Annotated in this window: 56 protein-coding genes, 1 tRNA gene and 2 pseudogenes (2 of these 59 cut by a window edge); 25 read left to right on the top strand and 34 right to left on the bottom strand. The window is 66.4% G+C overall.

What is annotated here, in order from left to right:
• The 3 genes from RBR52_RS04845 to RBR52_RS04855 all read left to right on the top strand — a co-directional run.
• A protein-coding gene (locus tag RBR52_RS04845) for an SIR2 family protein (RefSeq protein WP_320376059.1) crosses the window boundary here: on the top strand, window positions 1-322 show its end. It extends 554 nt beyond the left edge of the window; 322 of the gene's 876 nt are visible here — the last part of the coding sequence; its start codon lies off the left edge, out of view; it ends in the stop codon at window positions 320-322.
• 86 nt (window positions 323-408) lie between these two features.
• On the top strand, window positions 409-705 hold the full coding sequence (locus tag RBR52_RS04850) for a 2Fe-2S iron-sulfur cluster-binding protein (protein ID WP_320376060.1): 297 nt from the start codon (window positions 409-411) through the stop codon (window positions 703-705).
• 1 nt (window position 706) lies between these two features.
• Entirely contained in the window at window positions 707-1093 is a 387-nt protein-coding gene (locus tag RBR52_RS04855) for a hypothetical protein (RefSeq protein ID WP_320376061.1), read from the top strand.
• Between the two features lie 23 nt (window positions 1094-1116).
• Here RBR52_RS04855 and RBR52_RS04860 read toward each other — a convergent pair whose 3' ends face one another.
• From RBR52_RS04860 to RBR52_RS04870, 3 genes are all read right to left on the bottom strand, one after another.
• The gene (locus RBR52_RS04860) at window positions 1117-1356 is read right to left on the bottom strand and encodes a zinc ribbon domain-containing protein (RefSeq protein ID WP_320376062.1); all 240 of its coding nucleotides are present in this window, start codon (window positions 1354-1356) and stop codon (window positions 1117-1119) included.
• Window positions 1357-1402: 46 nt separating this feature from the next.
• Entirely contained in the window at window positions 1403-2383 is a 981-nt protein-coding gene (gene draG, locus RBR52_RS04865) for an ADP-ribosyl-[dinitrogen reductase] hydrolase (RefSeq protein ID WP_320376063.1), read from the bottom strand.
• Between the two features lie 330 nt (window positions 2384-2713).
• Window positions 2714-3304, bottom strand: a complete 591-nt coding sequence (locus tag RBR52_RS04870; protein WP_320376064.1) for a hypothetical protein — start codon at window positions 3302-3304, stop codon at window positions 2714-2716.
• Window positions 3305-3806: 502 nt separating this feature from the next.
• On the opposite strand from RBR52_RS04870, the gene nifH reads away from it, so the two are divergent.
• The 6 genes and pseudogenes from nifH to RBR52_RS04900 all read left to right on the top strand — a co-directional run bounded on the left by nifH (window position 3807) and on the right by RBR52_RS04900 (window position 10227).
• On the top strand, window positions 3807-4691 hold the full coding sequence (nifH, locus tag RBR52_RS04875) for a nitrogenase iron protein (protein WP_320376065.1): 885 nt from the start codon (window positions 3807-3809) through the stop codon (window positions 4689-4691).
• 77 nt (window positions 4692-4768) lie between these two features.
• On the top strand, window positions 4769-6223 hold the full coding sequence (nifD, locus tag RBR52_RS04880; protein ID WP_320376066.1) for a nitrogenase molybdenum-iron protein alpha chain: 1455 nt from the start codon (window positions 4769-4771) through the stop codon (window positions 6221-6223).
• Window positions 6224-6260: 37 nt separating this feature from the next.
• The gene (nifK, locus tag RBR52_RS04885; protein WP_320376067.1) at window positions 6261-7820 is read left to right on the top strand and encodes a nitrogenase molybdenum-iron protein subunit beta; all 1560 of its coding nucleotides are present in this window, start codon (window positions 6261-6263) and stop codon (window positions 7818-7820) included.
• 96 nt (window positions 7821-7916) lie between these two features.
• Window positions 7917-8465, top strand: coding sequence for an Rrf2 family transcriptional regulator (locus tag RBR52_RS04890; protein WP_320376068.1), 549 nt, complete (start codon window positions 7917-7919; stop codon window positions 8463-8465).
• Window positions 8466-8468: 3 nt separating this feature from the next.
• Window positions 8469-8996: pseudogene (locus RBR52_RS04895) on the top strand (molybdate ABC transporter permease subunit); the annotation flags it as partial.
• A 4-nt stretch (window positions 8997-9000) separates the two neighbouring features.
• Window positions 9001-10227 carry a molybdenum ABC transporter ATP-binding protein gene (locus tag RBR52_RS04900; RefSeq protein ID WP_320376069.1) on the top strand — a complete coding sequence of 409 codons (1227 nt, stop codon included), beginning with the start codon at window positions 9001-9003 and terminating at the stop codon, window positions 10225-10227.
• 72 nt (window positions 10228-10299) lie between these two features.
• Here RBR52_RS04900 and RBR52_RS04905 read toward each other — a convergent pair whose 3' ends face one another.
• Window positions 10300-10818 (bottom strand): GNAT family N-acetyltransferase, encoded by a 519-nt coding sequence (locus tag RBR52_RS04905; protein ID WP_320376070.1) that lies wholly within the window; start codon window positions 10816-10818, stop codon window positions 10300-10302.
• Window positions 10815-11093 carry a DUF1778 domain-containing protein gene (locus RBR52_RS04910; protein ID WP_320376071.1) on the bottom strand — a complete coding sequence of 93 codons (279 nt, stop codon included), beginning with the start codon at window positions 11091-11093 and terminating at the stop codon, window positions 10815-10817. Before RBR52_RS04910 ends, RBR52_RS04905 begins: the two co-directional genes overlap by 4 nt.
• Window positions 11094-11223: 130 nt before the next feature.
• Between RBR52_RS04910 and RBR52_RS04915 the strand changes: the two are divergent.
• Window positions 11224-11625: pseudogene (locus RBR52_RS04915) on the top strand (recombinase family protein); the annotation flags it as partial.
• Window positions 11626-11718: 93 nt separating this feature from the next.
• Window positions 11719-12908 (top strand): IS3 family transposase gene (locus tag RBR52_RS04920; protein WP_413818291.1). Its coding sequence is split into 2 segments (ribosomal slippage): window positions 11719-11989 and window positions 11989-12908, totalling 1191 coding nucleotides; the frame shifts between segments, so codons are not numbered across the junction.
• A gap of 119 nt (window positions 12909-13027) precedes the next feature.
• Here the strand turns inward: RBR52_RS04920 and RBR52_RS04925 are convergent.
• The 15 genes from RBR52_RS04925 to RBR52_RS04995 all read right to left on the bottom strand — a co-directional run bounded on the left by RBR52_RS04925 (window position 13028) and on the right by RBR52_RS04995 (window position 26019).
• On the bottom strand, window positions 13028-13369 hold the full coding sequence (locus RBR52_RS04925) for a type II toxin-antitoxin system PemK/MazF family toxin (protein ID WP_320376073.1): 342 nt from the start codon (window positions 13367-13369) through the stop codon (window positions 13028-13030).
• Entirely contained in the window at window positions 13359-13589 is a 231-nt protein-coding gene (locus RBR52_RS04930; RefSeq protein ID WP_320376074.1) for an AbrB/MazE/SpoVT family DNA-binding domain-containing protein, read from the bottom strand. The genes RBR52_RS04925 and RBR52_RS04930 overlap by 11 nt, the downstream gene beginning before the upstream one ends.
• Before the next feature lie 419 nt (window positions 13590-14008).
• Window positions 14009-14269 carry a cell division topological specificity factor MinE gene (gene minE / locus RBR52_RS04935; RefSeq protein ID WP_320376075.1) on the bottom strand — a complete coding sequence of 87 codons (261 nt, stop codon included), beginning with the start codon at window positions 14267-14269 and terminating at the stop codon, window positions 14009-14011.
• Window positions 14270-14283: 14 nt separating this feature from the next.
• A complete protein-coding gene (gene minD / locus RBR52_RS04940) occupies window positions 14284-15096 on the bottom strand; it encodes a septum site-determining protein MinD (RefSeq protein ID WP_320376076.1) in 813 nt (270 codons plus the stop codon).
• A 19-nt stretch (window positions 15097-15115) separates the two neighbouring features.
• Window positions 15116-15925 carry a septum site-determining protein MinC gene (gene minC / locus RBR52_RS04945; RefSeq protein WP_320376077.1) on the bottom strand — a complete coding sequence of 270 codons (810 nt, stop codon included), beginning with the start codon at window positions 15923-15925 and terminating at the stop codon, window positions 15116-15118.
• A gap of 249 nt (window positions 15926-16174) precedes the next feature.
• Entirely contained in the window at window positions 16175-16855 is a 681-nt protein-coding gene (locus tag RBR52_RS04950; RefSeq protein ID WP_320376078.1) for an ABC transporter ATP-binding protein, read from the bottom strand.
• A 571-nt stretch (window positions 16856-17426) separates the two neighbouring features.
• Entirely contained in the window at window positions 17427-19268 is a 1842-nt protein-coding gene (locus RBR52_RS04955; RefSeq protein WP_320376079.1) for a nucleoside-diphosphate sugar epimerase/dehydratase, read from the bottom strand.
• The gene (locus tag RBR52_RS04960; RefSeq protein WP_320376080.1) at window positions 19265-20764 is read right to left on the bottom strand and encodes an aminotransferase class I/II-fold pyridoxal phosphate-dependent enzyme; all 1500 of its coding nucleotides are present in this window, start codon (window positions 20762-20764) and stop codon (window positions 19265-19267) included. The genes RBR52_RS04955 and RBR52_RS04960 overlap by 4 nt, the downstream gene beginning before the upstream one ends.
• A gap of 23 nt (window positions 20765-20787) precedes the next feature.
• On the bottom strand, window positions 20788-21201 hold the full coding sequence (locus tag RBR52_RS04965) for a type II toxin-antitoxin system VapC family toxin (RefSeq protein WP_320376081.1): 414 nt from the start codon (window positions 21199-21201) through the stop codon (window positions 20788-20790).
• A 22-nt stretch (window positions 21202-21223) separates the two neighbouring features.
• On the bottom strand, window positions 21224-21439 hold the full coding sequence (locus tag RBR52_RS04970) for a type II toxin-antitoxin system Phd/YefM family antitoxin (protein WP_320376082.1): 216 nt from the start codon (window positions 21437-21439) through the stop codon (window positions 21224-21226).
• 64 nt (window positions 21440-21503) lie between these two features.
• On the bottom strand, window positions 21504-22154 hold the full coding sequence (locus tag RBR52_RS04975) for a NeuD/PglB/VioB family sugar acetyltransferase (protein ID WP_320376083.1): 651 nt from the start codon (window positions 22152-22154) through the stop codon (window positions 21504-21506).
• A gap of 7 nt (window positions 22155-22161) precedes the next feature.
• Window positions 22162-23451: a UDP-N-acetylglucosamine 2-epimerase gene (locus tag RBR52_RS04980; RefSeq protein ID WP_320376084.1), complete on the bottom strand. Its 1290-nt coding sequence runs from the start codon at window positions 23449-23451 to the stop codon at window positions 22162-22164.
• Between the two features lie 16 nt (window positions 23452-23467).
• Entirely contained in the window at window positions 23468-23896 is a 429-nt protein-coding gene (locus tag RBR52_RS04985) for a type II toxin-antitoxin system VapC family toxin (protein WP_320376085.1), read from the bottom strand.
• A gap of 4 nt (window positions 23897-23900) precedes the next feature.
• Window positions 23901-24152, bottom strand: coding sequence for a type II toxin-antitoxin system Phd/YefM family antitoxin (locus RBR52_RS04990; RefSeq protein WP_320376086.1), 252 nt, complete (start codon window positions 24150-24152; stop codon window positions 23901-23903).
• 28 nt (window positions 24153-24180) lie between these two features.
• Complete coding sequence (locus tag RBR52_RS04995; RefSeq protein WP_320376087.1) at window positions 24181-26019, bottom strand: 3'-5' exonuclease; 1839 nt, start codon at window positions 26017-26019, stop codon at window positions 24181-24183.
• Between the two features lie 207 nt (window positions 26020-26226).
• Here RBR52_RS04995 and RBR52_RS05000 point away from each other — a divergent pair, with 207 nt between their 5' ends.
• Together RBR52_RS05000 and RBR52_RS05005 are read left to right on the top strand one after the other, a co-directional pair.
• Entirely contained in the window at window positions 26227-26535 is a 309-nt protein-coding gene (locus RBR52_RS05000; RefSeq protein ID WP_320376088.1) for a nucleotidyltransferase family protein, read from the top strand.
• Complete coding sequence (locus RBR52_RS05005; RefSeq protein WP_320376089.1) at window positions 26525-26872, top strand: DUF86 domain-containing protein; 348 nt, start codon at window positions 26525-26527, stop codon at window positions 26870-26872. Before RBR52_RS05000 ends, RBR52_RS05005 begins: the two co-directional genes overlap by 11 nt.
• Before the next feature lie 14 nt (window positions 26873-26886).
• Here RBR52_RS05005 and neuB read toward each other — a convergent pair whose 3' ends face one another.
• The 7 genes from neuB to RBR52_RS05040 all read right to left on the bottom strand — a co-directional run bounded on the left by neuB (window position 26887) and on the right by RBR52_RS05040 (window position 35028).
• The gene (gene neuB / locus RBR52_RS05010; RefSeq protein ID WP_320376090.1) at window positions 26887-27921 is read right to left on the bottom strand and encodes an N-acetylneuraminate synthase; all 1035 of its coding nucleotides are present in this window, start codon (window positions 27919-27921) and stop codon (window positions 26887-26889) included.
• Between the two features lie 14 nt (window positions 27922-27935).
• Window positions 27936-28634, bottom strand: a complete 699-nt coding sequence (locus RBR52_RS05015) for an acylneuraminate cytidylyltransferase family protein (RefSeq protein WP_320376091.1) — start codon at window positions 28632-28634, stop codon at window positions 27936-27938.
• A gap of 14 nt (window positions 28635-28648) precedes the next feature.
• A complete protein-coding gene (locus RBR52_RS05020; protein ID WP_320376092.1) occupies window positions 28649-29977 on the bottom strand; it encodes a UDP-glycosyltransferase in 1329 nt (442 codons plus the stop codon).
• A complete protein-coding gene (asnB, locus tag RBR52_RS05025; RefSeq protein WP_320376093.1) occupies window positions 29974-31776 on the bottom strand; it encodes an asparagine synthase (glutamine-hydrolyzing) in 1803 nt (600 codons plus the stop codon). Before asnB ends, RBR52_RS05020 begins: the two co-directional genes overlap by 4 nt.
• A gap of 30 nt (window positions 31777-31806) precedes the next feature.
• The gene (locus RBR52_RS05030) at window positions 31807-32364 is read right to left on the bottom strand and encodes a sugar transferase (RefSeq protein ID WP_320376094.1); all 558 of its coding nucleotides are present in this window, start codon (window positions 32362-32364) and stop codon (window positions 31807-31809) included.
• A gap of 6 nt (window positions 32365-32370) precedes the next feature.
• Window positions 32371-33282, bottom strand: coding sequence for an aldolase/citrate lyase family protein (locus RBR52_RS05035; RefSeq protein WP_320376095.1), 912 nt, complete (start codon window positions 33280-33282; stop codon window positions 32371-32373).
• Window positions 33283-33540: 258 nt separating this feature from the next.
• On the bottom strand, window positions 33541-35028 hold the full coding sequence (locus tag RBR52_RS05040) for a lipid II flippase MurJ (RefSeq protein ID WP_320376096.1): 1488 nt from the start codon (window positions 35026-35028) through the stop codon (window positions 33541-33543).
• Between the two features lie 96 nt (window positions 35029-35124).
• On the opposite strand from RBR52_RS05040, the gene RBR52_RS05045 reads away from it, so the two are divergent.
• A tRNA-Arg gene (locus tag RBR52_RS05045) sits at window positions 35125-35202 on the top strand.
• A 147-nt stretch (window positions 35203-35349) separates the two neighbouring features.
• Here the strand turns inward: RBR52_RS05045 and RBR52_RS05050 are convergent.
• From RBR52_RS05050 to RBR52_RS05065, 4 genes are all read right to left on the bottom strand, one after another.
• The gene (locus RBR52_RS05050) at window positions 35350-36033 is read right to left on the bottom strand and encodes a dienelactone hydrolase family protein (protein WP_320376097.1); all 684 of its coding nucleotides are present in this window, start codon (window positions 36031-36033) and stop codon (window positions 35350-35352) included.
• Between the two features lie 12 nt (window positions 36034-36045).
• On the bottom strand, window positions 36046-37362 hold the full coding sequence (locus RBR52_RS05055; protein WP_320376098.1) for an erythromycin esterase family protein: 1317 nt from the start codon (window positions 37360-37362) through the stop codon (window positions 36046-36048).
• Entirely contained in the window at window positions 37359-38018 is a 660-nt protein-coding gene (locus RBR52_RS05060; protein WP_320376099.1) for a phosphoribosyltransferase, read from the bottom strand. Before RBR52_RS05060 ends, RBR52_RS05055 begins: the two co-directional genes overlap by 4 nt.
• A 109-nt stretch (window positions 38019-38127) precedes the next feature.
• Window positions 38128-39027, bottom strand: coding sequence for a LysR family transcriptional regulator (locus RBR52_RS05065; RefSeq protein ID WP_320376100.1), 900 nt, complete (start codon window positions 39025-39027; stop codon window positions 38128-38130).
• Between the two features lie 108 nt (window positions 39028-39135).
• Here RBR52_RS05065 and ilvD point away from each other — a divergent pair, with 108 nt between their 5' ends.
• The 3 genes from ilvD to RBR52_RS05080 all read left to right on the top strand — a co-directional run bounded on the left by ilvD (window position 39136) and on the right by RBR52_RS05080 (window position 41692).
• Complete coding sequence (ilvD, locus tag RBR52_RS05070; RefSeq protein ID WP_320376101.1) at window positions 39136-40977, top strand: dihydroxy-acid dehydratase; 1842 nt, start codon at window positions 39136-39138, stop codon at window positions 40975-40977.
• Window positions 40978-41095: 118 nt separating this feature from the next.
• Complete coding sequence (locus tag RBR52_RS05075) at window positions 41096-41392, top strand: type II toxin-antitoxin system RelE/ParE family toxin (protein ID WP_320376102.1); 297 nt, start codon at window positions 41096-41098, stop codon at window positions 41390-41392.
• Between the two features lie 3 nt (window positions 41393-41395).
• Complete coding sequence (locus RBR52_RS05080; RefSeq protein ID WP_320376103.1) at window positions 41396-41692, top strand: addiction module antidote protein; 297 nt, start codon at window positions 41396-41398, stop codon at window positions 41690-41692.
• Here the strand turns inward: RBR52_RS05080 and xdhC are convergent.
• From xdhC to xdhA, 3 genes are read right to left on the bottom strand one after another with little or no spacing between them, the layout of a single operon-like run.
• Window positions 41661-42515, bottom strand: coding sequence for a xanthine dehydrogenase accessory protein XdhC (xdhC, locus tag RBR52_RS05085; protein WP_320376104.1), 855 nt, complete (start codon window positions 42513-42515; stop codon window positions 41661-41663). The two genes, RBR52_RS05080 and xdhC, sit on opposite strands and share 32 nt — an antisense overlap.
• Complete coding sequence (gene xdhB / locus RBR52_RS05090; protein WP_320376105.1) at window positions 42512-45016, bottom strand: xanthine dehydrogenase molybdopterin binding subunit; 2505 nt, start codon at window positions 45014-45016, stop codon at window positions 42512-42514. The genes xdhC and xdhB overlap by 4 nt, the downstream gene beginning before the upstream one ends.
• A gap of 10 nt (window positions 45017-45026) precedes the next feature.
• Complete coding sequence (gene xdhA, locus RBR52_RS05095; protein WP_320376163.1) at window positions 45027-46625, bottom strand: xanthine dehydrogenase small subunit; 1599 nt, start codon at window positions 46623-46625, stop codon at window positions 45027-45029.
• A 147-nt stretch (window positions 46626-46772) separates the two neighbouring features.
• Here xdhA and RBR52_RS05100 point away from each other — a divergent pair, with 147 nt between their 5' ends.
• From RBR52_RS05100 to RBR52_RS05135, 8 genes are all read left to right on the top strand, one after another.
• Window positions 46773-47699 (top strand): LysR family transcriptional regulator, encoded by a 927-nt coding sequence (locus tag RBR52_RS05100; protein WP_320376106.1) that lies wholly within the window; start codon window positions 46773-46775, stop codon window positions 47697-47699.
• Between the two features lie 83 nt (window positions 47700-47782).
• Entirely contained in the window at window positions 47783-49090 is a 1308-nt protein-coding gene (locus RBR52_RS05105; RefSeq protein ID WP_320376107.1) for an NCS2 family permease, read from the top strand.
• Between the two features lie 13 nt (window positions 49091-49103).
• Window positions 49104-50444, top strand: a complete 1341-nt coding sequence (gene guaD / locus RBR52_RS05110) for a guanine deaminase (RefSeq protein WP_320376108.1) — start codon at window positions 49104-49106, stop codon at window positions 50442-50444.
• Between the two features lie 83 nt (window positions 50445-50527).
• On the top strand, window positions 50528-52060 hold the full coding sequence (locus RBR52_RS05115) for an ABC transporter ATP-binding protein (RefSeq protein ID WP_320376109.1): 1533 nt from the start codon (window positions 50528-50530) through the stop codon (window positions 52058-52060).
• On the top strand, window positions 52047-53192 hold the full coding sequence (locus tag RBR52_RS05120) for an ABC transporter permease (protein WP_320376110.1): 1146 nt from the start codon (window positions 52047-52049) through the stop codon (window positions 53190-53192). The genes RBR52_RS05115 and RBR52_RS05120 overlap by 14 nt, the downstream gene beginning before the upstream one ends.
• Before the next feature lie 12 nt (window positions 53193-53204).
• Window positions 53205-54125 carry an ABC transporter permease gene (locus tag RBR52_RS05125; RefSeq protein ID WP_320376111.1) on the top strand — a complete coding sequence of 307 codons (921 nt, stop codon included), beginning with the start codon at window positions 53205-53207 and terminating at the stop codon, window positions 54123-54125.
• Between the two features lie 72 nt (window positions 54126-54197).
• The gene (locus RBR52_RS05130; RefSeq protein WP_320376112.1) at window positions 54198-55280 is read left to right on the top strand and encodes a BMP family ABC transporter substrate-binding protein; all 1083 of its coding nucleotides are present in this window, start codon (window positions 54198-54200) and stop codon (window positions 55278-55280) included.
• A gap of 25 nt (window positions 55281-55305) precedes the next feature.
• A protein-coding gene (locus tag RBR52_RS05135; RefSeq protein WP_320376113.1) for an adenosine deaminase crosses the window boundary here: on the top strand, window positions 55306-55623 show its 5' end (the start). Its footprint extends 738 nt past the window's final position; 318 of the gene's 1056 nt are visible here — the first part of the coding sequence; its start codon is at window positions 55306-55308; the stop codon falls past the right edge of the window.

Below are 55623 nucleotides of genomic sequence, written 5' to 3' on the forward strand. Positions count from 1 at the left end.
GGTTTCCGACACCGACTTTGTCGAAGTGCTGACCGAAATCGACATCCAGACGCCGATTCCGCGGGCGGTGCAGGCGCTGCGCAGCGGCCGCAGTTTTCTGTTCATCGGCTGCCGCTTCGACGACCAACTCGCCCGCGCCTTCGCCCGGCAGATCATGAAGCGTTCATCGGACACGCACTGGGCGGTGCTGCAAGGCCCGCTCACGCGCATGGAACAGCGCTTTCTCGCCGAGCAGAACATCCAGCGCATCGACCTGCCGCTGGCTGAATTTGCCGCCAGCCTGAGCGATGCGCTCACCGCCGCCGAGGCGATGGCCGCCTGAAGCTGGCGTGTGCAGCGGCGCGCTTCGTTCCCCTTCTTTGTCCCCCTTTGTCCCCTTTTTTCCACCCCTCTGACGATTGAATCGCCATGCCCATTCTGACCCTGATGCCTTCGGGCAAGACCATCGAAGCCGCCGCCGGTTCCACCCTCATGCAAGCCCTGCTCGCAGCGGGCGAGCCGATTGCCCACAAATGCGACAGCAAGGCCGAGTGCGGCAGTTGTCATGTGTTCGTCCATGAAGGGCGCAAGAGCCTGTCCAGAATACAGCGCGCCGAAAACGACAGGCTCGACACCCTGGTGGGCGTGAGTTCCAAGTCGCGCCTGGCCTGTCAGACCGTGCTCGGGGAAGAAGCGGTGACCGTGGAACTGCTGAGTTTCGTCTAGGATGCCCGCGCCCCCCGAAATGCGCACCCAGATCGCCAGCACCGCCTTGCTCGGCATCATCGAGCAGGCTGGGCTGGGCGTTTTGACGCTGACGGAAAACCTCGGCCGCGACGAATTGCTGCGCACCCGCCTGACGCGCGACGAGGTCGGCCGTCAGTTGCGCATCCTGACCGACAGCCTTGCCGCCCTGCCGCCCGATCTGCAAAAGGCCATGCCCGAGATCGACTGGGCGGGCTGGCAGCGCGTCGGCGTGCAGTTGATGGCGCCGCGCGGCGAAACGCAGGAAGACGCGCTGTGGTTCGCCGTCGAGTCGCTGACCCCGGCGCTGCTGCTCTGGCTGCGGGTCTACCGTCGCAACCAGCCCGAGCTGTTCAAGATGCGCGGATAGCGCACCCTGGCATCACCTGCCGCTCATTTGCCACCGAGGCGGCGCTTCTCGGCGGCGGAATAGTTGCTGAAATGGCCTTCCTGCCGCGCCTGCTTTCGGGCCGACGCGATCAACGCCTTGCTTCGTCCGGGGGCCGCAGGCGCGGTGACGCACTTGTCCAGCTCGGTGCTGCCGCAATGCGGGCATTGCGGGGCGGTGCTGCTGCGCACCAGCAGCTCGAAGCGCCGGTCGCAGGTCTTGCAGCGATAGTCGTAGATGGGCATGGTTTGCTTTCAGTCGGGATGGGCGTTTCAAAGAACACGATCCGGGTCATTGATGCGCTTCTTGCGAACGTCCCAGCGCCAGCAGCGCGGGAGTCTGCGCCACGATGGCGCGCACCACATTGCGGTCGACGCGGTCGAGCCAATGGCGCGGCAGCGCGCGCGCGCCGCAGCGTGCACCGGCGAGCATGCCGACGAGCGCGCCCGTGGTGTCGGCATCCTCGCCGCGGTTGACGGCGTCGGTCACGGCGAATTCGAAGCGCGCGTGGTTGAAAAAATAGTGCAGCACGGTCTGCACGGTATCGACCACATAGCCGCTGGCGCGGCCGGGGTAGGGGTCGAAGCGGAACTCCGGGTGCGCGCGCACCAGCGATGCGGCGACGGCGGCGCAGGCGGCAGTGTCGCCATGCTTCACCAGGCGGCGGGTCATTTCTCCCAGCGCCAGCACCGCGGCGTCGGACAGGGGGTGGTTGTGGGTGACATGCGCCTGGGCGATGGAGCGGCGCGCCCAAGCCTCGTCGTCGTTCAGCGTGGACAGGACGACCGGCAGGTTGCGCATCAGCGCACCATTGCCGGCATCGCCTTCGTTCGGCGACGTGGCCAGGCTGCCGTCGGCCAGATAGCGTCGGATGCCGCGGCGGCAGGTGTTGCCGCAATCGACCGGACGGGCCCGCAGCCAGTCGGCGAAGCTTGCCGCCACGGCGTCGAGGCTCCAGCCGCCGCTGCGCACGAGGGCGTCGCCGAGCGCCAGGCTCATGGTGGTGTCGTCGGTCACCTGTCCCGGTGCGAGACCGAGCCAGCCGCCGCCGACGATGCGCCGATGCACGCCGTAGCATCGGACGATCTCGTCGGGTGTCATGAACTCGACCGTCGCACCGAGGGCGTCGCCGATGGCCAGGCCGAGATAGGCGCCGAGCGCGCGGTCGACGATCGGGTCGAAGCCGGTGCCGTGCGAATTCGAGCGGCTGGCGAGCCGCCAAATCGGACGCACGATGGGACGCGCGCGCAGTGAGTCAGGGGACGGTTTCATCTCACTGATCCGGCACGTCGAAGTTTGAGACTGCGTCTCCCCACCCCAACCCTCCCCATAAGTGGAGAGGGAGCAAACACGCCTCCCCCACGGCGTGAGGGAGGTTGGGAGGGGGAGAGGCCGTTGCATGGCCTTGCCGATGAACCCTGCATGCTTCTCGATTCCGCATCCACAGGCATAGCTCGACTCCATGGCATAGTCGCCACCGATGGTCAAGACTTCATTCTCGCTACCCAGAACGGTGCTGCCGAGCAGCGCAGCCGGTATGCCGACCAGATCGGTCGTGTACCAGCGCCGCGGGTCCGCGCAGGACTGCATGCCGGCGCAGTGTTATACCGGGCGGTTGGCATACAGGTCGCGTACCGGCCCCATCAGCTTCAGCCCTTCCTCGTAGCTGATGGCGGGGAAGGTGTCGTTGAACCCCATCGCGGCGTCGACGATGGCATCGGTTTTTCCGGCCGTGTCGAGCTTTTTCAGATCGTTCTTTTCCAGGTAGAGCAACTGCAGAACCTCGTTGTAGACCGTGGCCTCGTCGATGGGCAGGACGTAGAAGGTGGCGCCGCCGTAGGCCACCTGATAGCGCTTGGACAGGTCGATGTTGTCGCAGAACACGAAATACTTGCCTTGCGGCGCCAGGGCATCTCCGAGCGCTTCGGCCAGCAGCTTGAGATACTCGAACGACAGCAGAAAACCGGCGAAGAAGGCCAGATGCGTCTGGCCTTCTTCGGCAGCGGCGATCACCTGATCCGAGCTGATTTCCGGCGGGCGCTTTTCGTCGGCGAACTGCGCTGCGAACTTCAGCGCCAGGTCGCCGCGGAAGCCGACGCGGCCCGGCTTGTGCGTGGGGCCCTTGAGCAGGCTGTTGAGCAGGCGGCCTTCGGCATCGAGCCGGGCGAATGCGGTCTGGGTGATAGAGGTCATGGGGTGGACTCCGCTGAGGGTGTTGGAACGATTGAGCAGCGCAAGAGTTGTGTGTGCAAACCTTCATAAACGTTGCTCTGCGGTGTCAGAGAGCAACGACCATGCCCGCGGCGCTTGACAGCTTGCAAGGTGCGGTCAATGGCAGGTTCCTTGCCTCTGCAGCCCTTGCAAACCGGGGCTCCAACCGATTTTCCACAGGCGTGCTCAATGCATCGGTCGTCGGTTTGCAGCACTGCGTCGCGGATCGGCTTTGTCGGCTTTCAGACAATCCACACGCCCGCTCATGACGCCGGATTTTGGGCATAAATCTAAATGAAATCAATGACTTGATCGTGTTCGACGAGGGTGGCACGCGGTTTGCAAATGAAGAGGCACGCGGACACCCTGTCTGGCCCTCAAGTGGCTTCAGAAGAAGACCATAGAGACACCCAAGGCTGCATAGAGATCGCGGAATCGCAACTCTGCTTTTCAACCTTTTTTGTCCTTTGATTGGAGAACTGAAATGGCCGCACTCAGGCAAATCGCTTTTTATGGCAAAGGTGGAATCGGCAAATCGACCACCTCGCAAAACACCCTCGCGGCGCTGGCCGAAATGGGTCAGAAAATCCTCATCGTCGGCTGCGACCCCAAGGCGGATTCGACCCGCCTGATCCTGCACGCCAAGGCGCAGGACACCATCCTGTCGCTCGCCGCCGAAGCCGGCTCGGTCGAGGACCTGGAGCTCGAAGACGTGATGAAGGTCGGCTACCGCGACATCCGCTGCGTCGAGTCCGGCGGCCCGGAGCCGGGAGTCGGCTGCGCCGGTCGCGGCGTCATCACCTCGATCAACTTCCTGGAAGAAAACGGCGCTTATGACGGCGTCGACTATGTGTCGTACGACGTGCTCGGCGACGTGGTCTGCGGCGGCTTCGCCATGCCCATCCGCGAAAACAAGGCGCAGGAAATCTACATCGTGATGTCGGGCGAGATGATGGCGATGTACGCCGCCAACAACATCTCCAAGGGCATTCTGAAGTACGCCAATTCCGGCGGCGTGCGCCTGGGCGGGTTGGTGTGCAACGAGCGCCAGACCGACAAGGAGCTGGAGCTGGCCGAGTCGCTGGCGAAGAAGCTGGGCAGCCGGCTCATCCACTTCGTGCCGCGCGACAACATCGTGCAGCACGCCGAACTGCGCCGCATGACCGTGCTCGAGTTTGCGCCGGATTCCAAGCAGGCCCAGGAGTACCGCACGCTGGCCGAGAAGATCCACGCCAACGCCGGCAACGGCACCATCCCCACCCCCATCACCATGGACGAACTCGAAGACCTGCTGATGGAGCACGGGATCATGAAGTCGGTGGACGAAAGCCTGATCGGCAAGTCCGCGGCCGAACTCGCTGCAGCCTGATCGCAGCAATCGTCCCACGGCGGCGTTGCAGCTTGCGGCGCCGCCCAGAATTCAAGCAACAGCCAAGGAGCATCACCATGAGCATGACGGTTGAAGAGCGCAAGGCCGAAAACAAGGCCTTGATCGACGAGGTACTCAAGGCCTACCCGGAAAAGATGGCCAAGCGCCGTGCCAAGCATCTCAATTCATTCGAGGAAGGCAAGCCCGACTGCGGCGTCAAGTCCAATATCAAGTCGCTGCCCGGTGTGATGACCATCCGCGGCTGTGCCTACGCCGGTTCCAAGGGCGTGGTGTGGGGGCCGATCAAGGACATGATCCACATCTCGCACGGCCCGGTGGGCTGCGGCCAGTATTCCTGGGCCTCGCGGCGCAACTACTACATCGGCGAGACCGGGGTCGACACCTTCGGCACCATGCAGTTCACCTCCGACTTCCAGGAGAAGGACATCGTCTTCGGCGGCGACAAGAAGCTCGACAAGATCATCGACGAAATCCAGGAACTGTTCCCGCTGAACAAGGGCATCTCGATCCAGAGCGAATGCCCGATCGGACTGATCGGCGACGACATCGAGGCGGTGTCGAAGAAAAAGAGCAAGGAGTACGAGGGCAAGACCATCGTCCCAGTGCGTTGCGAAGGTTTCCGCGGCGTGAGCCAGTCGCTCGGCCACCACCTCGCCAACGACGCCATCCGCGACTGGGTGTTCGACAAGGTCGACCCGGAGAAAAACACCTTCCAGGCCACCCCCTACGACGTGGCCATCATCGGCGACTACAACATCGGCGGCGACGCCTGGTCCAGCCGCATCCTGCTCGAAGAGATGGGCCTGCGCGTGATCGCGCAATGGTCGGGCGACGGCACCCTGGCCGAACTGGAAAACACCCCCAAGGCCAAGCTCAACGTGCTGCACTGCTACCGGTCGATGAACTACATCAGCCGCCACATGGAAGAGAAGTACGGCATTCCCTGGGTCGAGTACAACTTCTTCGGCCCGAGCATGATCGAAAAGAGCCTGCGCGAAATCGCCAGCCATTTCGACGACACCATCAAGGCCAAGGCCGAAGCCGTGATCGCCAAGTACAAGCCGCTGACGCAGGCGGTGATCGACAAGTACAAACCGCGACTGCAAGGCAAGAAGGTCATGCTGTTCGTCGGCGGCCTGCGTCCGCGCCACGTCATCGGCGCCTACGAAGACCTGGGCATGGAAGTGGTCGGCACCGGCTACGAGTTCGGCCACAACGACGACTACCAGCGCACCACCCACTACGTCAAGGACGGCACGCTGATCTACGACGACGTCACCGGCTACGAATTCGAGAAGTTCGTCGAGAAGATCCAGCCCGATCTGGTCGGCTCGGGCATCAAGGAAAAGTACGTGTTCCAGAAAATGGGCGTGCCTTTCCGCCAGATGCACAGTTGGGATTATTCCGGCCCCTACCACGGCTATGACGGCTTCGCCATCTTCGCCCGCGACATGGACATGGCGATCAACTCGCCGGTCTGGGGTCTGACCAAGGCGCCGTGGGCAGCCTGAGCCCGATGCCACGCAACCTAGTTTGAAGGAGAAAGTCATGCCGCAAAGCGCCGAAGCCATTCTCGACCACGAGATGCTGTTCCGCCAGCCCGAATACCGCGAGATGTTGCAGTCCAAGCGGGCGAATTTCGAATACCGCGTTCCCGCCGACGATCTGGCCAAGACCATCGAGTGGACCAAGAGCTGGGAGTACCGTGAGAAGAACTTCGCCCGCGAAGCGCTCACGGTCAACCCGGCCAAGGCCTGCCAGCCGCTGGGCGCGGTATTCGCCGCCAATGGCTTTGCCAAGACGCTGTCCTTCGTGCACGGCTCGCAGGGTTGCGTGGCGTATTACCGCTCGCACTTCTCGCGCCACTTCAAGGAGCCGACGTCCTGCGTGTCGTCGTCGATGACCGAGGACGCCGCGGTGTTCGGCGGTCTCAACAACATGGTCGACGGTCTGGCCAACGCCTACAACCTGTACAAGCCGGACATGATCGCGGTGTCCACCACCTGCATGGCCGAGGTCATCGGCGACGATCTGAACGCCTTCATCAAGACGTCCAAGGATAAGGGCTCGGTGCCCGAAGACTTCGACGTGCCGTTCGCCCACACCCCGGCCTTCGTCGGCAGCCACATCACCGGCTACGACAATGCGCTGCTGGGCGTGCTCAAGCACTTCTGGGACGGCAAGGCCGGCACGACCGAGGCGCTGGTGCGCAAGCCCGATGACAGCATCAACTTCATCGGCGGCTTCGACGGCTATGTCGTCGGCAACATGCCCGAGATCCGCCGCATTTTCAAGGCGTTCGAAGCAGACCACACCGTGCTGTGCGACCCGTCGGAAGTGTGGAACACGCCGACCGACGGCGAGTTCCGCATGTACGACGGCGGCACCACAAAGGCCGAGGTCGAGCGTGCGCTCGATGCCAAGGCGACCATCGTGTTCCAGCATTACAGCGCGGAAAAGACCGCGGCCTACATTGCCGAAAAAGGCCAGGAGGTGGTGGCGCTCAACAGCCCGATGGGCGTATCGGGCACCGACAAGTTCCTCATGGAGCTGTCGCGTCTGACCGGCAAGCCGGTGCCCGCCAGCCTGGTGAAGGAACGCGGTCGTCTGGTCGATGCCATCGCCGACAGCCAGGCCCATCTGCACGGCAAGCGCTTTGCGCTGTATGGCGACCCGGACATGATGATCGGCCTGACCCAGTTCCTGCTGGAACTCGGCGCCGAACCGGTGCATGTGCTGAGCACCAACGGCGACATGGACTGGGCCGAGCGCGTGCAGGCCCTGCTCGACGCCAGCCCTTTCGGTCAAGGCGGCAAGGCCCATGCGAAAAAGGATCTGTGGCATATGCGCTCGCTGCTGTTCACCGAGCCGGTGGACTTCCTGATCGGCAACACCTACGGCAAATACCTGGAGCGCGACTGCAAGGTGCCGCTGATCCGCATGGGCTTCCCGATCTTCGACCGCCACCACTGGCACCGCTATCCGATCTGGGGCTACGAGGGCGCGATGCGCGTGCTGATGTCCATCCTCGACAAGCATTTCGATCGCCTGGACGCCAGCACCAGCGGCATCTCGACGACCGATTATTCCTTCGACATCATTCGTTGAGCCGGGGCGGGGAGGGAGCATGCCGCGGCTTCTGGCACCAAGCCGGAGCTGCGGCGCAGCACCAGCCATTTCGCTGATAAGTCAGGGGAGGGCGCCATGCGCATCACGTCCAAAGCAAGCCATGCGATCACTGCCATGATCGACCTCGCGCTGCAGAAGAAGGGCGGCTATACCAGCCTGCAGACCATCGCATCGCGGCACGCCATTTCGGTCTCGTATCTGGAGCATCTTTTTGCCGATCTGCGGCGGCACGGGCTGGTGCGCTCGGTGCGCGGTCCCGGAGGAGGCTATGCCTTGGCGCGTGCCGCGCACACCATCAGCATCGCCGACATCGTCATGGCGGTCGATCGCCATCAGGCCGCGCCGGACTTCGATCATCCGGCGCCTGCCGCCGGGGGGCTGACGATCGAGGCGCGCATTGCCGAGTCGCTCTGGGCGAGCGCCGAGCTGTTTCTGCATTCGACGCTCGAGGACATGGACTTGCACAGCCTGGTCGAGAGTTGTTGTGCCGCCTTTCCGGAAGCAACCGGGGAGGAAGCGGCGCGGCCGCGCTCGCCCGTGCTGCAGCGGCCCAGATCGCTCGCGCAGGCGTCGCGTGCTCGCGCCTTGACTTCGGTGTTCGATCTGGCGGAAATCGAGGTCTGACTGCTGGTGCTGCCGCCGACCGTGCTCGGTTTTTATCTGCTGATCGCGCTCAACCCCAACGGCGTGTTGACGCAGCTTTTGCGCAGGTTCGGCCTCGAAGGACAGCTCACCTTCAACTTCTCCGGCCTGCTGATCGGCTTGGTGGTGTATTCGCTGCCATTTGCCGCGCAGCCTCTGCTGCGCGCGTTCGAGGCGGTGCCGCCGCGCCTGCTCGATGCGGCCTTCACCCTGCGCGCGCGCCGCTGGGACCGCTTCGTCCATGTCACCCTGCCTTTGTCGAAGGCCGGCTATCTGGTCGCCGGCACGCTGGCCTTTGCGCATACCGTGGGCGAGTTCGGCGTGGTGCTCATGCTGGGCGGCAACATCCCAGGCAAGACGCGGGTGATCTCCATCGATATTTTTGACCATGTGGAAAACCTGGAGTACGCGCAGGCGCATGTGCTGTCGTTGTTCCTGCTGGTTTTTGCGGTGCTGGTGCTGACCCTGCTGTATGCGCTCAACCGCCAGTGGGACCTGCGGCACGGAGGATGAGGCCATGCTCGAAGGGGATTTGCAGCTCGATCTCGGCCGGTTTGCACTGCAGACTGGCGCGTTTGCCTTGCCCCTTTCCGGGGTGACCGCGGTATTCGGCCCATCGGGCTGCGGCAAGTCCACCCTGCTGCGCTGCCTGGCCGGTCTGGAGCCGCAAGTCCGCGGGCGACTGGCGTGCGGCGGCGTGCCCTGGCTGCAAGGGCGGCGCCAGACGCCAGCCTACGCCCGCGACATCGGCTTCGTGTTTCAGGATGCCGCGCTGTTTCCGCATTTGAGCGTGCGTCGGAACCTGCAGTTCGCCGCGCTGCGAGCCGGGGCCGATGACATCGAGGTCGAACTCGAGGCAGTCCCGGCAGGGCCGATGGATTCTCCGCGTCGGCGCAGTCTGGGTTTCGTCTTCCAGGATCCTGCACTCGTGTCTCACCTCAACGCCCGCGGCAATCTGCAGTTCACCACCCGGCGCGCCCGGGTGGGTGACCCGGAAGTCGAGCGCGTCGCGCGGCAGGTGGGTCTGGATGGCAAGCTCGACCGGGGCGTGAATCTGCTGTCCGGGGGCGAGCGCCAGCGCGTGGCCATCGCCCGCGCGCTGCTGTCGCGCCCGCGGCTGCTGTTGATGGACGAGCCGCTGGCCGCGCTGGACTGGCGTGCGAAGGCCGAGATCCTCGACCTGCTGCAGGACGTCATCGAACGCACCGGACTGCCGGTGGTGCTCATCACCCATGCGCCGGCCGAAGTGCTGCGTCTGGCCGATCGCGTGGTGTTCATGCAGGACGGGCGCATCACCGCAATCGAATCGCTGATGGAGGCCGCCTCGCGCGCGGATTCGCCGCTACTGGAAACGCAGGATCGAAGCGCCGTGCTGCAGGCCACACGATCTTCCAGTGCCGATGGACTGCAGGCCTATGCGCTGGGCGCAAGCGACGTGCTCAGGCTGCCTGACGAGCCCCGGGCCAGGCAGCGCGCCCGCACGGCAACGCGCTTGCTGGTGCGCGCACGAGATGTCGGCGTGGCGCTGAGCCAGCCTGTCGATGCGTCCATCGTCAATCAGTTGAAGGCGCGCATCGTGTACATCGAACCTGCGCTGCAGCCAGAGCATGTCCTGCTGCAGCTCGAGCTGACTTGCGGTCAAAGGCTGTTTGCAGAAATCACCCAGGCTTCGTGCCTGCGCCTGCGTTTGCGTCCCGCAATACCGGTGTGGGCCTTGATCAAGGCTGTCGCGCTTCAGATTTGAGGCCGCCCCTTCAAAACTGGGTCAATTTTCGTTCGGCACGAACAAGTCGGGCTCTGAGGTGGCGACGCCACATCAGCTCAACATGCCCCTGAGATCCTTGAGCATCAGGAACAGGTGATACGGATCGGTCGGGCTGGGCTCGAACTCCCAGGACGCGTACCACTGCCGCGCCGCGTCATCCTTGGCATGGACGAGCAGGCAGCGGATACCGGCGATATCGGCGGCCTGTGCCGTGCGCAGCAGCGCATCCTTGAGCAATGCCTGCCCCAGGCTTTTGCGCTGATGGTCCTTGTCCACCGCCAGCCGGGCCAGGATCATGACCGGTACCGGGTGACGCGCCAGCCCCTTCATCACTCTCGATGGTGCGACTTGCGGATCGACGCTGCCGACCGCGAGGCTGTAGTAGCCGACCACCACGTCACCCTGGCAGCAGACGTAGGTCTGCGCGCTGTTGGCCTTCTGGTTGACGAGCGCGTAACGCTGCAGGAACTGGTTCAGCGCGGCTTGGCCGCAGTCGAAGGCATCGACCTGATCTGCAGCAAGCAGCTTGCGAACGGGTGCATAGGGCGACGTTTTGACGTCTCCGGTCAATCCAGCACCCCGGGCTCACGCAGCAGCCTCGATAGGCGCGGCTTGCTTTGTACCGGACGATCGAGAGCTTCCAGGAACGCCTGCCACTGCGCATCACTCAGCACGAAATGAGGACGATCCGCCAGCGTCAGCTCGGCCGCCGTTACGCCCGCATCGAGCAGGAACTCGCTGACGTTCTTGTGGCAGGCGCGTGCAGCTTCCTGCAGCAGTTGCTTGACCGGCGTGCTTGCACGGACGTCGATGCGTTCGGTCTTGGAAAGATTCAGGGTGCTCATGGTGTCCCTCCGGACCGATCTTGAATGTCCTCATTGTAGTCGTCCGGACGGTGTCCTGACAAGCCGTTTCTTGTCCTGACCGTATGCGTCCAGCCAACCCCTCTTGATACCCGAAGTGAAGGTCAGGTGCTACTACGTGTCCAAGTCGGAAAGCCGCTTCGGTGCGTCGGGCAAGAGTGATGAGCGCCTGCCTGCGCCGGAGATCGAGGCAGCGGTGGTCGCCCAGATCCGCACCGTGCTCACCAGCCCGGAATCCATCGCGTCGGTGGTGCACCATATCCAGCGCAACGGGGCGCAGGTCGACGAGGCCAGCACCGTGATGGCGATGGGGCGGCTAGGCGACGTGTGGGATCAACTGTTCCCGGTCGAGCGTCACCGCATCGCCAACCTGATGATCGAGCGCATCGACCTCGTCCACGCGGGCGAGCTGCAGGGCATCAAGGTGAGGTGGCGGGAGTTGGGCTGGAACAAGCTGATCGAGGAGTTCGCTCCGAACAGCATCGGTGCGGAACTGCTGGAGGTCGAAGGCTGATGAGGGATGCGATGGAGACTTTTGTGCCGCTGACCTTGCCCTCGAAAAACGTATCCCTTGCTGAGTGATTCAATCCAAGCAAGGAGAACGGAAATGACGAAGACGACAACGCGGGCGCGCTACACGTTCGAGTTCAAGCAAGAGGCAGTGCGGCTGGTCGAAGGTGGCCAGAGCATGGCGGCGGCGGCGCGCACGCTGGGCGTGGTGGACCAGACGCTGTTCAACTGGGTCAAGGCCCACCGGCAGGGCAAGCTTACCGGCGCGGACAGCAAGGTCGTGAGCGCCGAGCAGATGGAGCTTGCACGACTGCGTGCTGAGTTGTCGCGGGTGAAGATGGAGCGCGACATCCTAAAAAAAGCGACGGCGTACTTTGCAAAGGAATCGCTGTGAAGTACGCCTTTATCGAGCGCCATCGGCGCGTGTGGCCGATCTCGGTGCAGTGCCGGGTGCTTGGTGTCAGCGTGGCCGGCTACCACGCGCACTTCGTTCGCCGCGCCAGGGGCGCCCAGCGCCGCCACCTGAGCGACGATGCGCTGCTGGTGCACATCAAGGCGATCCACGCCGAAACGCGCGGTGGCTACGGCTGGCCACGCACCTGGAAGGAACTGCTTGCCAGGGGCATCCGCGTGGGCAAGCAGCGGGTGCAAAAGCTCATGCAACAGCACGGTATACGCGCCAAGGGCAAGCGCCGCTTCAAGGTCACCACCGACAGCAAGCACGACCTGCCGATCGCCCCCAACCTGCTCGACCGACAATTCAACGTGGCCGAGCCCGACAAGGTCTGGGTGGGCGACATTACCTACATCGCCACCGACGAGGGCTGGCTGTTCCTGGCCGTGGTGATCGACCTATTCAGCCGCCAGGTGATCGGCTGGAGCCTGCGAGCCGACATGACACGCGACATCGTCATCGACGCACTGCGCATGGCGTGGTTCAAGCGCCATCCGAGCAAGCAGGCCGGGCTGATCTTCCACAGCGACCGCGGCAGCCAGTACGCTGCCAAGGACTTCCGCGACGTCCTGACCGAGTACGGCATCACCGCGTCGATGAGCCGTCGCGGCAACTGTTGGGACAACGCCTGCAGCGAGACGCTGTTCGGCTCGTTGAAGGTAGAGCGGCTGCACGGGCAACGCTTCAAGACCCGGCGCCAGGCCATGGACGAAGTCGTCGCCTGGATGCTCTGGTACAACCGCACCCGATTGCACTCGACGCTGGCCTATGTCAGCCCGATGCGGTTCGAAGAAAACTGGCTCGCCAATCAACCCCGGCAAGCCAGCGCATGAGCCCAGCTATGGGATACGGAATCCAGGGGCAAGGTCAGATTTCATGGGTTTTACTCATTCAAAGATTGTTCACGATAGGACGTGCTACAAAGCTAGACCTGACCTCAGACATCGGTGATTCAGAAAAATCCAAAAACATGGCGCAAATTGCGCTCGATGGCAATGGCATCTTTTGTGTCGAGCGTTCCCAATACACCACGTATGAGCCGCTCATCGAGGGTGAAGAACTTGGCACGTACCACGGAGGGTGCGGGTAAACCCGCCACGGCAAGATTCTCGATGGGGCAATCCAGTGGCCAGGATGGATTCTTGGCAGAGGTGATCATGGCCATGACGACATGGCCGGAAGATGTATTGAAGGCCGCAGCATCGGACAGGACAAGGGCAGGGCGGTTCTTGCTCGCTGTGCGGTCGGTAAAGGGAAAGGGCACTCGCAACACCTGCCAACGTTCATAGGTCACGGTAGGCATCCTCATCGGCTTCCGAATGCCATTCGCTCAAACTGCCTTCCAGGGCTTTGAGATATTCCTTATCCAGCGGCTGTACCCGTCGCACGCGCGCTTGACCATTGCTCAGCATTTCCCATTCGAGCAAATCGCCAGGTTTAGCCTGCAAAGCTTTGCGAATACTCGACGGAATCGTGGTTTGACCTTTGGTCGTGATTTTGGCGAGGTATGACATTCCATGCATCCTTACAGTAAGGAAGGTCTTACTTTACAACAGCGGCGTAGCGTCTGCCAGTACCTGTACCTCAGTGCCAAGCGGGGCTTGAAGTACTTGCCACATGCTATGAAGCTAGACCTGACCCGGGTTGTCGCCGACCCCGGTTGTCGCCGATTTTGCTACAAAGCTAGACCTGACCCCCGACACTGGGAGCACTGGGAGGGGGCAAGCAGGCAAGGAAAGTCGTACCGCCGATCATGAGTGCACGGCCCCTGGATGCGCCGTGCAGTGTACCGACTCCAATTTGCCCAGCCGTGCGGCTTGCTGGGATTTAGGGCCGCGTCGCTGCGCGACAACACAAGCTTGAGCACAAACGAATTCAGCAGCCGTCCCTCGCTCCGCCGCAATCGACCGCCGCAGCAGGTCGACCTGCGACCTCATGCCGAGCGTGGCGGGATCTCGATCTTCACTTCCAGGATTTCGAGCGTGTCCTGACGTTCGAGCTTGACCTGAATGTCGTTGCTGTCGATCTTGACGTATTTCGAGATCACGTCGACCAGTTCGCGCTGCAGCGCGGGGAGCCAGTCGGCCGGGGCGCTGGCACCGCCGCGTTCGTGCGCGAGGATGATCTGCAGCCGCTCCTTGGCGACCGCGGCGGTCTTCTTTTTTTCGCCCAGCAGAAAGGAGAGGAATGACATGGTGCGTGCCTCCCTCAGGCGCCGAACAGTCGCTTGAACAGGCCGGGCTTTTGATAGTCGGTGAAGCGCATCGGTTTGTCTTCTCCGAGGAAGCGGGCCACCACGTCCTGATAGGCCTCGGCGACGTCGCTGCCGGTGAGGTGAATGGCTGGGGTGCCCTGGTTGGAGGCCTGCAGCACGGCTTCGCTCTCGGGAATCACGCCGATGAGCGGGATGCGCAGGATGTCCTGGATGTCGGTGAGCGACAGCATCTCGCCTTCGTTCACCCGCTTGGGGTTGTAGCGGGTGATGAGCAGATGCTCGCGGATCGGCTCGCCGCCTTCGATGGCGCGGCGGGTCTTGCTCGACAGCATGCCCAGGATGCGGTCGGAGTCGCGCACCGACGAGACTTCCGGGTTGGTGACGACCAGCGCCTCGTCGGCGAAGTGCATGGCCATCAGCGCGCCGCTCTCGATGCCGGCCGGCGAGTCGCAGACGATGTAGGTGAAGCCCATGTCGTCGAGTTCCTTGAGCACGTTTTCCACGCCTTCCTGCGTCAGCGCGTCCTTGTCGCGGGTCTGCGAGGCGGGGAGGATGAACAGGTTGTCGCACTGCTTGTCCTTGATCAGCGCCTGCGTCAGCCGGGCCTCGCCCTGAATGACGTTGATGAGGTCGTACACCACGCGGCGCTCGCAGCCCATGATGAGGTCGAGGTTGCGCAGGCCGACGTCGAAGTCGATGACGGCGGTCTTGTGGCCGCGCAGGGCCAGGCCGGAGGCGAAGCTGGCGCTGGTGGTGGTCTTGCCCACGCCGCCCTTGCCGGAAGTCACCACGATGATTTTGGCCATGAGTTCTGTCCTTCTTGAATTATTTGAGTGCCAAAGGTTCGATCAGCAATTGTTCACCCTGCAATCGCACGATGGCCGGCTGGCCGCGCACCCCGGCGGGCAAATCCTGTTCGGCGGTGCGGTAGATGCCGGCGATGGCGACCAGCTCGGGCTCGAAGCTGGTGCAGTAGATCCGCGCTGTGGTGTTGCCGCGCGCCCCGGCCAGCGCACGGCCGCGCAGCGCGCCGTAGATGTGCACATGCCCTTCGGCCATGACTTCCGCACCAAAGCTGACCACGCCCTGCACGATGAGATCGCCGGGGGAATACACCCGCTGCCCCGAGCGCAGCGGTCGGTCGATGAGCACCGTGGGCAGCGTTGCGAGGGCGGGTTCACGGGCGGCGGGTGTGGCAGCAGCAATGGAGGGCATCGCCGCGACCTGGGGTTCGGCACGTGGCGACTCATCGGCGGGTGTCGTTGCGGGTGCAGAGGCGGCTTCGGCGGGATCGGCCGGTTTGCGAGGATCTCGACCGACGTCGCGGCTGTCGAGCAGGGGTAGATCGCTGGCCCCGGCCCAGACTTGTTGCGCGGCCTGAGCCACCACGCCGAAGGGTCGCATCCTGAGGCGGCGCAGCAGGGCGGCGAGTTCGTCCAGCGGCAGGGCGGCGTCGTCGGCCAGGCGGCGCAGGTCGATGGCCACGGCCTCGCCCGCGAAAAACTCGGGCGCGGCATCGAAGCGCTGCTGCAGCGCCTCGGCCAGCGCGGCGAAGTCGGGTGTTTTCACCACCAGATGCACGGCGTCGATGGCGCCGCTGCGCAGTTCAAACAAGGTGGCTTTGGAGCGGGACATGGGCAAGCGGGACGACTGCGGGTGTGAGGAGCCTGTCGGACTTGAGGATCGCGGGCAGCAAATGGACGGTGCGGCGCCCTGCGGCAGCGGTTTTTTGCCCCATAGCTCCGGCTATGGGGCTGCAAACCCGCCGCCACATGGCATCCACACCGCCCATTTTCGCCTTCCGCGCCCCAAGCCCGATAGGCTCCGAGGAAAAACGAATCCGGCAATCGTAGTGGATCGGTGCGGGTGGCCGTCGATGCCGGCTCAGGCATCTTCCAGCGCGCCGTTCACCAGCCGAAGCCGGCGCTGGCAGCGCGCGGCCACCGTGGCGTCGTGGGTGACGATGATGAGGGCGTCGCCCTGCGCACGCGCCACGTCGAGCAGCAGGTTCAGCGCCACTTCCGAGGCTTCGCTGTCGAGATTGCCAGTGGGTTCGTCGGCGAGCACGAGCTGCGGTTGGGTGACCAAGGCGCGGGCGATGGCCACGCGCTGGCGCTCGCCGCCCGAAAGCTCGCCCGGGCGGTGCTGCAGCCGTGCGCCCAGGCCCATGCTTTGCAACATCTGCGCGGCCACCGCATGCGCCTGCCCGGTCGGGGTGCGGCGGATGCGCAGCGGCATGGCGACATTGTCGAGCGCGCTGAACTCCATCAGCAGGTGGTGGAACTGATAGACGAAGCCGACATGCTGGTTGCGCCACGCGCCCTGCGCCTTGGGGTTCATCTGCGCCCAGTCGCGCCCGCAGACCTGCACATGGCCGCCGTCGGCGCGGTCGAGGCCGCCCAGCAGGTGCATGAGCGTGCTCTTGCCCGAGCCCGAAGCGCCGATGATGGCCAGGGTCTGACCGCCGTCGATGCGCAGATTCACGTCCTTGAGCACTTCGACGGGCTGCGGCCCTTCGGTGTAGCGCTTGCGGACGTGTTCGGCCAGCAGGATGGGTAGGGTCATGGCGAAAGCTCAAAGCGACTCATGCTAATGGAAGCCCATCACGCCAGCTTGTCGTCCGCGACGTGATAACGCGGGTCTTCGAGCCGGTTGACTTCCACGCTGTCACCCGCCTTGTCGATTCATTGCGACGCGAACAGAATGAAGGAATCCCCTCCCAGCCTCCCCCGCAGGCGGGGGAGGGGCCGTCTTGCTCCCTCCCCACTCGTGGGGGTGGAGGCGGAAAAGGCAAAGCCAACTGCTTGGCTTTGCCCCGCCGGAACGGGGCTGGCTTGCAAGCCAGCCATTGGACGGGTTGGGGTGGGCGTCTCCCCCTCCCAGCCTCCCCCACGCCGTGGGGGAGGAGTGTTCGCTCCCTCCCCACTCGTGGGGGTGGAGGCGGAAAAGGCAAAGCCAACTGCTTGGCTTTGCCCCGCCGGAACGGGGCTGGCTTGCAAGCCAGCCATTGGACGGGTTGGGGTGGGCGTCTTCCCCTCCCAGCCTCCCCCACGTCGTGGGGGAGGAGTGTTCTCTCCCTCCCCACTCGTGGGGAGGGTTGGGGTGGGGAGGCAGTCTCGAACTTCAACGCGCCGGATCAATGGCTCCCGATCTGCGGCGCATATTCGGGCACCAGCGCGTGGAGCGCGGCCTTGATCTGCGCGGGCGAGTCGGCACCGCTGGCGGCGATCCAGTCTTGCAGCGCCTGCAGGTCGATAGCGTCCTGCTCGGCCTGGCGGGCGACGCGCAGTTTGGGGTGGGGCGTGGGCAGGGTGGTCTCGTCGTCGGCCAGCAGTTCTTCATACAGCTTTTCGCCGGGGCGCAGGCCGGTGAAATGAATCGGAATCTCCCCCTCGGTCTTGTTCGAAAGCCGAATCATCAGCCGCGCCAGATCGACGATCTTCACCGGCTCGCCCATGTCGAGCACATAGATTTCACCGCTTCGCCCCATCAGCCCGGCCTGCAGCACGAGCTGCGCGGCTTCGGGAATGGTCATGAAATAGCGCACGATCTCCGGGTGGGTCACGGTGACCGGCCCGCCCGCGGCGATCTGCGCCGCAAAACGCGGCACCACGCTGCCGCTGGAACCCAGCACATTGCCGAAGCGCACCGCGCAGCAATGCGTGTCGGGGTGCTGCGCGGCGTGCGCCTGCAGCGCCAGCTCGGCCAGCCGCTTGCTCGCGCCCATCACATTGGTCGGGTTCACTGCCTTGTCGGTGGAGATGAGCACGAAGCGCTGCGCGCCGCAGGCGGTGGCCGCGCGTGCCGCGTTCAGGGTGCCCAGCACATTGGTGCGCAGCGCCTCGATGGCGTTGTCGTCTTCCATCAGCGGCACATGCTTGTAGGCCGCGGCGTGCAGCACCACGGCAGGGCGGTGCAGCTTGAACAGGTCGCCCAGCCGTTCGGGCTCGCGCACATTGGCGGTGTAGTAGCGCACGGCCAGCTCGGGAAAGCGCGCCTTGAACTCCTGCTCCAGCGCATAGATGGCGATTTCCGACGCGTCGATGCACACCAGTTGCCGCACGCCGAAGCGCGCGATCTGGCGGCACAGCTCCGAGCCGATGCTGCCCCCCGCCCCCGTGACCAGCGCCACCTGACCCGCGAACAGATCGGAGAGGCCGCGCACGTCGAGTTGCACGGCGGCGCGCCCGAGCAGGTCGGCCAGCTCGACCTGGCGCGGCGCACTGCCGCCGCTGACGCCGCTTTGCAGCCAGTCGTCTGCGCGCGGCAGGGTGAGCAGGGCCAGGCGCGCCTCGCTGGCCCGCAGCAGCAGTTCGCGGCGCGCAGCGCTGCCGGGTTCGCTGGCGATCAGCGCATGACGGGCGCCCTGCGCCTGCGCTACCGCTGCCAGATCGTCGACGCTGCCGGCCACCCGCACGCCCTGCACGCTGCGCCCCACTTCGCCGCGGTTCGGGCTGATGAGCGCGGCCACCTGCCAGCCCTTGCTGGAACGCAGACTCTGCAGCGCGCGCGCGGCGTCGTCGAGCGTGCCCAGCACCAGCAGCGGCTTGCCCTGCGCGCTGGAGCGGGTGAGGCGGCCTTCGGCCAGAATGCGCGCGGCCAGCCGCAGGCCGAGCAGCGCGGCGGCTGCGAACAGCGGATGCAGCAGCACGATGGAGCGCGGGAAATTGGGCAGGCGCAAGAGCAGCAGCACGGCCGCCAGCGCCAGCGCCGCCACGATCATGGCCGAAGCCAGCCGCTTGAACTCGGGCACGCTGGTGTGGCGCCACGGCGTGCGGTACGCCCCCATTCCCGCCAGCGCCGCCGCCCACACCGCGGCGGCCAGCGGCGTGCTGATCCACAGAATCTGCGCCAGATTGGCCGGCGCGTCATTGCGCAGCAGGCTGAAGCGAAACAGGAAGGCGAGCAGCCAGGCAGTAGCGACGAGCAGGGCGTCGACGGCTGCGGGGCGCCACGCCGCGCGGAGGGAAAAACTCATGCAGCGGTCCGCTCGCTCAGGCTCAAGCCGCGCGCCACCAGCTCGCACACCCGCGCGCGCTGCGCCGCGCTCATGTTCGAGCCCGAGGGCAGGCAGATGCCGCCTTCGAACAGCGCGCGGCTCACATCCCGTCCCGGGGCATGGGGAAAATAGCGGCAGCCCGCGTAGAGGGGCTGCAGGTGCATGGGCTTCCACACCGGGCGGGCCTCGACGTTGTGGCGTTCGAGAAAGTCGAGCAGGGCGTCGCGGCGGCTCTGCGCGTCGTCACCTTCCAGCACGAAGGCCGACAGCCAGCGGGTGGAACGATGGCCCTCGGGCTCGGCCATCCAGCGCAGACCGGGCACGGTGGCGAGCGCGTCGCGGTACTGTGCAAACACCTCGCGGCGGACCTGCACCCGCTGGTCGAGCACGCGCAACTGGCCGCGGCCGATGCCCGCCAGCACATTGCTGAGTCGATAGTTGTAGCCGTCTTCGACATGCTCGTAATGCCGCGTCGGTTCGCGCGCCTGGGTGGAGAGCTTGCGGGCGTGTTCGATCAGCGCCGCGTCGTTGCCCACCAGCATGCCGCCGCCCGAGGTGGTGATGATCTTGTTGCCGTTGAACGAGAACACCGCCAGCTTGCCGAAGCTGCCGCTGGGGCGGCCGTGGTAGGTCGCGCCGAGCGATTCGGCGGCGTCTTCGAGCATGGGCACACCGTAGCGTTCGAGCAGGGGGGCAATGGCGTCCATCTCGGCGCTCTGGCCATAGAGATTGACCACCACCGCGGCCTTGGGCGTGATGCCTTGCGCGTGCAGCGTGGCGAGCGCAACAGCCAGGGCCTGCGGCGACAGATTCCAGCTCTGCGGCTCCGCATCGATGAACACCGGCGTGGCGCCGAGCTGCCTGATGGGATTGACGCTGGCCACGAAGGTCAGGCTGGAGCACAGCACCACGTCGCCCGGCCCCACGCCCAGCAGGCGCAGGCCCAGATGCAGCGCCGCCGTGCCCGAAATCGTGGCCGCAGCGTGCTGCACACCCACGCGCGCGGCCAGCTCGCGCTCGAAGGCGTCCACGTGGGGGCCGAGCGGCGCGATCCAGTTGCTGGTGAAGGCCTCCTGCACCAGCGCCACCTCGTCTTCGCCCAGATGCGGCGAGGACAGATAGACGCGCTGCGACAGCTCGCGCCGCGTCACCAGATCGACCGCGCGCCCGGTCGCGTCCACCACCGGCACATGGTCGATGCGCTGCGCGTCCATCAGCGCCAGCACGTCGCGCTGGCTGGCCTGCAGGCTCACCGTGTGCGGCGCGTGCGCAGGCAGGGCGGACAAGGGCGCATCGTTGCTCACCCCGGCCAGCGCGGCGCGGCGCAGGTCGCCGTCGGTGACGGTGCGCAGCAGACGCCCTTGGTCGTCGGTGACGAGCAGAATGCCCTGCGCCGTGGCATCGAGCCGCGCCAGCGCGTCGTGCAACGTGGCGGTGGGGGGCAGGCAAAGTTGGGCGAGTGGGAGAAAGGGCATGGCAGCGGGCAATCAAACGGCAATCAAACAGGAACCACGCGCAGACCGAGGGCGCGCGCCGCGCCACACTGGCGCTGATCGGCTGAGACGAACACCTCGGCCTCGCAAGCCAGCGCGGCGCCGAGGTGCAGCGCATCCATGCCGCGCAGCGGGTGGGCCTCGAGCGCACGCACGGCGTGGCCGACGACGTCGGGTGATGTGTCGCAGACCAGGGCGTCCTCGATGTCGGCGAGCAGGTCGGCCTTGACGGTGCGGTACTGCTGCGCGTCGATTCGACCTTCGCGCAGCAGGCGGCTGAAGGCGGAGATCAGCTCAGGCACTGCGATGACCGACAGCGCGAGCACGCTGGCTGCATCGCACCAGCGCAGCACCTCGGCCGAGCCGGCTTCGTCGATATAGCGCTTGGCCAGAGCCGAGGAATCGAAGTACACCCGCATGGTGCTGGAGACGCCGCAGCGATCAGCGTTGCTCGAGAATGACGCGGCTGATCTGCTCACCCGAAATCTGCAGCGGGCGGGCCGCGCGCCGCTTCCAAGAGGGCACTTGCGGCGCCACCGGGTGAATCTCGGCGATGGGCTTGCCCTTGCGCAGCACGCGCACGGTTTCGCCGGCTTCGACCAAGTCGAAAAACGCGCGGGCGTGGTTGCGCAGTTCGGTGAAAGTGGTGTCGCGCATGGCAGGGCTCCGGGGAAAATGTACAGCGAAGTGTACATCGCGGCGTGGACGTGGCTGTGCAGTTTTACGCGCTCGCCTGCGCCAGAGGCCGTGCCGGCACGCCGGCCCAGGACTGGCCGTCGGGCAGGTCTTGCAGCAGCACCGCGCCCGCGCCCAGCGTGGCGCCCGCGCCCACGCGCAGATTGCGCAGCACCGTGCTGCCCGCGCCCACCAGGGCGGCTTCGCCCACCTGCACCGCGCCGCCCAGGCGCGCGCCGGGAGCGATGTGCGCCCAGGCGGCGATGCGGCAGTCGTGATCGACCACCGCGCCGTGATTGACGATGACCCCAAGGCCGAGCTCGGCCATGGGGCCGACGACGCACTGCGACGTGATCAGACAGCCGGGCTGGATGCGTGCCGAGGCCGCCACGCTGGCGCTGGGGTGCACGATGGTCGCCAGCGGCCCGATGGACGCCAGCCGCGCCGCCTCGTCGCGCCGCATCGCGTTGTGGCCGATGGCCACATGCACCGCGCGCGGGCCAGGCAGGGCACTGGCGTCGTCGGGTGAAAGCACCGGTACCCCGGGCAGCAGCTCGCTGCCCCAGGTGGCCGCGTCGCGGTCCGAGGCGAGCACGCGCGCAAAGGCGCCGCTCAGCAAGGCCGCGTCAGCCGCCACGCGGCCGTGGCCGCCGGCGCCAAACACGATCAAGACAGGTTTGTCGGAGGATGGGGACATATGGGTTTCAATAACGATTGACCTTGTGCAGCAGCTCGCCAGACAGCGGCAGAGTTGCCAGCAGATGCGCGATGCGCGCGGCGCTGCGGCCGTCACCGTAAACATTGTCGGCTGGATGCGGCCAAGGCCCGAGCGCCAGCGCCTGCCGCACGGCGGCTTCGATGGCGCCGGCCTGCGGCGGCACGTCCACCGTGTTGGCGTTGCGCTCGCGCAGGTTCTGGCGGCTGCCGACGTTGACCACCCGCGTGCCCAGACTGGCGGCCTCGATGATGCCAGAAGACGAATTGCCCGCCAGCACCGCGGCGTGGCGCAGCGCGGCCAGATAGTCGGCGCGCGGCAGATGGGTGATGCGGTGAAACCCCGGCCACTGCTGCGCCCGCAGCAAGGCTTCGATGTGGCCCGAACCCGCGTCGGCATTGGGCGCCAGCCACACCACGCTGAACGCCGACCCCGCCCCGGCAGCCCGCAGACCGTCGAGCAGCGCCTGGGTCTGCGCGGCGGCGTCGTCCGCCTCCTGCACCACGGGGTGGAACAAGGCCAGGACGTAAGGCCGATCTTCGCGCCACGCGCGCCCTCCCCACGCGTGGGGAGGGTTGGGGTGGGCATCTCCCCCTCCCAGCCTCCCCCACGGCGTGGGGGAGGAGTGTTCGCTCCCTCCCCACTTGTGGGGAGGGTTGGGGTGGGGAGCCTGCCGCGCCAGTGCCGACTGCAAGGCCCGCAGTGCGGCCTCTCGCGGAAGATGCCGCGCGTCAGCCAGGTCGTCCAGCCCCGGCGCGCCCACCACATGCACGCGCTGCGGGTCTTCGCCCATCGCGATGAGGCGCTCGCGCGACTGCGCCGTGGCGCAGAAATGCAGCGCCGCCAGCTTGCTGATGGCATGGCGCACCGGTTCGTCCACCGTGCCCGAGCGCTCGCCGCCGTGCAGGTGAATGGACGGCACCCCCAGATGCAGCGCGGCCAGGGCCCCCGCGAGCATCTCGCCCCGGTCGCCCAGCAGCAGCAGTGCGTCGGGCCGCTCGGTCTGCAGCACCGGCGCCAGCCCGGCGAGCGTCTGGCTGATCGCCCGCGCCATGCCCGCACCGTCGCGCGCGCCCACGTCACTGGGCATGCGCGCCGCGATGCGCAGCCCGCTGGCCGCGATCTCGTCCACCGTGTGGCCAAAGTCGGGGTGCAGATGCATGCCCGTGACCGCCACAGCCACCTCCAGCAGCGGATGCGCAGCAGCAGTGAGCAAGGTCTGGCGCATCAGCCCGAAGTCGGCGCGGGTGCCGGAGAGATAGAGAATGCGGCGGGGCATGGGGGCGGCATTGTGATCAAGCGGGGGCATCATGCGCAGCCCAAGGGTCGATCACCGTCAGTCCTGAAAACTGAAAGTTGCGCACATTCCGAGTCACCAGGGTCAGGCCATGGGTCAGGGCTGTAGCGGCGAGCAGGCTGTCGATGGCTGGAAGGGGTCTGCCGGCCTCCGCAAGTAATTTTCCCCAACGTTCCGCGACTTTCATATCGACGGGCAGCAGCCGGTTTGCGAAGAACGCGGGCAATTCCACTTCCAGCCAGTCGAGCAGTTGTTGTTTGCGCAGGCCCGCGGGCAGCGCCTCGATGCCCTTGCGCAATTCGCCCACGGTCAGGACAGACAGAAACAAGGCTGTGGCCGGGCGCGCTTCCATCCATTGCACGACCGCGGGCATCGGCTCGCGGCGTCGCAGTTCGGACAGGACGTTGGTATCGACGAGATAACTCACAGGCTTACAGGTGGGTTTCTCGCGTGAGACTGGGGTCGCGCGAGAAATCGAGATCGTCTGCACCGGCCAACGGCGAACGGCGTATGAAGGAAGCCAGCGATTCACCGGTACCGGCCAGCCGATCGTAGTCGGCGCGCGACAGCACGACGGCCACCGACCGGCCATGCACCGTGATTTCCTGCGGGCCGTCGCGCTCGGCCTCTTTGACGACCTCGGATAGACGCGATTTGGCTTCTTGCATTTGCCAGATGTGCATGGAGAACCCCCAATTCTGACCAGTGTGGTCAGAGTGTAGTGCAAAGCCGCGCTGTGAATTTTCCGTTCCCGCTCGCCCCTATCACCAGTCGCTGCGTCGCCCGCGTCGCTCCCACATAGAACAGCCGCGCTGCCTCGCGCTCGTCTTCGCCTTCGGCGGGCATGTGGCCCACACCCACCAAGGCCACCACGGGGAACTCCAGGCCCTTGCTCGCGTGCAGGGTCATCACCTTGATGCTGTCGTGCGCGGGGTTGAACTCGCCTGAGCGTTTGCGCACCTGATGCGGCAGCTTGCGTTTGCGCAGGAACTCGGCGCACAGGTCCATTTCGCTGTGGTGGCGGCAGAGGATGGCCATGTCGCCCCAGGCGTGGCCTTCGCGGTGGGCGCTGGCCAGCACCTCGGCCACCTGGACCACCTCTTCGCGCAGGGTGTGCAGGCGGATGATGAGCGGCGCCTCGCCGTCGCGCCCGCAGCTCACGGGCTTGAGCAGGGGTACGCCGTCGTCGTCCCTGTCCTCGGCCGTGAGCAGATCGGATGCAACAAGGCTGGCGGTCTGCAAGATCTGCCGCGTGTTGCGGTAGTTGATCTTGAGAATGGTGGTGCGCCCCTGCGCCTGGATGCCCACGCTCTTGAAGCTGAAGTTCTTCTTCTGCGCGCGTTCGTAGATGCTCTGCGCGTCATCAAACAGCACGAGCAGGCTGTTGGTGGCGGGGTCCACCATCTGCACCACCAGGCGCAGCCATTCGGGCGCGAAGTCATGGCCTTCGTCGATCAGCACGGCCTGGTATTGCCCGCTGGGGATCTGGCGGCGCTCCACGCCGGTGATGACGCGCTGGACCAGGTCAGCCATTTTGTCGGAGACGGACTGGTTGGCGGCGGGCAGGTCTTGCCCGTAGGCCACCAACTGGTCGCGGCACCATTTGTGAAAGTGCACGGCGTGCACGCGGTCGGCAATGCCTTTGGCGGCCATGTTGCGGGCGAGCTGCCGGGCAAGCGGTTCGTTGTAGCAGAGGATGAGGATGGGCTTGCTGGCGGCTGCGTCTTGGGTTTTGACGGCTTTGGCCAGGTGTTCGGCGCGGCAGCCCAGCAGCATGGTCTTGCCCGAGCCGGCCACGCCGTGGATGACGCGGTGCCCATCGCCCAGGCTGCGGGCCAGCTGCTCCTGCTGCAGGTCCATCACCCGCATGATGCTGGGCAGCTCGGCGGCTTCGTCGCCGTCGTCAAACAGCTCGCCGGTCACTTGCACGCGCACCTCGGGGAACAGGATCCAGCGCACCCGCTCCATCTGCGGCAGCGACAGGACGCCGCGCATCATGAAGGGGAACATGTCCCAGAGGCGGCTTTGCAGCGCTTCGGGCTCCACCGCCTCGAGCATCTCGTCCTGGCAGAGTACGCGGTGCGGTTCGATGGCGTGGGCGAGTTCGGCCTTGTCAAACTGCGCGCGGGTGATGTTGGGCAGCACCACGCCGTAGCTCCACGGAAAGGCCAGCCTGCCCTGATGCCGGCCTTCGGACTGCACCAACTGCGGGTCGCGTTCCAGCGCGTTCACCACCTGGTGCGCATACTGCCGGGCCTGCTCCAGCGGGTTGGGAATGGTCTTGGGGCCGAGCTCGGTGTGGATGTCCCAGGTCTGCTTGTTGGCCTGGATGAGGGTGGAGAGCCGCAAGTCCTTGACCTCCAGGATCAGGATGCCCCGGCGCGGGTGCATGACGACAAAGTCCGGGTGCTGGCGCTGCGGGCCGACGGCCACGTCGTACCACAGCAGGTAGTCGGCGTCGAGCTTCTGTTCAAGCCGTTCGGCGGTGCGGCGTTCGCCCGGCGTCATGCGCGCAACGCAGGAGCCCAGCGCAGGAATCAGGGTGGCCATGTTGTCTCTGTTTGTGTGCCTGAGATGAATGATGCCGCAATTTCGGGGGAAGGCCGGAAATTTCGGTTCTCCAGCGGTATCTCACGGCAAGGATGTTTGAGGTCTTGGGGCTCGGCCTTGATCGATACAACCGGCATCTGGCCATTGCGGCACTATGGGGTGGTCAGAAATGATGTGTGAGCCTGCGTCATCTGTAAACTCCAATGCATGCACCCTGCCATTGCACAACACCGCGCCGCCATCGCGGCGATTTGCCAGCGCTACGGCATACGCCGGCTGGAGGTGTTCGGCTCGGCCGCGCGAGGGGACGATTTCGTGCCTGCAAGCAGCGATGCGGACTTTCTCGTGGAGTTTGCTGCGGATGCTGGGCCTGATCTGCACAGTTTTTACGGCGCAAAGGCCGAACTGGAGCAGTTGCTAGGTAGGGGCGTCGATCTGGTGGAGCCTGGCGCGGTGCGCAACCCGTATGTGCTCGCCAGTATCAACCGCCATCGTGAGCCCGTGTATGCAGCGTGACCCACGAGCTTATCTTTGGGATGCGCGCGAGGCAGCGCAGGCGATCCTGGCTTTTACCGCAGACATGGACGCCAAGGCCTATGTGACCAACGAGATGGTGCAGGCCGCAGTCGAGCGTAAGTTTGAAGTGATCGGCGAAGCACTCAATCAACTGTCCAAATGGGATGCGGCCAAGGCTGCGCGCATTCAGGACTTGCCGCAGGTTGTTGCCTTTCGCAACCAACTGATCCATGGCTACGCCACGATCAACCCGCTCACGGTTTGGAACATCGTGCAGAACGCTTTGCCGGGTTTGCTCGCGACCGTGCAGACGTTGCTCGATGAGCTGGATTCCTGAAGTCTGCAACCGTTTCAGGCGCTGTCTCCGCCCTGGAGGTTTTCCCACTGCAACACGGCGCCCGCGGCGGCATCGGCGCGCAGGCGCTGGCCGATGACGGCGTCGAGCTCGGCGGCGGGAATGCCGCTGGCGGGGCGGCGCAGTTGCAGGTGTTCGCGCCGCAGCACGGTGCCTGCGGGCAGGGCGGTGGCCAGCACCACGCTGCGGCGGGCCACGGCGCGCACGTCGATCTCGTCGGGCCGCGGGGCCTTGATGCCGTCGCCCAGCATGGCTTCGATGCGGCGGATGTCCTGCGCCAGCGCGGCGAACTCGGCGGGTTCGCTGGAGGCGCGGTGGTCGGGGCCGGGCAGGTTGCGGTCGAGGGTGAGGTGCTTTTCGATCACGCAGGCGCCCAGGGCCACGGCGGCAAGCGCGGCGGTGTTGCCCAGGCTGTGGTCGGAATAGCCGGTGGGCAGGCCGGTCTCGGTGCGCAGGGTGGCGATGGCGCGCAGATTCAGCGCGTCGTCGGGTGCGGGATAGGCGGAGGTGCATTGCAGCAAGGTCAGGCTTTGCTCTTGCCCCCACGCCGCCTGTACCCAGCCGACGGCCTGCTTCACTTCATCCAGGGTGGCCATGCCGGTGGAAAGAATCAGCGGCAACCCGGTGGCGGCGGCCTTGGCCAGCAGGGGGCGGTTGACGATTTCGCCGGATGAAATTTTCAGCCGCCGCACGCCGAGGCCGACCAGCAGATCCACCGCGGCTTCCGAAAACGGGGTGGACATGAACTCGATGCCGACCCGTGCGCAATGGGCGGCAATGATCTGGTGCTGCTCTGCGCTGAGTTCGAGCTTGCGCAGCATGGCGAATTGATCGGTCTCGCCGGTGGCGCCCTGCTGATAGGCGGCGGTGGCGGCGCCGGGCAGGGCGAGGTCTTCGGCACGGAAGGTCTGGAACTTGACCGCGTCGGCCCCGGACGCCTTGGCGGCATCGACGAGTTCGAGCGCGAGGTCGAGTTGGCCGTTGTGGTTGACGCCGGCTTCGGCAATGAGAAAGACGCGGTCGCTGGGCATGGCTGGGCCTTCGTTCAGGCTGGCTGCCGATGGTGGAGCCATTCGGCCAGGGCGAAATCGTCGGCGGTGTCGATGTCCACCGAGCGTTGCGCGGGCATGGCGTAAGCCGCGACAGACACACTCCACAGGCCGTGCCGCGCGGCGTGGGCCAGGGCTTCGCGCCGCCAGACGTAGATCGAGCCGTTGAGCGCCCAGACCTTGGGCGCGTTCTGGCGCGCGCCCAGGCCGCCGCCCTTGCTGATGCAGACGCGGCCGTCGGGCAGTTCTTCGACGAGGTTGAAGTAGGGGTTGAAGCCGCTGTCGAACACGCTGAGCACCAGATCCGGCGCGTCGGGGGCGTCGAAACGGGCGAGGCAGCCGTCGAGGTCTGCGGGCGCGCGCAGCGGCGAGGTGGGTTGCAGATCGACGATGCGGGTGACGATGGTCCCCCGCGCTTCGAGATGGGCCACGAGGTGCTCGATGACCGGGAGCTTGGGGGTGTCGTCGCGGGCAAGTTCGACCGGACGCAGATAGGGCACGATGGCCCCATGCTCGCGGGCGATGCGGGCGATCTCGGGGTCGTCGGTGGACACATGGACGGCGCCGATGGCGGGGTGCTGCAGCGCAAAGCGGATGCTGTGCGCGATGAGCGGCAGGCCCGCGAAGGGCAGGATGTTCTTGCCCGGCAGGCCTTTGCTGCCGCCTCGGGCGCAGATCGTGGCGAGGGTGGTCATGGCGTGGGGATGGATCATGCAGGATGGACCGCGAGCAGGGCCAGGGCCAGCTCGCTTACCCGCTCTGCAGCGGTGTTGGGTGCCCCCACGCTCGGGCTTTGTCCTCGCTGCCCCCCGAGGGGGCTGGCCCCGCCTTGGGACGGCCCGGCGGCGGGGCAGGCGCATGCGGCGGCGCGCTCCCTCTCGGGTTGCGCGAGCAGGGTGGCCAGCGTCTGCGGCAGATCGGTCAGGTGGCACGCGGCATCGGCCACGCCCAGCGCGGCATAGGGCATGGCGGGCGCGGCGATGGAGTCGAGCAGTTGCAGCACGCGCCTGCCCGCCAGATGCGCTTCGAGGGCGACGGTGGAAGTGCCGGTGATGACGGCGTCCACCGCATGCAGCAGCGGGTGCAGCGGTTCGATCGCGGCCGAGACGCGGCATTGCGGATCGTCGGGCAGGGCGGGCAGCGATTGCGAGGGATGCGGGCGCACGATCAGGGTCCAGTCGGGGTGCCGGCGCACGGCGCCGATGCAGGATTGCAATATGCGTTCGGGCAGATGCGGGTCGCCGTGGCAGCCGGGCGAGGCCGGGTGCGTGGCGGGTTCGGGCTGCAGCGCCAGCAGAATCAGCCGGCGCTGCGGAGCGCCCAATGTGGCGCGCAACGACCGCCCGGCCGCGCGCGTCTGCGGGGCGCCCAGCGCATCGAACGCCGGATTGCCGGTGATGGCGATGCGCTCGGGCGGCCATCCGGCGCGGATGAGGTTGTCGCGCACGGCTTCGGACAACACGCACACCCGGCTGGGGTGGCGCGTGCGCGCGGCGAAGGCGTCTCCGGGCAGTGCGAAGAGGTCGAGCAGCGCCAGGCTGGGAATGCCCGCTTCGCTGGCCGCATCGACCGCGGCGTACTCGCTGCGCGGTGAGTTGGTGGCGAGCACCAGATCGGGCCGAAGGTGGGCGACGATGCGGCGGAAGAAGTGCAGCGGATGAAAGCCCAGCCGTCCCCGGGCGTCGAGCAGGGCCTGCGCCGCCTCGGGGCCGATCTGCTGCTGCAGATCCCAGGCGTTGATGCCCAGATACGCCACGGTTTCTGCCTCGGGAATGTCGGGATGGGTGTTGCCCGGCCGCAGCGCGCGGCCCAGCGCCAGGGCCTCAGCCTGTTCCTCGGGGGAGAGCAGGTGCAGCAGGTCGGCATAGCCCAGCGGAGTTTCACCGGCTTGCCGCGCCACGCGGGCCGCGGTGGTCAGCGCCAGCAGGGTGATGTCCACATCGGGCCGGCGCCGGCGCAGCGCCCGCAGCAGCGGCAGCATCATGGCGATATGGCCGCCGCCATAGGCGACGGCGAGGATGCGCGGTGGGATGTTCATCCGGCAATCTCGGGCTCGAATTGCTGCGCCCATAGTTCCAGCGCGGCCAGCGCGCGCAGTTCGCGGGTGTGATTCGCCACGCCCGAGACATGGTCGTCGAACAGCTTGCGCACCACGCTCGCCTCGAACAGTTGCGCGCCGAGCGCGTCGGGTGCGAACAACAGTTCGTGCAGCCATTGCCGGCGCGGCCCGCGGAACCACTCGCCGATGGGAACGGTGAACATCTGCTTCTTGCGGTGCGCGAGGTCGGCGCCGATCAGCGGCTCGACTGCGCGCTTGAACCTGTGTTTCTTGTCGCCGTCCTTGAGCTTGGTGTCGCCGGGCGCACGAAAGGCGAACTCCATCACGCGCCAATCGAGAAAGGGCGTGCGCGCCTCCAGCGACACCGACATGCCCATGCGGTCGGGCTTGACGAGGTTGTTGCCGGGCAGCAGCAACATCATGTCCAGAAACAGCATCTGGTTGACGCGGTCGAAGTGCGCCGCCTGCTCGAACCAGGGCGCGGCCACGTCGCGCACGCTGTCCACATCGGCCAGCTTCTGGCGCAGCCAGGGCTGGAACAGCGCGGCTCTAGCCTGCTCGCCGAACAGTCCGGTGTGTTCCACGTAGTGCTGCGCGAAGTCGGCCACGGGCAGATCGCGCAGCGCAGGGTCGGCCATGAAGCTGGCGTATTTGTCGTAACCGGCGAACAGTTCGTCGCCGCCATCGCCGGTGAGCACGACTTTCACATCCTGAACGGCGAGTTGGCTGACGCTGCGCGTGGGCATGAACGAGGCGTCGCCGTGCGGCTGGTCGCAGTGCCACAGCACGCGGGCCCAGTCGTCGAGCATGTCGGGCTGCACGATGCGCTCGCGGTGCGTGGCGCCGAAGCGCTGCGCGGCCTGGCGGGCGTAGGGCGATTCGTCGAAGCGCGGGTCGGGAAAGCCGATGCAGAAGGTGCGGGCGGGCTCGCGCACATGCCGCGCCATCAGCGCGACGACGGTGCTGGAATCGACCCCGCCGGAGAGAAAGGCGCCAAAGGGCACGTCGGCGCGCAGCCGCAGCCGCACGGCGTCGTCGAGCAGGGCGAGGCATTCCTGCTGCCAGGCGGCGAAGGTCTGGACGCTTTGCGTCTGCTCGGCAAGGCTCCACCAGTGGCGCGTTTGGCTGCCGCTGCTGCTGACGGTGAGCACCGTGCCCGGCATGACGTGACGCACGCCGGCGAACAGGGTGAACGGCGGCGGAGCGTAGTTGTAAGCAAGGTAGTGCTGCAGCGCGGGCAGATCGAGCGCGGGACGGCCCGGCAGCGCGGCGAGCACGGCCTTGATCTCCGAGCCGAACAGCACCTGCCGGCCGTCGCCGTGCACGAACAGCGGCTTGACGCCGATGCGATCGCGCACCAGATGAAGCCGGGGATCCTCGGGGTCGCGCCCGTCCCAGATGGCGATGGCGAACATGCCGTTGAGCCGCGGCAGGAAACCCAGCCCTTCGCGTTCATACAGTCGCAGCAAGACCTCGGTATCGCTGTGATCGGAGTGGAAGCGCACGCCCTGGCGCTGCAATTCGGCGCGCAGTTCCACGTGGTTGAAAATCTCGCCGTTCTGCACCAGGGCGATTCGCCCATCGTCGCTGACGAAGGGTTGGTGTCCGCCGGCGAGGTCGATGATCGACAGGCGGCGGTTGCCCAGGGCCGCGCCGCCTGCGGTGAACACCCCGCTGTCGTCCGGGCCGCGATGGATCAGGCTGGCGTCCATCGCCGCGAGGGTCTGCTCGCTCAAGTTGCGTCCGCTTCGGTCGAAAAAACCATAAATTCCACACATGGCGGGATTGTCGTGCTTTGGCGGTGCGAATCAGTTCGAACTGCGCCGCAACAGTTGCACCACGGTCAGGCCGATGATGCGCAGATCGACCAGCAGGCCGTGGTGTTTCGCATAGTCGAGATCGGCGTGCAAGCGCTGCTGCGGCGTGGCGCGCGAGCGGTAGAGCGCCTGCGCCAGCCCGGTGATGCCGGGGCGCACGCTGTGGCGCAGCGTCCATTGTGCTTCGGTGTAGTTGGCACGTTGCGCCGGCACGTCCGGGCGCGGGCCGACCAGGCTCATGTCGCCGCGCAGCACGTTGAGGAGTTGCGGCAGTTCGTCCACGCTGGTGCGCCGCAGAACGTGGCCGACGCGGGTGATGCGCGGGTCGTTTGAACTCGTGTTGTACGGGCCGCGCTGCGCGGCGTCCACCACCATGCTGCGGAATTTGTAGAGGCGAAAGGGCCGCGCTCCCCGGCCCACGCGGGTCTGGGCGAACAGCACGGGGCGGCCGGAGTCCAGCCACACCGCCACGGCCGCTGCGAGCATCAGCGGCGAGAACAGCAACAGCGCCAGCAGTGCCAGCACGATGTCGAACAAGCGCTTGGCCACGGTGGTTCAACGCGGAACTGAGCGCCCCCAGGGCCGGCTCGCCGTCCCACCCCCCGTGGGGGTCAAGGAAACTTGGGGCGGCCCTGCGTTTCCTTGAGAGACCGGCTCCAGACTCTGGACGATGCGGGCGATGAGATCGATCGCCAGCAGGCGGTCGTTCTCGATCTCGGCGGGCTCGCGCTGCGCGAGCACCTGCGCGGCATGCAGCAGCCGCGCCAGCTCTTTGGCGTAGATGGCACGCCAGTCGGAATCCGGGTCCTCGATGCGCTCGCGGTTGAAGGTGCGCGACAGAATCACGCTGCTGGAACCCAGGCGCAGATGCTCGCCCAGCACCACGCGCCCGGGCAGCAGGCCCTCGTCCAGCCGGGCGATGCCGCCAAAGCCGAAGCGCTTGCCTTGCTGCTTCGCCACGGCTGCGACGTGATCGATCACACCACCCGCCAGCGGCTCGAACATGAAGCGCAGACCCAGCTCGCGGTGCAGATCGTTGAGACCCACATAGATCTCGTCCAACCCTGCCAACCCTGCCCACCGGGGCAGGCCATCGAGCGCGTCACGGGTTTCGAGCAGGGCGATGGTGTGGGCACGTCCTGCCACCAGGTCGACGAATTGCGCCACCGCGTCGGCGCTGCGGAACATGGGCAGCATCAGGTGGCTGGCGCCGCCCTCGAGCGCCTGGTCGATCTCGATGGTGCTGGCGTCATGCAGGGGATTGACCCGCACGATCAGCGCAGACTGCGGCACGGCCCGCCGAACCTTGGCCACGTCCTCGGGCACATGGTTGGAGATGAAGGTATCCAATCCGCCTTGACGCTCGATCTTGCCGTGGCGCTCCAGATCGACCATGATGCGCGTCACGCCGCAGCCCACGGCAAAGGCGGCAAAGTCGGGGTCGTTGGTGATCTGGATGAAGTCCATTGGGCGCAAAGGTCAGAGGGTGTGAATGAATCCGGCGTGGCCGAGCAGGGCGCCCAAAGCGCTCCCATCAAGGAAGGCGCAAAGCACAGCCGTGCCCGTCGGCACGGCGCGCATTTGCAACGCTGCAGGGGGCGCTTTGGGCGCGATGAGCGGGCATGGCGGATTTGTTCACACCCTCTCTCAAGGAAACGCCGGGCCGCCCCAAGTTTCCTTGACCCCCGCGGGGGGCGGGCTGGGCGCAGCCCGGCCCTGGGGCGCTCAGGAGGCGCGGCGGCGTTGCCGACGGGAAGTGTAGCGATCGCGCACCAGTCGGCCCAGCGGATCGAAATGCAACAGCGCTCCTGCGCCGGCCGCAAACAGCCCGCCGGCCAGACCCAGACCCAGCGCCCAGGGCGGATTCGAAGCCTGCAATGCTGCGCCCGCCGCCGCCAGCACCAGCAGCACGGCCAGCAACACCCCGGCATTGCGCCACTGCGCATCGGCCTGATGACGCGCCAGCCGCCACCACAGCACGATCACCGCCACCGTCCAGGCGGCGCCATAGGCGGCCAGCCCGCGCCAGGGCAGGGCGGGCAGCAGGGTGCCGACTGCGGCCAGCGCGACGAGTCCCGCGCCGTAGCCCAGCACCTGATCGGCGATGCGCCGATGGCTGTTGAGCCGCGTGGCCAGCACCAGTTGCGCGGCCTGCAACGGCAGCAGCAGCAGAATCCAGCGCATCGCATCGGCGACCTGTTGCTGGGCCTCAGGCGTCATCCGGCCCCAGCCGAACAGCAGCCGGACGATGCCCGGAGCTGCCACCATGCCCGCCAGCGCGATCAGGGCCGAGAGCCACAGCATCGACCGCAGCCATTGCCGCGTCTCCAACTGGGCCCGTGCGCTATCGCCCTGGCTTTGCGCTGCGCTGAGCCGCGCCAGCGCCAGCGCCGAAGCCACGGCAAACACCGTGTGCAGCGGCAACTCGCCGACGCGCTGGGCATACTGAAACACGCCGAGTTGGCCCGGCCCCGCGTCCGACATCAGGGCGCGCGCCGCCAGGGTGTAGAGCACCGTCAGCCCGGAGGCCGCCAGGGCCAGCACGAGCGCGTACAGGCTGCTCGCCTCCGGCCAGGCGCGGCCCGGTGCGACGGCGGGCAGCGCTGCGCGGCTGGCCCTGTGCATCAGCAGCAATCGCAGCAGCGCCGCGATCACCACGCCGACCGCAATCCAGCCGAACGCACCCGTCTGCGCCGCGACGATCAAGCCGCCGATCAACCCGAGGTTGAACACCACCTGCCCCATGTACTGCCACTGCAGCCGACCCTGAGCCTGCAGCATGGCGTTGCCCACCATGGCCACCGCGCCGGCAGGCAGGGCGATCAGGGCAGACCAGCCCAAGGACTGCGCGGCCAGAACCGAATCCGGCGCGCTCAGTCCCGGCGCCAACAGGTGCACGATCGTTTGCCGACCCCACCACACCCCGGCTCCAGTGAACATGAACAGCACTGCAGCCAGCCGCGACCAGCGCGCGCCCTCGGTGGCGATCTGCGCCGCATCGCGCCCAGCCATGCGCGGCACCATCACGGCGGGAATGGCTGCGCCCCAAAGCAGACTCACCGCGAGATCGGGAAAGGACAGTACGACCAGCGCCGCATCGGCATGGCCGCTGAGTCCGAATTGCGTGGCCACCACCACATCGCGCACCAGCCCAAGCAGACGGCTGGCGGCCAGGAGCAGCAGGCTGAGCGAAAAAATGCGCAACATCGACATGGACGGCCATTGTGCCTGCGGCAAAGACCCCGACCGATGGGGAACGCCGGAGGACTTTACGCATTTGCAAAAGCGTGTTTATAATTTTGTTTTTTAGCGCCCGTAGCTCAGTTGGATTAGAGTACTTGGCTACGAACCAAGGGGTCGTGGGTTCGAATCCTGCCGGGCGCACCAAAAAAATCCTGAGAAATCAGGTGGTGAAAGAAAAAGCCCGACTGTAACAGTCGGGCTTTTTTTGTTGCTTTTGTTGCGGCTGCGCCTAGGGTGCGGCTGAAACGGTCGATGGGGGGATTCGACTCCTGAGTTTTCACTCCTGGGTTTTCACTCCAATCGACCCGATTGCCGCAAGCCTGCGCTCAGGTATCTCACGAACCACGCACTGGCCAGCCCAGAGACCTCGTCGAGTTTGCCCGGCTCCTCGAAAAGATGGGTCGCCTCAGGGACGATGACGGTGCGATGCTCGCAGGAGAGCCGCAGCGCGGCCTGTTCGTTCAGTGCGATGACGTCGGTGTCCCAGCCGCCGACGATGAGCAGGGTGGGCGCCTGGACTCGGCCGAGCGCCTCACCGGCCAGGTCGGGCCGACCGCCGCGCGACACCACCGCGCCGACGCGATGCGGACGGTCTGCTGCGGCGATCAACGCTGCCGCAGCGCCGGTGCTGGCGCCAAACAGTCCGATCGCCAGCAACCGTGACACCGTTTCATGGCTGAGCCAGTCGACCGCATCCGTCAGGCGCCGGGCGAGCAGCGGAATGTCGAATCGATATTCGGCGGTGACCACATCGCGCGTGTTTTCATCGGCGGTGAGCAGATCGAACAGCAGGGTGGCAAGCCCCGCCTGATTCAGGAATTGCGCCACACGCTGGTTGCGGCGGCTGAAGCGGCTGCTGCCGCTGCCGTGCGCAAAAGCGACGATACCGAGCGCCTGCGGTGGGATGACCAGACTGCCAGGCAGCAAGGCGCCCCCGGAAGGGATGGCAACGTCGAGGGTCTGGGCAGGAGACATGGGCGGAGGTCTTCAGGTTGCCGTTTCCACGGCTTCGGGCCGGTGCCAGTGTTGCGGTGCATCCAGCGGTTCGAGCGCGGCGGTTTCATCGAGATGGAACACGGCGTCGAATTGCTGGGCCAGCGAGGTGACGAAATAATGGCTCGCACGCTCGGTCTGCGGCACATAGATCACCCCAATGGCACGCTCCAGCAGGGTTTCGTGCAAGGGCTCGGCTGCCGGGGTGTTCAGCCGCAAAAAGAAGCGGTCGAGGCCCGTGCTGTGAAACAGGTATTCGTAACTGTCGTGCAGCGCGGGTCGAACCCATTTGTGTTCGACATCGCCGTCCCACTGCGAGGCAGCCGAAACATGGCCGGTGTAGGTGGTGAAACCCACCAGCAGCGCCTTGTCCCCGACGGCCTGCCGCATGAGTTGGCCCAGGTTCCATTCGCCGCGCAGATGTGCCTCGGTGGCGCGCGCGTCGCCGAGATGCGAGTTGTGCGCCCAGACGACCACCTTGCCCGTGCCGCCGCGCCGGATGCGGTAGTCCGCCAGTGCCAGCAGGGTATCGCGCATATGGGCGTCGCGCAGATTCCAGGTGTTGACGCGCCGGCCGAACATGGCGCGGTAATAGGTCTCGGCGTTGACCACGACGGCTGCGTTGCGTTCGGCAAAGAAATGCGAGTCGATTGCCGTCAGACCGTTGCGTTCGAGGTAGGTCTGCGCGTCGCTGCGCAGTTGCAGCAGCTGCGCGACGGCCGCCTCGCGCGCGGCCGGGCGCTGGCCGAAGGCGGCCTGATAGCCGTACACCTGGGGCTCGCGCACATGATCGAGCGCGGCGTAACGCCCGCGGGCGATTTCCGCCTGCTCGGGATCGACTTGCTGCAGATAGCGAATCACCGCGTCGGCCGAGCGGTAAAGGCTGTAGAGATCCAGCCCGTAGAAGCCGACGCGGGCTTGCGGGCTGCGATCGGCGTTGTGAGCTCGCAGCCAGGCGACGAAATCCAGGACTTCGCGGTTGCGCCACATCCACTGCGGAAAACGCTCGAAGTCGTCGAGCGACGAGGTGGCATCGTCATCGCCCTCACCCTGGACGTAGCGGTTGACCCGCCAGGCATCGGGCCAGTCGCCCTCGACGGCAACGGCATCGAAGCCGTGCTCGGCAATCAATCTGCGGGTGATCTGCGCGCGCATGCGATAGAACTCCTGCGTGCCGTGGGTCGCTTCGCCGAGCAGCACGAAACGCCGGTCTGCGGCCATTTCCAGCAGGGTGTCGTAGTCTGTGGCGTTGCCGTCCAGGCGCTGCGCCAGTGCGCGCACCGCGAGAAAGGGGGTCATCGGCGCCGTCATTTCAGCGCTCCGGTCGCGTGGAATTGCGCCAGCAGGGTGCGCACCTCGTCGTCGCTGGTTTGATCGAAGTGCCGGTAGAACTGGCCGACCGCCTGGAAATCGGCCGGGCTGAGAACGCAGACGAATTCGTCGGCCACATCCTGCAGCCGCTGCCGCGCATCGAGTGGAGCAACGGGCACGGCAACGATGAGTTTCGCCGGTTTGCGCGTTCGCAGCGCCTTGAGCGCGGCGCGCATCGACGCCCCCGTGGCCATGCCGTCGTCGACCACGATGACCGTGCGCCCTTCGATTTGCGCCGTGGGGCGGGAGCCACGGTAAAGCGCTTCCCGCCGTTCGAGTTCGCGATATTCCTCGGCCATCACGCCTTCGATGTCGCGCTGGCTCACGCCGGACATCGCAATCACATGGCGGTTGAGGTCGATCGCGCCGCCCGATGCGATGGCGCCCATCGCCAATTCCGGGTGATAGGGCAGGCCGAGTTTGCGCACGATGAGCACGTCGAATTCGGCGCCGAGGGCTTTCGCCACTTCATAACCCACAGGAACTCCGCCGCGAGGAAGCGCCAGGACGACGACGTCGCTTCGACCCGCATAGGCTTGAAGCGCTCCGGCCAGACGGCGGCCCGCCGCATACCGGTCTTCGAAATGACTTTCCATGCCAGCTCCTTGCATTGGATACGCTCACGTTAAGCGCGTTGCAGGTCCGGCGACTTGATCTGGATCATTGGGGCATGGGCAAAGCCCAGCGTTCAAGGGGGCAAATTCCCTACCCCTGCGCCAGACGTTGCGCCACGTCGCGTAGCGTCTGGATGAAGTTGTCCCGCAGAGGATCAGGCGTCCGAGTGGGTTGAAGAATGCCCAGTTCGATGGTGGCGGGTTTGCCGAGCAGGGGGCGGTATTGCACTCCGGCACGTTTGAGCAGGCGCAGCGAGGCGGGAACGAGGGCCACGCCCATGCCGCAGGAGACCAGGCCGATGACGGTCTGCATCTGCCGTGCGTGCTGAGTGATGCGCGGTGCAAACCCTGCGGCCTGACACAGGCTGACGGTGAGGTCGTACAGGCCAGGGCCGATGTTGCGGGGCGGCACGATGAAAGGCTCCTTGGCCAGGGCGCGGAGATCGACTGCGCCGCTGCTGCGCAGAACGGGGTGCGCTGTGGGGGCGGCGAGCATCAACGGCTCGTGCAGCAGGCTGGTGAAGGTCAGGCCGGGTTCGTCCACCGGGGCCAGGCCGATGCCGAGGTCGAGTTCGGCGGCGAGCAGTTCGCGGATCTGCGCATCGGTGGTGAGTTCGTGCAGTTGCACATCCACCTGCGGATACTGGGCACGAAAGCTCTTGAGGGTGGGGGGCAGGATGCTGAAGTCGGCGATGGAGACGAAGCCGATGGAGAGGGTGCCGACGTCGCCGCGCTCGCTCTGCCGCACCCGCTCGACGGCGTGTTCGAGCTGACCAAGGAGGGAGCGGATGTCCTCAAAGAACGCGGCGCCAGCGGCGGTGAGCACCACGCCGCGGTTGCTGCGATCGAGCAGGCGCGCGCCGATCTCGTCTTCGAGCGCCTTGATCTGGGTGGACAGCGGAGGCTGCGAGATATGCAGGCGCTCGGCCGCGCGCGAGAAGCTGCCCTGTTCCGCAATGGCGACGAAGTACCGGAGCTGCCGCAGTTCCATGATTCGTTTGGCGTATGGCGCCACCATCAAAAATGTATTGTTCAATATAGCCGAGGATTCAGACAATCTGTTCCTCGATCCATCATTTCCAAGCAGGAGAATCGCCCCATGCCCGCCTACCGTTCGCATACCAGCACTTCCGGCCGCAATATGGCCGGCGCCCGCGCGCTGTGGCGCGCCACCGGCATGCAGGACGACGATTTCGGCAAGCCCATCATCGCGGTGGCCAATTCGTTCACGCAGTTCGTGCCCGGCCACGTGCACCTGCAGAACCTGGGGCAGCTCGTGATCGAGGAAATCGAGCGCGCCGGCGGCGTCGGCAAGGAGTTCGACACCATCGCCGTGGACGACGGCATCGCCATGGGACACGACGGCATGCTCTACAGCCTGCCCTCGCGCGACATCATCGCCGACAGCGTGGAGTACATGTGCAACGCGCACACCGCCGACGCGCTGGTGTGCATTTCCAACTGCGACAAGATCACCCCCGGCATGCTGATGGCCGCGCTGCGGCTGAACATTCCGGTGGTCTTCGTCTCGGGCGGGCCGATGGAGGCGGGCAAGACGCGGCTGGCCGGCAAGGTGATCTCGCTCGACCTGATCGACGCCATGGTGGCCGCCGCCGACGACAAGGTGTCGGATGCCGACGTGCAGGCCATCGAGCGCTCGGCCTGCCCGACCTGCGGCTCGTGCTCGGGCATGTTCACCGCGAACTCGATGAACTGTCTCACCGAGGCGCTGGGCCTGTCGCTGCCGGGCAACGGCTCGCTGGTGGCCACGCATGCCGACCGCGAGCAACTGTTCCGCCGTGCCGGGCGCACCATCGTCGATCTGGCCCGCCGTTACTACGAGGGCAATGACGAAAGCGTGCTGCCGCGCCGCATCGCGTGCAAGGCGGCGTTCGAGAATGCGATGTCGCTGGACATCGCCATGGGCGGTTCGACCAACACCGTGCTGCACCTGCTGGCGGCGGCGCAGGAAGGCGGCGTCGATTTCCGCATGAGCGACATCGACCACCTTTCGCGCAAGGTGCCCACGCTGTGCAAGGTGGCGCCGTCGAGCCACTATCACCTCGAAGACGTGCACCGCGCCGGCGGCGTGATGGCCATTCTGGGCGAACTCGACCGCGCCGGACTGCTCGACACCGGCGTGCCGACGGTGCACGCGCCAACGCTTGCCGCCGCGCTCGATGCCTGGGACGTGGCGCGCCAGCCGAGCGACGAGGTGCAGACCTTTTACCGCGCAGGCCCGGCCGGCGTGCGCAGCACCAAGGCGTTTTCGCAGAGCTGCCGCTACGACACGCTGGACACCGACCGTGCCGAGGGCTGCATCCGCGATGTCGGACACGCCTACAGCGCCGATGGCGGCCTGGCCGTGCTGTTCGGCAATCTGGCCGAGCGCGGCTGCATCGTCAAGACTGCCGGCGTGGACCAGAGCATCCTCACCTTCACCGGCCCCGCCGTGGTGCTGGAAAGCCAGGACGCGGCCGTCGAGGCGATTCTGGGTGGCCGGATCCAGCCGGGCGACGTGGTCGTCATCCGCTATGAAGGCCCGCGTGGCGGCCCCGGCATGCAGGAAATGCTCTACCCGACGAGCTATCTGAAATCCAAGGGCCTGGGCAAGGTCTGCGCCCTCATCACCGACGGCCGCTTCTCGGGCGGAACCGCGGGGCTGTCCATTGGCCATGTGTCGCCCGAGGCGGCCGAAGGCGGCGCCATCGGCCTGGTGCGCACAGGCGACCGGATCGTCATCGACATTCCGAACCGTGTGGTGCGCGTGGATGTGAGCGACGAAGAACTGGCCCGCCGCCGCGTTGAGCAGGACGCCCGCGGCTGGAAGCCTGCGGCGCCGCGCGCCCGCAAGGTGAGCCTGGCGCTCAAGGCCTACGCCAAGCTGGTGACCAGCGCCGACAAGGGCGCGGTGCGCAACGCCGAGTTGTTGGGCGATTGAAAGGGTTTGCGCCCGGGAAAGCCGAGACTTCCTTCCCGGTATTTACAGGTATTTTCATTGACAGTCTCCCCGTGATCCATGGTTGACGGTTGGGTTCTGTAAAGTCAGAATGCCATCCATGTTGGAACTGATCCAGAGTCAGGCTTTCCAATGCTGGCTGGACGGCTTGAAGGACCGGCAAGCGCGAGCGCGTATTCAGGCCCGGCTTGATCGTCTGGCGCTTGGCAATCGGGGCGACACCAAACTCTTGCGAGACGGTGTGTCTGAACTGCGGATCGACTATGGGCCGGGGTATCGCGTGTACTACATGCGACGCGGATCAGCGATTCTCGTGCTGCTTGCAGGGGGCGATAAGCGTACCCAGGACACGGACATCGAGCGGGCGATCGGCATTGCCAGAGACTGGAAGGACTGAACCATGACAGAGAAATTCACCCGCTACGACACGGCGGACTACCTGAAATCCGACGAAGACATGGCAGCCTACCTGGACGCCTGCATCGAGGATGACCCCGGGGACGGCAGCCTCATCCGCGTTGCGTTGGGCACGATCGCCCGTGCGCGCGGCATGAGCCAGCTCGCCCGGGACACTGGCATTTCCCGGGAAGGGCTTTATCAGGCGTTATCAGCCGAAGGCAACCCGGAGTTTTCCACGGTGATGAAAGTCATCCGGGCGCTCAAGCTCAGGCTGCATGCCCAGCCTGTTTCCGGCTGACGGACGCCACCTGCAGCAACTGCGCCGCCACCGAGGCGGCGATCACTTCGGGCGCCTTGCCCGGAATGCCGGGGAGCCCCACCGGGCAGACCAGCCGCTGCAGCGCCGCGTCAGGCACGCCGCGTTCACGCCAGCGCCGCACGAAGCGGGCGCGCTTGGTGGCCGAGCCGATGAGGCCGAACCAGCCGATGTCCTGGCGCCGCAGAATGGTTTCGCCCAGGCGGAAGTCGAGGTCGTGGCTGTGCGTCATCACCAGATGGAAGGCGCCGGGCGGGGCGCTGGCGATTTCGGCTTCCGGGGCGTCCACCGCGAGGGCGTGCAGGGTGGAAGGCCATGCGTCGCTCTGTGCTGCTGCGAAAGCCTCAGGCGGGAAGATTTCATCGCGTTCGTCGATCCAGTCGATGGTGCAGGGCAGGGGACGCAAGGCGCGCACCAGCGCCCGGCCCACATGGCCCGCGCCGAAAAGCTGCAGGTGAAACAGCGGCTCGGGAACGGGAAGCGCGCCGCTTTCGGCCATCTCGTAGCGCAGCTCGACGTGACCGCCGCAGCATTGCCCGAGTGCGGGGCCGAGGGCGTGGCTTTCGAGATGGGGTTCAGTTGCCCCGGCGGCCCAGTGCGCGCGCAGTTGCCGCGCGGTGGCGATGGCCCTGTACTCCAGATTTCCGCCGCCGATGCTGCCGCGCGTGAGCGTGGCGCCGACCAGCATGCAGGCGCCTTGCTCGCGCGGGGCCGAGCCGCGCACCCGGCTGAGCGTGACGCGCACCCAGGGCGCCTGCGCCGCCTCGCCTTCGTGCAGGGTGTGTGGCGCGGGTTCGCGTTTCATGATTCTGCCCTTTCGGCGCGCACCGCGTCGATGGCATCGAGTATGGCTTCGGGCGTGGCCGGCGCGCGCAGCGGCGGGTCGATGCGGTGATTGCCCACGGCGGAAATCGCGTCGCGGATGGCCAGCAGCACCGAGAACGGCAGCAGCAGCGGCGGTTCGCCCACGGCTTTGGAGCGATGGAGGGTGGGCTGGGCGTTACCGTTGTCGAACAGCGCGGTGCGCAACGAAGGCGGGCAATCGTTGGCGGTGGGAATCTTGTAGGTGCTGGGGGCGTGGGTGAGCAGCAGCCCGGTTTGGGGATGCCACATCAGTTCTTCCAGGGTGAGCCAGCCCATTCCCTGGATGAAGGCGCCTTCGATCTGGCCGATGTCGATTGCGGGGTTGATCGACCGGCCGGCATCGTGCAGCAGGTCGGCGCGCAGCAGCCGCCATTCACCAGTCAGGGTATCGACCAGCACTTCGCTGACCGCGGCGCCGTAGGCGAAGTAGTAGAACGGGTGGCCGGTGAGCGTGTCGGCATCCCAATGCAGGTCGGGGGTGGCGTAGAAGCCGTCGCTCCACAACTGCACCCGGGCGAGATAGGCCTGCTGCACCAAGGCGGCAAAGGGCAGGGTGGTGCTGCCCGCGTGCACCATGCCGCTACGGAACCGCACCGACTCGGTGCGGCCGCCGTAGCGCTCGGCGGCGAATGCCGCCAGCCGCTGGCGCAGGGTGCTGGCGGCGTCGAGCGCGGCCATGCCGTTGAGGTCGGCCCCGGTGGAAGCGGCGGTGGCCGAGGTGTTCGCCACCTTGTGGGTGTCGGTGGCGGTGCAGCGCACGGCGGCGAAGTCCAACCCCAGTTCCTCGGCGACGACCTGCGCCACCTTGGTGTTCAACCCTTGCCCCATTTCGGTGCCGCCGTGGTTGACCAGCACGCTGCCATCGGTGTAGATATGGACGAGGGCGCCGGCCTGGTTCAGGTGCACGACATTGAACGAGATGCCGAACTTGACGGGGGTGAGCGCCAGACCCTTCTTGAGCACCGGGCTATCGGCGTTGAAGCGGGCGATGGCGGCGCGGCGTGCGGCGTAGTCGGCACTCTGCGTGAGCTGGTCGACCAACGGGGTGATGACGTTGTCGGTCACGCCCTGGCCGTAGGGCGTGTGGTTGTTCTGGCCGATGCCGTAGAAATTGGCGCGGCGCACCTGAAGGGCGTCATGCCCGAGCTTTCGAGCGATGGAGTCGAGCACGAACTCGGTGACCAGCGCGCCCTGTGGTCCGCCGAAGCCGCGGAAGGCGGTGTTGCTCTGGGTGTTGGTCTTGGCGAGGAAACCGTGAATAGCGACGTTGGGCAGCCAATAGGCGTTGTCCACATGGCAGATGGCCCGGGTGAGCACTGCGCCCGACAGATCGGCGGAATGCCCGGCATTGGCGATCAGCGTCACCTCGTAGGCGAGGATGCGCCCCGCGTCGTCGAAGCCGACGGCGTAGTCGTACTCGAAACCGTGGCGCCTGCCGGTGATGAGGAAGTCGTCGTCGCGGTCGAGCCGCAGTTTCACCGGCTTTTGCAGCAGGTGGGCGGCCAGCGTCGCGCAGCAGGCGAACTGCGCCGATTGCGATTCCTTGCCGCCGAAACCGCCGCCCATGCGCCGGCATTCCACCTGCACCTGATGCTGCATCCAGCCCAGCATGTGCGCGATGACATGCTGCATCTCGCTGGGGTGCTGGGTGGAGCAGAGCACGCGCATCCCCGCGTTCTCGGTGGGCATGGCATAGGCCACCTGGCCTTCGAGGTAGAACTGCTCCTGCCCGCCCACGCTCAGGCTGCCTTGCAGGCGATGCGGGGCGGCGGCCATCGCGCGTTGGAGTTCGCCGGGTGCCGTCTCGCGCATCAGGTGCATCGGCGGCAGCACATACTGGCCTCGGGCATGGGCTTCGCGGGCGGTGAGCAGCGCGGGCAGGGCCTCGGCCTGGATCACCTCGCGTGCCAGCGCTGCCGCGCGGCGCGCCAGGGTCTGTGTGGTGGCCACGACGAGGAATACCGGCTGACCGACGAAACGCAGGGTGTCGGCTGCCAGAATGGGGTCGTCGTGCAACACGGGGCCGCAATCGTTCTCCGCAGGAATGTCGGCCGCCGTGTAGACCGCGACCACACCAGGCTGGGCACGCACGCGGTCGAGGTCGATGCCCAGCAGTTTGCCGCAGGCGATGGGAGACAGGCCAAGCGCGGCATGCAGCGTACCGAGCAGCTCCGGGGCGTCGTCGGTGTAGGTAGCCTGTCCGCTGACGTGCAAGTGCGCGGATTCGTGCGGCGGAGTGGATGGCCCCCACGCTCCCGCTTCGCGGTCGCTGCCCCCCGAGGGGGCGCACCCCGCCTTGGGGCGGCCCGGCGGCGGGGTGGCGCCGACGCGGGCGCCTTCGCGCAGGGCGGGCCATTCAGCTTCGCTCCACGCTGTGTTGTCCTGGCGGGCAAAGTTCTGAATGGCGGGCGATAGCGGCAAGGGGTCGTGGGGCTTGTTCATGGGGCGCTCCTCAAACCGTGTGCAGCGCGGGCATCGAACCGGACCAGACGCGGGTCTGGCTCGCAGGCAGGGGCGCATCGAGACGGGTTTCCAGCCAGAAGCGCCACAGCAGATTGCGTGCCACGCGCTGCCGATGAGCGCTACTGGCGCGCAGATCGGTCAAGGGCTGGAAGTCCGCGTCGAGCGACCGCATCGCCGCGCGCACGCTGGCTTCACTCCAGGGCTGACCCAGCAGCGCTGCCTCGGCCTGCGCAGCGCGCCTGACCACCGCCGCCATGCCGCCAAAAGCCAGACGCACATGGCCGACATGGCCCTGCGCATCCAGCCGAAGGGCCAGACCGCAGCTCACCGCCGAGATGTCGCAGTCGTAGCGCTTGGACAGTTTGTAGGCGCGCAGTCGCAGGGTCTCGGCCTGGGGCGCGTGCGCTGCGGGCAGCGGCACTTCGATGGCACGCAGGAACTCGCCGGGCTGCAGGGCGTTTTTCATGTAATCGAGATAGAACGCGGCAAGCGGCAGCCGGCGCAGAGCCGGTCCGCGTTGCAGCAGCAGCACGGCGTCGAGCGCGAGCAGCACCGGTGCGCCGTCGCCGATGGGCGAGCCGTTGGCCACATTGCCGCCCAGGGTGCCGGCATGGCGCACCGGCAGGCCGGCGAAGCGCAGCGCCATTTCGCGCAACTCGGGCCAGTGGTTGACCAGTGCGGCCCAGGCGTCTTCCAGCGGCACGGCTGCGCCGATGCGAAGCAGCGCGCCGTCGTGCTCCACGGCCTGCAACTCGCGCACATCGCCGAGGTAGAGCAGATCGCCCACGTCGCGGAACTGCTTGTTGGTCCACAGGCCGATGTCGGTGGCGCCCGCAAGAAGTCTGGCCTCTGGCCGTTCGGCCCGGACTGAGGCAAATTCCGCAAGGGTGCGCGGCGCGATGAAATGGTCGATGCGGGGTTGACCCTGCGCGTCGGGGTAGGCGGGGTTGTGCGCGGCGTGCACAAAAGGCTCCGGCGTGCGCTCGGCGATCTGGCGCAGCAACACTGCGATGGGTTCGGGGTCGAGACGGGCCGGTGGCGCCTCGAACATGGCCTGACCCGCATCGAGAATGGGGCGGTAGCCGGTGCAGCGGCAGAGATTGCCCGAAAGGTCGTCGGCGAGCTGCTGCCGCGTCGGCCGGGTGCCTGCGCCCTGGTGGCGCTCGTAGCTGGCATACAGCGACATGACGAAACCGGGGGTGCAGAAGCCGCACTGCGAGCCGTGGCAAACGACCAGCGCCTGCTGCACCGGATGCAGCGCACGGCCCGGGGCGAGGCTCTGCAGGTCTTCGACCGTCAACAGCGCCTTGCCTTGCAGCGTGGGCAGGTAGCGGATGCAGGCGTTGACCGGGCGCAGATGCAAAGGTCCGACGGCAATTGCGCCACTCGTCTCCTGGGCGCCGTCATCTTCGACCAGCTCCGCCACGACCACGGTGCAGGCGCCGCAGTCGCCTTCGGCGCATCCTTCCTTGGTGCCGCACTGGTGCGCGTGTTCGCGCAGCCACTGCAGCACGGTGGTCGTGACGGGCAGGCCGCTGACTTCGGTGATCTGGCCGCGATGGACGAAGCGGATGGGTTGGGGGTCCATGGTGGATTCGGGGTCGTCGGTCTTCATCACGCGAAAATCCTAGTTGCGCATCTTGCAGCAAGTATTGGGCCACGTTTGGCCGCGATTGACATATGCTGAACTGTATACAAAACATGCGCGGCGGCTGATGCCGCAAGGCACTGCACCATGAACAATGCACTGGACTCCATCGACCTGCACCTCATCCGGGTTCTGCATACCGTGCTGACCGAATCGAACGTTTCCCGCGCCGCGATGCGGCTGGGCACTTCCCAGCCCGCCGTGAGCGGGGCGCTGCGCCGCCTGCGCACCCTCACCGGCGACGAATTACTGGTGCGCAGCGGCAATGCCATGGTGCCCACGGCCTTCGGCGCCAGCCTGATCGAGCCCAGCGCCTGCATCCTGCGGGAGGCGCAGCGCTTGCTCGGGGGCAAGGGATCCTTCGATGCGATGCACAGCACCCGCCTGTTTCGTCTGGCAGCCGCCGACTACATGGACCCGGCCTTTCTGCCCCAGCTCATCGCCACGCTCAAACGCGAGGCGCCCCTGTGCGGAGTGGATGTGCTGCCGCTGTCGGCCGCGCTGGATTACCGCCATGCGCTGGCGTCCGGGGATGTCGATGCCGTACTGGGCAACTGGCTGGAGCCGCCGCAGGATCTGCACCTTGCGCCGCTGCTCGAAGACGAGATCGTCTGCCTCGTCGCCGCCGATCATCCCGCGCTACGGCGCGGTCTGGATCTGGATCAGTATCTGAAGGCCGAGCATGTGGCACCGTCGCCGCTGCGCGCTGCTGGAGAAGGGGTGATCGACCAGCATCTGCACCATCTGGGGCTGCAGCGTAACGTCACGGTACATTGCGCCTTTTTCAACCTCATTCCAGGCCTGGTGGCGCGCAGCCTGCTGGTGCTGACCACCGGGCGCCGCTTCTGCCAGCGCTATGTGGACGCCGGTTTGCCGGTGCGCATCATCCCCTGCCCGGTGCCGTTTCCGCCGCTGACCTATTACCTGCTGTGGCACGCCCGCGTGCATCTGGACGCAGCGCACCACTGGCTGCGTGCACACGTCCGCGAGGCGGCGACGCAGGCGCCGGGCTGACCCTTCTCAACCCCGCGCCGCGGCGGCACGGGCCTACCGACCTCGCCATCCTGAGCGAGGCGTTAAAACCCAGGAGACTGTTCATGAATCTGCAAACCGTGTTCAAGCTCGATGCGCACGGCACCGATATGCGCACCGAGATTCTGGCAGGGGTGACGACGTTTCTCACCATGTCGTACATCATCTTCGTCAATCCCGACATCCTGTCCACCACCGGCATGGACAAGAACGCGGTGTTCGTCGCCACCTGTCTGGCGGCGGCGCTGGGCACCTTGATCATGGCGTTTGTCGCGAATTGGCCCATCGGACTGGCGCCGGGCATGGGGCTGAATGCCTTTTTCGCCTTCACCGTGGTCAAGGGCATGGGCTTCACCTGGGAGCAGGCGCTGGGGGCGGTGTTCATCTCCGGCTGCATCTTCGTACTGCTGACCGCCACCGGGGTGCGATCCTGGCTGGTGGCGGGCATTCCGAAGTCGCTGCGCAGCGCCATTGCTGCGGGTATCGGCATGTTCCTGGCGATCATTGCGCTGTCGAACGCGAGCGTCGTGGTGGCGAATCCGGCCACCAAGGTGGGGCTGGGCAATCTGGCCTCGCTACCCGTGGTGCTGGCTGCGGGCGGATTTCTGCTCATCGCGCTGCTCGACTACTGGCAGGTGCGCGGCGCGATCCTCCTGGGCATCGTGGCGGTGACGCTGGCCAGCATGGCGCTGGGTTTGACCCAGTATCGGGGGTTGGTTTCCATGCCGCCGAGCATCGCGCCGACCTTTCTCAAGCTCGACATCCTGGGTGCGCTGCACGCCGGGTTTTTCCACATCATCCTGGTGTTCGTGCTGGTGGAGATTTTCGACGCCACCGGTACGCTGACCGGTATCGCCCGCAAGGCTGGCTTGCTCAAAGAGGGAGCCACGGACGGCCAAAGCGGCCTGGGACGGGCATTGTTCGCCGACAGCCTGGCCATCTTCTCCGGCTCGCTGCTGGGCACCAGCAGTACCACCGCCTATATCGAGAGCGCCTCCGGGGTGCAGGCGGGCGGGCGCACCGGGTTGACGGCGCTGGTCGTCGGCCTGCTGTTTCTCGCCGCGCTGTTCATCGCGCCGCTGGCCGCGGTCGTGCCCGCCTACGCTACGGCACCGGCCTTGCTCTACGTTGCCGGGCTGATGATGCGCGAGCTGCTGGAAATCGACTGGAGCGACATCACCGAATCGGTGCCCTCCGCGCTGGCGGCGCTGATCATGCCGTTCACCTATTCCATCGCCAACGGGCTGGCGTTCGGCTTCATCATGTACGCCGCGCTCAAGCTGCTGACCGGGCGGGCACGCGAAGTGCATCCGGCCCTGTGGGTCGTGGCAGGGTTGTTCCTGTTGCGTTATGCGCTGTTTCCTTCCGACTGAATCAGTTCACATCATGAATTTCACGAAGTCTTTACCCGCATCCGACGGCGCGCGAAAGGCGCTGCGCGGCGACATCCTCCACTTCCTGCGCGATCCCGGCTGGAACGAGGACGCCACCGGTGCCGTGCGCTTCGAGCCCGACGGCTGGCTGCTGATCGACCAAGGCCGGGTGCAGGCGGTGCACCCCGCCGACGACCCGCCCGACGCGAGCTGGACGCGGCAGGACTGGCGCGGCCACCTGGTGCTGCCGGGCTTCATCGACCCGCATGTGCACGCGCCGCAGCTCGATGTCATCGCCTCGTATGGTGCGGCGCTGCTCGACTGGCTGGAGCGCTACACCTTCCCGGCCGAAGCGCGCTACGCCGATCCCGAGCAGAGCCGGCAGGGGGCCGAGCGCTTTGTGCACGCGCTGCTGGCGCACGGCACCACGTCGGCGCTGGTGTTTGCCACGGTGCACAAGACCAGTAGCGAAGCGCTGTTCGAAGCAGGCCGTCAACTCGGCATGCGGCTCATCACCGGCAAGGTGTTGATGGACAGCAACTGCCCGCCCGACCTGCGCGATGACGTCGTGCAGGCTGAAGCAGACTGCACCCAGCTGATCGAGCGCTGGCATGGCGTGGACCGCCTGGCCTACGCCGTGACGCCGCGCTTCGCCGCCACCAGCAGCGACGCGCAACTGGCCATGGCCGCAGAGCTGCTGCAGCGCTACGCCCAACGCGCCGGGGGGCTGTACATGCAGACGCATGTGGCCGAGAGCCGCGATGAGGTGCGCTGGATCGCCGAGCTGTTTCCCGACAGCCGCAGCTACCTCGACGTGTACGACCGCCGGGGTCTGCTCACCCGCCGCAGCGTGCTGGCGCATGGCATCTGGCTCGACGATGCCGACCGCGAGCGCCTGGCGCAGACCGGCAGCAGCATCGCCTTCTCGCCGTCGTCCAACCTGTTTCTGGGCAGCGGCCTGTTCGACTGGGCCAAAGCCGAGGCCGCCGGTGTGGGCGTGGCGCCGGCGAGCGACGTGGGCGGCGGCACCAGCCTGTGCCAGTTGCGCACCCTGGCCGACGGCTACAAGGTGCTGGCGCTGCAGGGCCAGCGCATGACGGCCTGGCAGGGGCTTTACGCCGTCACCCGCGGCGCGGCACGCGCCCTCGATCTGGAGCACGAGATCGGCCACTTCGCCCCCGGCACCGCGGCAGACGTGGTGGTGTGGCGCTGGGCCGAGGGGGCCGTGCAGCAACGGCGGCAGGACATGGCACGCAGCTTGCATGAGCGTTTGTTCGCGTGGATGCTACTGGCCGACGAACGCAATGTCGCCGCCACGTATGTGCTGGGACAGTTGCGGTATCGACCCGGGTGAAGCCATTCCGGGTGCGCATCTGCGCGTCGCCGGTATAGGACAATCCGGAAATCCACCTCGCCCTGCTTCATTCGGTTTCTTCCATGCGGCTTTCGCTCGAACACATCAGCAAGTCCTATCCCGGCGTCAAGGCCAACGACGACATCAGCCTGACGGTCGCCGCCGGGGAAATCCATGCGGTGCTGGGCGAGAACGGTGCAGGCAAGTCCACGCTGATGAAAATCATCTACGGCGCGGTGCAGCCCGATGCGGGGCAAATCCTGTGGGAGGGCAGGCCGGTGCGCATGAAAAACCCCGGCATGGCCCGCGATCTGGGCATCGCCATGGTGTATCAGCACTTCTCGCTGTTCGATACCCTCACCGCCGCAGAGAACATCTGGCTGGGTCTGGGACGCCGCATCAGCCTGTCCGAGGTGGAAACGCGCATCACCGACATCTCGGCGCGTTACGGCCTGGACTGCGCGCCGCGCCGCCCGGTGCACACCCTGTCGGTCGGCGAGCGCCAGCGGGTGGAAATCATCCGCTGCCTGCTGGCAGGTCCCAGGCTGCTCATTCTCGACGAGCCGACGTCGGTGCTGACGCCGCAGGCGGTCGAAAAGCTGTTCGTCGTGCTGCGCCAGCTCGCCGCAGACGGCTGCAGCATTCTCTATATCAGCCACAAGCTCGACGAAATCCGCAGCCTGTGCCACCACTGCACGGTGCTGCGCGGGGGCAGGGTGAGCGGGCGTGTCGATCCCGCCCGGGAAACCGAGGCCAGCCTGTCGCGGCTGATGATCGGCGCCGATCCGCCCGCGCTGCAACACCGGCCGTCGCAGCCCGGCGCGGTGCTGCTGCAGGTGGACGATCTGCAACTTCCGGGCGATGGGGATTTCAGCGTCGCCATCGAGCATCTCTCGCTGCAGGTGCGCGCAGGCGAAATTCTGGGCATCGCCGGCGTGTCGGGCAATGGCCAGCAGGAGTTGCTCGCCGCGATGTCGGGTGAAGACCGGCGCGCACGGCCCGCGGCGGTGAAGCTGGCGGGCGAGCCGGTGGGCGCGCTCGGGCCGGGAGCGCGCCGCAAGCGCGGGCTGCACTTCATCCCGGAAGAACGCCTGGGGCGGGCGACGGTGCCGGTGATGTCGCTGGAGCAGAACATGCTGCTGACCGCGCGTCCGGACGAGGTTGCTTCGCGCGGGCTGATCCGCCGCCAGACGCTGCGCGAGCAGGCGCAGGCGGTGATCGTCCGCTTCGGCGTCAAGGCGGGCGGGCCGCAGGCGGCGGCGCGCAGTCTGTCGGGCGGCAATCTGCAAAAGTTCATCGTCGGCCGCGAAATACTCGGTCGGCCCCGTGTGCTCATCGTGGCGCAACCGACCTGGGGCGTGGACGTGGGCGCTGCGGCGCAGATCCGCGCCGAATTGCTGGCGCTGCGCGATGCGGGCTGCGCCGTGCTGGTCGTCTCGGAAGAGCTCGACGAGCTGTTCGAGATCGCCGACCGGCTGCAGGTCATGGCGCGCGGCAAGCTGTCGCCGTCCATCGCCCGCGCCGAGGCGACGGTGGAGCGGATCGGCCTGTGGATGAGCGGGCTGTGGCCGCAAGGCGCGAATCAGCCGGAGGAGGTCGCCGATGTTGCGGCTTGAGCCCCGAGGCGCGCCTTCGCGCGCGATGGTGTGGCTGTCGCCGCTGCTGGCCTTGGGCATGACCGTGGCCTTTGGCGTGGTGATTTTTCTCGCCGTCGGCAAGAACCCGGTCCACGGCCTGAGCATGTTCTTTTGGGAGCCGGTCAAGAGCGCCTACAACCTGTCGGAACTCGCGCTCAAGGCCACACCGCTGATTCTGATCGCCCTGGGGCTGGCGGCGTGTTACCGCAGCAATGTGTGGAATATCGGCGCCGAAGGCCAATACATCCTCGGGGCGATTTTCGGCGGCGGCGTGGCGTTGCTGGCTGGCGACCACACCTCGCACGCCATCGTGCTGCCCATTCTGCTGGCCGGGATTCTGGGCGGCATGGTGTGGGCGGCGCTGGTGGCGGCGCTGCGCGACGGGTTCAACGCCAACGAAATCCTGGTCAGCCTGATGCTGGTGTATGTGGCGCAATACCTGCTCGACTACCTGGTGTACGGCCCGTGGAAAGACCCGCAGGGCTACAACTTTCCGCAGACCAAGATGTTTGCCGACCCCACGCTGCTGGGCCATCTGATCGAAGGCACGCGGCTGAACTGGGGCTTTCCCATCGCGCTGGTCGCCGTGGGGTTGGTGTGGGTGTTTTTGTTTCGTAGCGTGGCTGGGTTTCGCTTGCAGGTGGGCGGGATGGCGCCGGGCGCGGCGCGCTACGCCGGGTATTCCTCGCGCAAGGCGCTGTGGACGGTGCTGCTGACGTCGGGCGGTTTCGCCGGGTTGGCCGGGGCGCTCGATGCCATCGGCCCGCTGCAGCAGCTCACGCCGCAAGTGTCGCAGGGCTACGGCTTTGCGGCCATCATCGTGGCTTTCGTCGGGCGGCTCAATCCGGTGGGCATCGTGCTGTCGGGCGCGCTGATGGCGATGTTCTACATCGGCGGCGAGCTGGCGCAGTCGCGTCTGGGCCTGCCCAATGCGATGACGGGTGTGTTCCAGGGCCTGCTGCTGTTCTCGCTGCTGGCCTGCGACACCTTGATCGACAACCGCCTGCGCTTCAAGAGTGCCCCCGGGACCGCGCTGCGCCCGGCCCGCCCTTGCAGGGCGCCGAGGGGGGTGAGAAAACTTGCGGCGGCCCTGCGTTTTCTCAAGCGCTGAAGGACATCCCGCATGGACATGGCCGCTTCTCTCATCGCCACCACGCTGAGCGCGGGCACGCCGCTGGCGCTGGCCTCGCTCGGCCTGTTGATCAACGAAAAATCGGGTGTGGTCAACCTCGGCGCCGAAGGCATGATGCTGATGGCCGCGGTCATCGGCTTTGCCGTGGCGCTGCACACCGGCAACCAGTGGGCCGCCTTTGGCGCGGGGGCCGTGGCCGGCGCGTTGATGGCGGGCGCCCTGGGTCTGCTGGTGATCTGGCTCAACACCAATCAATACGCCACCGGGCTGGCGCTCACGCTGTTCGGCGCCGGAGTGTCGGCCTTCATCGGCATCGATTATGTGGGCAAGACCCTGCCCAACTTTCAGCCTTGGGACATTCCTGGGCTGAGCGATCTGCCCTTCATCGGCCCGGCGCTGTTTCGGCATCACCTGATGGTGTATTTCACCGTGCTGCTGGCCCTCGGCCTGATCTGGTTTTTCGACCGCACCCGCGCCGGTCTGGTGCTGCGCGCGGTGGGCGAGTCGCCCGAATCGGCGCATGCGCTGGGCTATCCGGTGCGGCGCATCCGCCTGCTGGCGCTGATGTGCGGCGGGGCGCTGGTGGGAGTGGCCGGGGCCTATCTGTCGGTGATCTACACGCCGTTGTGGGTGCAGGGCATGACCGCGGGTCGGGGCTGGATCGCGCTGGCGCTGACCACCTTCGCCACCTGGCGCCCGGCGCGCGTGCTGCTCGGCGCCTATCTGTTCGGTGGGGTGACCATGCTGCAGTTCTTTTTCCAGGGCAGCGGGGTGCAGATTCCGTCACAGTTCCTGTCGATGCTGCCCTACATCGCCACCATCGTGGTGCTGGCGCTGATGTCGCGCAACCCGCTGTGGATCCGCATCAATATGCCCTCGTCGATCGGCAAGCCGTTCAACCCGGGGGGATGAATCCGTTTGTCATGGGCATGAATTTTGTATACAGTTTGCGATCACCTTACGGAGGACTCCATGTTGAAAACAATGTTCACAAAACCCTTGATCGCGCTGGCGGCTGTGGTCAGCGTGCTGGCGATGGCCACGGCGCCCGCGCAGGCCGCTGATCCGCTGAAGATCGGCTTCGTCTATGTCGGCCCGGTGGGCGATGCCGGTTGGAGCTTTGCGCACAACCAGGCACGGCTGGCGCTGCAGGCCAGGTTCGGCGACAGGATCAAGACGCAGTACGTGGAAAGCGTGCCTGAAGGCCCGGATTCGGCGCGGGTGTTCCGCGATCTGGCGCAGCAGGGCGACAAGCTGATTTTCGCCACCAGCTTTGGCTATATGGAATCGGTGCTGCGCGTGGCCAAAGACTTCCCCAAGGTCAAGTTCGAGCACGCCACCGGCTATAAAACCGCGAAGAACGTCGGCACCTACGACGCCCGCACTTACGAGGGCGCTTACCTGGCCGGGGTGCTCGCCGGCGGCATGACCAAGACGAATGTGCTGGGCGTTGTCGGCTCGGTGCCCATTCCCGAGGTGATTCGCAACATCGACTCGTTCACCCTCGGGGCGCAGTCGGTCAACCCGAAGATCAAGACCAAGGTGGTGTGGGTGAACAAGTGGTTCGATCCGCCGAAGGAAACCGAAGCCGCGACCTCGCTGATCAACCAGGGCGCCGACGTGCTGTTCCAGAACACCGATTCGCCCGCCGTGCTGCAGACCGCGGCCAAAATGGGCAAATACGGTTTCGGCTGGGACAGCAATATGAGCAAGTTCGGCGGCAAATCGCATCTGGCCTCGGCCACCATCAACTGGGCGCCGCTGTATGAAATGCTCACCGCCGAAGTGCTCAAGGGCGATTGGAAGCCGGCCCAATACTGGTGGGGCATGAAGCACGACACGATTCAACTGCAGGACATCAGCCCGGCGGTGCCCGAGTCGCTGAAAAAAATCGTGCTCGAACGCGAAGCCGGCCTGAAGAACGGCAGCTTCAGCATCTGGAAGGGCCCCATCGTCGATCAGTCCGGCAAGACGGTGCTCGCGGCCGGCCAGGTGGCCGACGACAAGTTCCTCCACGGCATCACGTTTTATGTGAAGGGCGTGGAAGGCAAGGTGCCGGGGCGGTAAGCGTGCTCGATTTTTTTGCGAGTCGATGAACATGCCCCATGCCGACATCCCCCTCTTGCCCGCCGAGCGCGTTGCCCACCTGCTGCGCGCCAGCCCGAAGGCCGAACTGCATGTGCATATCGAGGGCACGCTGGAGCCGGAACTGATCTTCGCGCTGGCGCGGCGCAACGGCGTGACACTGCCCTACGCCGATGTGCAGGCGCTGCGCAGGGCCTATGCCTTCACCGACCTGCAAACCTTCCTCGACCTGTATTACGCCGGATGCGATGTGCTGCGCACCGAGCAGGATTTTTTCGATCTGGCCTGGGCCTATTTCCAGCGCGCCGCGCGGGATCAGGTGGTG

Origin of the sequence: Thiomonas sp. (assembly GCF_034007205.1) — a bacterium.
In the GTDB taxonomy this organism is placed as follows: Bacteria; Pseudomonadota; Gammaproteobacteria; order Burkholderiales; family Burkholderiaceae_C; genus Thiomonas.

Coding starts and splice junctions, on each gene's coding strand:
- RBR52_RS04980 (WP_320376084.1), bottom strand. CDS start 23,451: ATGCCCCGCCGCATTCTCTATCTCTCCGGCACCCGCGCCGACTTCGGG.
- RBR52_RS05060 (WP_320376099.1), bottom strand. CDS start 38,018: ATGGAAAGTCATTTCGAAGACCGGTATGCGGCGGGCCGCCGTCTGGCC.
- RBR52_RS05075 (WP_320376102.1), top strand. CDS start 41,096: ATGTTGGAACTGATCCAGAGTCAGGCTTTCCAATGCTGGCTGGACGGC.
- xdhC (WP_320376104.1), bottom strand. CDS start 42,515: ATGAAACGCGAACCCGCGCCACACACCCTGCACGAAGGCGAGGCGGCG.
- RBR52_RS04890 (WP_320376068.1), top strand. CDS start 7,917: ATGCGCATCACGTCCAAAGCAAGCCATGCGATCACTGCCATGATCGAC.
- RBR52_RS04975 (WP_320376083.1), bottom strand. CDS start 22,154: ATGTCCCCATCCTCCGACAAACCTGTCTTGATCGTGTTTGGCGCCGGC.
- RBR52_RS04965 (WP_320376081.1), bottom strand. CDS start 21,201: ATGCGGGTGTACTTCGATTCCTCGGCTCTGGCCAAGCGCTATATCGAC.
- RBR52_RS05050 (WP_320376097.1), bottom strand. CDS start 36,033: ATGTCTCCTGCCCAGACCCTCGACGTTGCCATCCCTTCCGGGGGCGCC.
- RBR52_RS04960 (WP_320376080.1), bottom strand. CDS start 20,764: ATGCCCTTTCTCCCACTCGCCCAACTTTGCCTGCCCCCCACCGCCACG.
- RBR52_RS04870 (WP_320376064.1), bottom strand. CDS start 3,304: ATGACCTCTATCACCCAGACCGCATTCGCCCGGCTCGATGCCGAAGGC.
- RBR52_RS04955 (WP_320376079.1), bottom strand. CDS start 19,268: ATGAGTTTTTCCCTCCGCGCGGCGTGGCGCCCCGCAGCCGTCGACGCC.
- neuB (WP_320376090.1), bottom strand. CDS start 27,921: ATGCCCAGCGACCGCGTCTTTCTCATTGCCGAAGCCGGCGTCAACCAC.
- nifD (WP_320376066.1), top strand. CDS start 4,769: ATGAGCATGACGGTTGAAGAGCGCAAGGCCGAAAACAAGGCCTTGATC.
- RBR52_RS05035 (WP_320376095.1), bottom strand. CDS start 33,282: ATGGACTTCATCCAGATCACCAACGACCCCGACTTTGCCGCCTTTGCC.
- nifK (WP_320376067.1), top strand. CDS start 6,261: ATGCCGCAAAGCGCCGAAGCCATTCTCGACCACGAGATGCTGTTCCGC.
- RBR52_RS04855 (WP_320376061.1), top strand. CDS start 707: ATGCCCGCGCCCCCCGAAATGCGCACCCAGATCGCCAGCACCGCCTTG.
- RBR52_RS04900 (WP_320376069.1), top strand. CDS start 9,001: ATGCTCGAAGGGGATTTGCAGCTCGATCTCGGCCGGTTTGCACTGCAG.
- RBR52_RS04860 (WP_320376062.1), bottom strand. CDS start 1,356: ATGCCCATCTACGACTATCGCTGCAAGACCTGCGACCGGCGCTTCGAG.
- RBR52_RS05130 (WP_320376112.1), top strand. CDS start 54,198: ATGTTCACAAAACCCTTGATCGCGCTGGCGGCTGTGGTCAGCGTGCTG.
- ilvD (WP_320376101.1), top strand. CDS start 39,136: ATGCCCGCCTACCGTTCGCATACCAGCACTTCCGGCCGCAATATGGCC.
- RBR52_RS04850 (WP_320376060.1), top strand. CDS start 409: ATGCCCATTCTGACCCTGATGCCTTCGGGCAAGACCATCGAAGCCGCC.
- RBR52_RS04970 (WP_320376082.1), bottom strand. CDS start 21,439: ATGCGCGACACCACTTTCACCGAACTGCGCAACCACGCCCGCGCGTTT.
- RBR52_RS05065 (WP_320376100.1), bottom strand. CDS start 39,027: ATGGAACTGCGGCAGCTCCGGTACTTCGTCGCCATTGCGGAACAGGGC.
- RBR52_RS05015 (WP_320376091.1), bottom strand. CDS start 28,634: ATGACCACCCTCGCCACGATCTGCGCCCGAGGCGGCAGCAAAGGCCTG.
- minD (WP_320376076.1), bottom strand. CDS start 15,096: ATGGCCAAAATCATCGTGGTGACTTCCGGCAAGGGCGGCGTGGGCAAG.
- RBR52_RS05120 (WP_320376110.1), top strand. CDS start 52,047: ATGTTGCGGCTTGAGCCCCGAGGCGCGCCTTCGCGCGCGATGGTGTGG.
- draG (WP_320376063.1), bottom strand. CDS start 2,383: ATGAAACCGTCCCCTGACTCACTGCGCGCGCGTCCCATCGTGCGTCCG.
- minE (WP_320376075.1), bottom strand. CDS start 14,269: ATGTCATTCCTCTCCTTTCTGCTGGGCGAAAAAAAGAAGACCGCCGCG.
- minC (WP_320376077.1), bottom strand. CDS start 15,925: ATGTCCCGCTCCAAAGCCACCTTGTTTGAACTGCGCAGCGGCGCCATC.
- RBR52_RS04950 (WP_320376078.1), bottom strand. CDS start 16,855: ATGACCCTACCCATCCTGCTGGCCGAACACGTCCGCAAGCGCTACACC.
- RBR52_RS05125 (WP_320376111.1), top strand. CDS start 53,205: ATGGACATGGCCGCTTCTCTCATCGCCACCACGCTGAGCGCGGGCACG.
- xdhA (WP_320376163.1), bottom strand. CDS start 46,625: ATGGACCCCCAACCCATCCGCTTCGTCCATCGCGGCCAGATCACCGAA.
- RBR52_RS05020 (WP_320376092.1), bottom strand. CDS start 29,977: ATGAACATCCCACCGCGCATCCTCGCCGTCGCCTATGGCGGCGGCCAT.
- RBR52_RS05115 (WP_320376109.1), top strand. CDS start 50,528: ATGCGGCTTTCGCTCGAACACATCAGCAAGTCCTATCCCGGCGTCAAG.
- RBR52_RS05055 (WP_320376098.1), bottom strand. CDS start 37,362: ATGACGGCGCCGATGACCCCCTTTCTCGCGGTGCGCGCACTGGCGCAG.
- asnB (WP_320376093.1), bottom strand. CDS start 31,776: ATGTGTGGAATTTATGGTTTTTTCGACCGAAGCGGACGCAACTTGAGC.
- RBR52_RS05000 (WP_320376088.1), top strand. CDS start 26,227: ATGCACCCTGCCATTGCACAACACCGCGCCGCCATCGCGGCGATTTGC.
- RBR52_RS04995 (WP_320376087.1), bottom strand. CDS start 26,019: ATGGCCACCCTGATTCCTGCGCTGGGCTCCTGCGTTGCGCGCATGACG.
- RBR52_RS05040 (WP_320376096.1), bottom strand. CDS start 35,028: ATGTCGATGTTGCGCATTTTTTCGCTCAGCCTGCTGCTCCTGGCCGCC.
- nifH (WP_320376065.1), top strand. CDS start 3,807: ATGGCCGCACTCAGGCAAATCGCTTTTTATGGCAAAGGTGGAATCGGC.
- xdhB (WP_320376105.1), bottom strand. CDS start 45,016: ATGAACAAGCCCCACGACCCCTTGCCGCTATCGCCCGCCATTCAGAAC.
- RBR52_RS04990 (WP_320376086.1), bottom strand. CDS start 24,152: ATGCACATCTGGCAAATGCAAGAAGCCAAATCGCGTCTATCCGAGGTC.
- RBR52_RS04930 (WP_320376074.1), bottom strand. CDS start 13,589: ATGTCATACCTCGCCAAAATCACGACCAAAGGTCAAACCACGATTCCG.
- guaD (WP_320376108.1), top strand. CDS start 49,104: ATGAATTTCACGAAGTCTTTACCCGCATCCGACGGCGCGCGAAAGGCG.
- RBR52_RS04910 (WP_320376071.1), bottom strand. CDS start 11,093: ATGAGCACCCTGAATCTTTCCAAGACCGAACGCATCGACGTCCGTGCA.
- RBR52_RS05105 (WP_320376107.1), top strand. CDS start 47,783: ATGAATCTGCAAACCGTGTTCAAGCTCGATGCGCACGGCACCGATATG.
- RBR52_RS05100 (WP_320376106.1), top strand. CDS start 46,773: ATGAACAATGCACTGGACTCCATCGACCTGCACCTCATCCGGGTTCTG.
- RBR52_RS05080 (WP_320376103.1), top strand. CDS start 41,396: ATGACAGAGAAATTCACCCGCTACGACACGGCGGACTACCTGAAATCC.
- RBR52_RS05005 (WP_320376089.1), top strand. CDS start 26,525: ATGCAGCGTGACCCACGAGCTTATCTTTGGGATGCGCGCGAGGCAGCG.